This window comes from Arthrobacter sp. GW460-12-1-14-TSB2 (assembly GCF_059423525.1).
On record NZ_JBWKYC010000001.1, the window covers coordinates 370,036 to 427,706 of the forward strand.

General features: G+C 65.9%; 54 protein-coding genes (2 of these 54 only partly in view). 12 read left to right on the plus strand and 42 right to left on the minus strand.

What is annotated here, in order from left to right; all coding sequences use genetic code 11:
- From AC07YR_RS01755 to pyrR, 13 genes are all read right to left on the minus strand, one after another.
- Positions 1–332, minus strand: the start of a protein-coding gene (locus tag AC07YR_RS01755; protein ID WP_494733023.1) for a primosomal protein N' family DNA-binding protein. The gene continues 1,822 nt to the left of window position 1, outside the view; the window shows 332 of its 2,154 coding nt (coding positions 1–332); the start codon lies at positions 330–332; its stop codon lies beyond the left edge, outside the window.
- 158 nt (positions 333–490) lie between these two features.
- A complete protein-coding gene (gene metK, locus AC07YR_RS01760) occupies positions 491–1,726 on the minus strand; it encodes a methionine adenosyltransferase (protein ID WP_436057747.1) in 1,236 nt (411 codons plus the stop codon).
- Positions 1,727–1,806: 80 nt separating this feature from the next.
- Positions 1,807–3,042: a bifunctional phosphopantothenoylcysteine decarboxylase/phosphopantothenate--cysteine ligase CoaBC gene (gene coaBC, locus AC07YR_RS01765; protein WP_436057748.1), complete on the minus strand. Its 1,236-nt coding sequence runs from the start codon at positions 3,040–3,042 to the stop codon at positions 1,807–1,809.
- Between the two features lie 40 nt (positions 3,043–3,082).
- Positions 3,083–3,343, minus strand: a complete 261-nt coding sequence (gene rpoZ / locus AC07YR_RS01770) for a DNA-directed RNA polymerase subunit omega (RefSeq protein WP_011692102.1) — start codon at positions 3,341–3,343, stop codon at positions 3,083–3,085.
- Positions 3,344–3,382: 39 nt separating this feature from the next.
- On the minus strand, positions 3,383–3,955 hold the full coding sequence (gene gmk, locus AC07YR_RS01775; RefSeq protein ID WP_436057749.1) for a guanylate kinase: 573 nt from the start codon (positions 3,953–3,955) through the stop codon (positions 3,383–3,385).
- Positions 3,952–4,302, minus strand: a complete 351-nt coding sequence (mihF, locus tag AC07YR_RS01780; RefSeq protein WP_436057750.1) for an integration host factor, actinobacterial type — start codon at positions 4,300–4,302, stop codon at positions 3,952–3,954. Before mihF ends, gmk begins: the two co-directional genes overlap by 4 nt.
- A 107-nt stretch (positions 4,303–4,409) precedes the next feature.
- On the minus strand, positions 4,410–5,276 hold the full coding sequence (gene pyrF / locus AC07YR_RS01785) for an orotidine-5'-phosphate decarboxylase (protein ID WP_436057751.1): 867 nt from the start codon (positions 5,274–5,276) through the stop codon (positions 4,410–4,412).
- On the minus strand, positions 5,269–8,598 hold the full coding sequence (gene carB / locus AC07YR_RS01790; RefSeq protein WP_436057752.1) for a carbamoyl-phosphate synthase large subunit: 3,330 nt from the start codon (positions 8,596–8,598) through the stop codon (positions 5,269–5,271). Before carB ends, pyrF begins: the two co-directional genes overlap by 8 nt.
- Positions 8,598–9,884, minus strand: coding sequence for a glutamine-hydrolyzing carbamoyl-phosphate synthase small subunit (carA, locus tag AC07YR_RS01795; protein ID WP_436057753.1), 1,287 nt, complete (start codon positions 9,882–9,884; stop codon positions 8,598–8,600). Before carA ends, carB begins: the two co-directional genes overlap by 1 nt.
- Positions 9,865–10,386 carry a PH-like domain-containing protein gene (locus tag AC07YR_RS01800; protein WP_436057754.1) on the minus strand — a complete coding sequence of 174 codons (522 nt, stop codon included), beginning with the start codon at positions 10,384–10,386 and terminating at the stop codon, positions 9,865–9,867. Before AC07YR_RS01800 ends, carA begins: the two co-directional genes overlap by 20 nt.
- Complete coding sequence (locus AC07YR_RS01805; RefSeq protein ID WP_436057755.1) at positions 10,386–11,768, minus strand: dihydroorotase; 1,383 nt, start codon at positions 11,766–11,768, stop codon at positions 10,386–10,388. The genes AC07YR_RS01800 and AC07YR_RS01805 overlap by 1 nt, the downstream gene beginning before the upstream one ends.
- Complete coding sequence (locus tag AC07YR_RS01810) at positions 11,768–12,781, minus strand: aspartate carbamoyltransferase catalytic subunit (RefSeq protein WP_436057756.1); 1,014 nt, start codon at positions 12,779–12,781, stop codon at positions 11,768–11,770. The genes AC07YR_RS01805 and AC07YR_RS01810 overlap by 1 nt, the downstream gene beginning before the upstream one ends.
- Positions 12,778–13,362, minus strand: coding sequence for a bifunctional pyr operon transcriptional regulator/uracil phosphoribosyltransferase PyrR (gene pyrR, locus AC07YR_RS01815; RefSeq protein WP_436057757.1), 585 nt, complete (start codon positions 13,360–13,362; stop codon positions 12,778–12,780). Before pyrR ends, AC07YR_RS01810 begins: the two co-directional genes overlap by 4 nt.
- Positions 13,363–13,692: 330 nt before the next feature.
- Between pyrR and AC07YR_RS01820 the strand changes: the two genes are divergently transcribed.
- Positions 13,693–15,435, plus strand: a complete 1,743-nt coding sequence (locus tag AC07YR_RS01820; protein WP_494732860.1) for a PKD domain-containing protein — start codon at positions 13,693–13,695, stop codon at positions 15,433–15,435.
- Between the two features lie 133 nt (positions 15,436–15,568).
- Positions 15,569–16,849, plus strand: coding sequence for a PrsW family intramembrane metalloprotease (locus AC07YR_RS01825; RefSeq protein ID WP_436057759.1), 1,281 nt, complete (start codon positions 15,569–15,571; stop codon positions 16,847–16,849).
- A gap of 97 nt (positions 16,850–16,946) precedes the next feature.
- Here AC07YR_RS01825 and nusB read toward each other — a convergent pair whose 3' ends face one another.
- From nusB to AC07YR_RS01900, 15 genes are all read right to left on the minus strand, one after another.
- The gene (gene nusB, locus AC07YR_RS01830) at positions 16,947–17,357 is read right to left on the minus strand and encodes a transcription antitermination factor NusB (RefSeq protein WP_028269119.1); all 411 of its coding nucleotides are present in this window, start codon (positions 17,355–17,357) and stop codon (positions 16,947–16,949) included.
- A complete protein-coding gene (efp, locus tag AC07YR_RS01835; RefSeq protein WP_436057760.1) occupies positions 17,357–17,920 on the minus strand; it encodes an elongation factor P in 564 nt (187 codons plus the stop codon). Before efp ends, nusB begins: the two co-directional genes overlap by 1 nt.
- A gap of 143 nt (positions 17,921–18,063) precedes the next feature.
- Positions 18,064–18,582 carry a tetratricopeptide repeat protein gene (locus tag AC07YR_RS01840; RefSeq protein WP_436059331.1) on the minus strand — a complete coding sequence of 173 codons (519 nt, stop codon included), beginning with the start codon at positions 18,580–18,582 and terminating at the stop codon, positions 18,064–18,066.
- 14 nt (positions 18,583–18,596) lie between these two features.
- Positions 18,597–19,688 (minus strand): 3-dehydroquinate synthase, encoded by a 1,092-nt coding sequence (gene aroB, locus AC07YR_RS01845; protein WP_494732861.1) that lies wholly within the window; start codon positions 19,686–19,688, stop codon positions 18,597–18,599.
- Positions 19,685–20,224 carry a shikimate kinase gene (locus AC07YR_RS01850; RefSeq protein ID WP_436057762.1) on the minus strand — a complete coding sequence of 180 codons (540 nt, stop codon included), beginning with the start codon at positions 20,222–20,224 and terminating at the stop codon, positions 19,685–19,687. The genes aroB and AC07YR_RS01850 overlap by 4 nt, the downstream gene beginning before the upstream one ends.
- A 59-nt stretch (positions 20,225–20,283) precedes the next feature.
- Positions 20,284–21,483 carry a chorismate synthase gene (gene aroC / locus AC07YR_RS01855; protein WP_436057763.1) on the minus strand — a complete coding sequence of 400 codons (1,200 nt, stop codon included), beginning with the start codon at positions 21,481–21,483 and terminating at the stop codon, positions 20,284–20,286.
- A gap of 26 nt (positions 21,484–21,509) precedes the next feature.
- Positions 21,510–22,370, minus strand: coding sequence for a shikimate dehydrogenase (locus tag AC07YR_RS01860; protein ID WP_436057764.1), 861 nt, complete (start codon positions 22,368–22,370; stop codon positions 21,510–21,512).
- Positions 22,367–24,091: an endolytic transglycosylase MltG gene (gene mltG, locus AC07YR_RS01865; RefSeq protein ID WP_436057765.1), complete on the minus strand. Its 1,725-nt coding sequence runs from the start codon at positions 24,089–24,091 to the stop codon at positions 22,367–22,369. The genes AC07YR_RS01860 and mltG overlap by 4 nt, the downstream gene beginning before the upstream one ends.
- Positions 24,088–24,687, minus strand: coding sequence for a Holliday junction resolvase RuvX (ruvX, locus tag AC07YR_RS01870; RefSeq protein WP_436057766.1), 600 nt, complete (start codon positions 24,685–24,687; stop codon positions 24,088–24,090). The genes mltG and ruvX overlap by 4 nt, the downstream gene beginning before the upstream one ends.
- 7 nt (positions 24,688–24,694) lie before the next feature.
- On the minus strand, positions 24,695–27,373 hold the full coding sequence (gene alaS / locus AC07YR_RS01875) for an alanine--tRNA ligase (RefSeq protein ID WP_436057767.1): 2,679 nt from the start codon (positions 27,371–27,373) through the stop codon (positions 24,695–24,697).
- 112 nt (positions 27,374–27,485) lie between these two features.
- Positions 27,486–27,716 (minus strand): DUF6167 family protein, encoded by a 231-nt coding sequence (locus AC07YR_RS01880; RefSeq protein ID WP_436057768.1) that lies wholly within the window; start codon positions 27,714–27,716, stop codon positions 27,486–27,488.
- 17 nt (positions 27,717–27,733) lie between these two features.
- Complete coding sequence (locus tag AC07YR_RS01885; RefSeq protein WP_028269108.1) at positions 27,734–28,108, minus strand: DUF948 domain-containing protein; 375 nt, start codon at positions 28,106–28,108, stop codon at positions 27,734–27,736.
- A 145-nt stretch (positions 28,109–28,253) separates the two neighbouring features.
- A complete protein-coding gene (gene rpsD / locus AC07YR_RS01890) occupies positions 28,254–28,880 on the minus strand; it encodes a 30S ribosomal protein S4 (protein ID WP_011692125.1) in 627 nt (208 codons plus the stop codon).
- A gap of 212 nt (positions 28,881–29,092) precedes the next feature.
- Positions 29,093–29,491 (minus strand): cupin domain-containing protein, encoded by a 399-nt coding sequence (locus tag AC07YR_RS01895; RefSeq protein WP_436057769.1) that lies wholly within the window; start codon positions 29,489–29,491, stop codon positions 29,093–29,095.
- A 248-nt stretch (positions 29,492–29,739) separates the two neighbouring features.
- Complete coding sequence (locus AC07YR_RS01900) at positions 29,740–31,164, minus strand: replication-associated recombination protein A (protein ID WP_494732862.1); 1,425 nt, start codon at positions 31,162–31,164, stop codon at positions 29,740–29,742.
- A gap of 52 nt (positions 31,165–31,216) precedes the next feature.
- Here AC07YR_RS01900 and AC07YR_RS01905 point away from each other — a divergent pair, with 52 nt between their 5' ends.
- The gene (locus AC07YR_RS01905) at positions 31,217–31,864 is read left to right on the plus strand and encodes an acVLRF1 family peptidyl-tRNA hydrolase (protein ID WP_494732863.1); all 648 of its coding nucleotides are present in this window, start codon (positions 31,217–31,219) and stop codon (positions 31,862–31,864) included.
- 10 nt (positions 31,865–31,874) lie between these two features.
- Here AC07YR_RS01905 and AC07YR_RS01910 read toward each other — a convergent pair whose 3' ends face one another.
- The gene (locus AC07YR_RS01910; protein ID WP_494732864.1) at positions 31,875–32,135 is read right to left on the minus strand and encodes a helix-turn-helix domain-containing protein; all 261 of its coding nucleotides are present in this window, start codon (positions 32,133–32,135) and stop codon (positions 31,875–31,877) included.
- Between the two features lie 20 nt (positions 32,136–32,155).
- Complete coding sequence (gene chcC2 / locus AC07YR_RS01915) at positions 32,156–33,916, minus strand: 4-oxocyclohex-2-ene-1-carboxylate 5-dehydrogenase (RefSeq protein WP_494732865.1); 1,761 nt, start codon at positions 33,914–33,916, stop codon at positions 32,156–32,158.
- A 132-nt stretch (positions 33,917–34,048) separates the two neighbouring features.
- Between chcC2 and AC07YR_RS01920 the strand changes: the two genes are divergently transcribed.
- The 5 genes from AC07YR_RS01920 to AC07YR_RS01940 all read left to right on the plus strand — a co-directional run bounded on the left by AC07YR_RS01920 (position 34,049) and on the right by AC07YR_RS01940 (position 39,188).
- Positions 34,049–34,834: an IclR family transcriptional regulator gene (locus tag AC07YR_RS01920; protein WP_494732866.1), complete on the plus strand. Its 786-nt coding sequence runs from the start codon at positions 34,049–34,051 to the stop codon at positions 34,832–34,834.
- Positions 34,835–34,970: 136 nt separating this feature from the next.
- Complete coding sequence (locus AC07YR_RS01925) at positions 34,971–35,732, plus strand: SDR family NAD(P)-dependent oxidoreductase (protein ID WP_055803285.1); 762 nt, start codon at positions 34,971–34,973, stop codon at positions 35,730–35,732.
- A 49-nt stretch (positions 35,733–35,781) separates the two neighbouring features.
- A complete protein-coding gene (chcC1, locus tag AC07YR_RS01930) occupies positions 35,782–37,458 on the plus strand; it encodes a 4-oxocyclohexanecarboxylate 2-dehydrogenase (protein WP_494732867.1) in 1,677 nt (558 codons plus the stop codon).
- A gap of 1 nt (position 37,459) precedes the next feature.
- Positions 37,460–37,789: a Dabb family protein gene (locus AC07YR_RS01935; protein ID WP_494732868.1), complete on the plus strand. Its 330-nt coding sequence runs from the start codon at positions 37,460–37,462 to the stop codon at positions 37,787–37,789.
- Between the two features lie 10 nt (positions 37,790–37,799).
- The gene (locus AC07YR_RS01940) at positions 37,800–39,188 is read left to right on the plus strand and encodes an MFS transporter (RefSeq protein WP_055803293.1); all 1,389 of its coding nucleotides are present in this window, start codon (positions 37,800–37,802) and stop codon (positions 39,186–39,188) included.
- Here the strand turns inward: AC07YR_RS01940 and AC07YR_RS01945 are convergent.
- Positions 39,185–39,982 carry a GNAT family N-acetyltransferase gene (locus AC07YR_RS01945; RefSeq protein WP_055803296.1) on the minus strand — a complete coding sequence of 266 codons (798 nt, stop codon included), beginning with the start codon at positions 39,980–39,982 and terminating at the stop codon, positions 39,185–39,187. The genes AC07YR_RS01940 and AC07YR_RS01945 overlap by 4 nt on opposite strands.
- 79 nt (positions 39,983–40,061) lie before the next feature.
- A complete protein-coding gene (gene aspS, locus AC07YR_RS01950; RefSeq protein WP_494732869.1) occupies positions 40,062–41,867 on the minus strand; it encodes an aspartate--tRNA ligase in 1,806 nt (601 codons plus the stop codon).
- A 109-nt stretch (positions 41,868–41,976) separates the two neighbouring features.
- Between aspS and AC07YR_RS01955 the strand changes: the two genes are divergently transcribed.
- A complete protein-coding gene (locus AC07YR_RS01955; protein WP_494732870.1) occupies positions 41,977–43,233 on the plus strand; it encodes an APC family permease in 1,257 nt (418 codons plus the stop codon).
- Here AC07YR_RS01955 and hisS read toward each other — a convergent pair.
- On the minus strand, positions 43,223–44,566 hold the full coding sequence (hisS, locus tag AC07YR_RS01960) for a histidine--tRNA ligase (protein WP_436057779.1): 1,344 nt from the start codon (positions 44,564–44,566) through the stop codon (positions 43,223–43,225). The two genes, AC07YR_RS01955 and hisS, sit on opposite strands and share 11 nt — an antisense overlap.
- Before the next feature lie 255 nt (positions 44,567–44,821).
- On the opposite strand from hisS, the gene AC07YR_RS01965 reads away from it, so the two are divergent.
- The 3 genes from AC07YR_RS01965 (at position 44,822) to AC07YR_RS01975 (ending at position 48,122) form a co-directional block, all read left to right on the plus strand.
- A complete protein-coding gene (locus AC07YR_RS01965) occupies positions 44,822–45,622 on the plus strand; it encodes a peptidylprolyl isomerase (protein ID WP_494732871.1) in 801 nt (266 codons plus the stop codon).
- Positions 45,623–45,683: 61 nt separating this feature from the next.
- Complete coding sequence (locus AC07YR_RS01970) at positions 45,684–47,384, plus strand: DUF349 domain-containing protein (protein WP_494732872.1); 1,701 nt, start codon at positions 45,684–45,686, stop codon at positions 47,382–47,384.
- Positions 47,385–47,477: 93 nt separating this feature from the next.
- On the plus strand, positions 47,478–48,122 hold the full coding sequence (locus tag AC07YR_RS01975; protein WP_494732873.1) for a hypothetical protein: 645 nt from the start codon (positions 47,478–47,480) through the stop codon (positions 48,120–48,122).
- Between the two features lie 26 nt (positions 48,123–48,148).
- Here AC07YR_RS01975 and AC07YR_RS01980 read toward each other — a convergent pair whose 3' ends face one another.
- The 9 genes from AC07YR_RS01980 to pdxT all read right to left on the minus strand — a co-directional run.
- A complete protein-coding gene (locus AC07YR_RS01980; protein WP_055803313.1) occupies positions 48,149–50,542 on the minus strand; it encodes a RelA/SpoT family protein in 2,394 nt (797 codons plus the stop codon).
- A 133-nt stretch (positions 50,543–50,675) separates the two neighbouring features.
- Entirely contained in the window at positions 50,676–51,698 is a 1,023-nt protein-coding gene (secF, locus tag AC07YR_RS01985; protein ID WP_055803316.1) for a protein translocase subunit SecF, read from the minus strand.
- Complete coding sequence (secD, locus tag AC07YR_RS01990; protein ID WP_055803318.1) at positions 51,699–53,456, minus strand: protein translocase subunit SecD; 1,758 nt, start codon at positions 53,454–53,456, stop codon at positions 51,699–51,701.
- Between the two features lie 115 nt (positions 53,457–53,571).
- Positions 53,572–53,997, minus strand: coding sequence for a preprotein translocase subunit YajC (yajC, locus tag AC07YR_RS01995; RefSeq protein ID WP_494733024.1), 426 nt, complete (start codon positions 53,995–53,997; stop codon positions 53,572–53,574).
- Between the two features lie 231 nt (positions 53,998–54,228).
- On the minus strand, positions 54,229–55,317 hold the full coding sequence (gene ruvB, locus AC07YR_RS02000) for a Holliday junction branch migration DNA helicase RuvB (RefSeq protein ID WP_436057783.1): 1,089 nt from the start codon (positions 55,315–55,317) through the stop codon (positions 54,229–54,231).
- On the minus strand, positions 55,310–55,954 hold the full coding sequence (gene ruvA, locus AC07YR_RS02005; RefSeq protein WP_436057784.1) for a Holliday junction branch migration protein RuvA: 645 nt from the start codon (positions 55,952–55,954) through the stop codon (positions 55,310–55,312). Before ruvA ends, ruvB begins: the two co-directional genes overlap by 8 nt.
- 92 nt (positions 55,955–56,046) lie before the next feature.
- Complete coding sequence (ruvC, locus tag AC07YR_RS02010) at positions 56,047–56,625, minus strand: crossover junction endodeoxyribonuclease RuvC (protein ID WP_494732874.1); 579 nt, start codon at positions 56,623–56,625, stop codon at positions 56,047–56,049.
- 34 nt (positions 56,626–56,659) lie between these two features.
- A complete protein-coding gene (locus AC07YR_RS02015; RefSeq protein ID WP_055803328.1) occupies positions 56,660–57,415 on the minus strand; it encodes a YebC/PmpR family DNA-binding transcriptional regulator in 756 nt (251 codons plus the stop codon).
- A 3-nt stretch (positions 57,416–57,418) separates the two neighbouring features.
- Positions 57,419–57,671, minus strand: partial view of a pyridoxal 5'-phosphate synthase glutaminase subunit PdxT gene (gene pdxT, locus AC07YR_RS02020; protein ID WP_436057785.1) — the 3' end only. 458 nt of this gene lie beyond the right edge of the window; 253 of the gene's 711 nt are visible here — the last part of the coding sequence; its start codon lies off the right edge, out of view — the gene reads right to left on this strand; its stop codon occupies positions 57,419–57,421.

Consider the following 57,671-nt stretch of genomic DNA (forward strand, 5'->3'; position numbering starts at 1 on the left):
GGCGACACGACTTTCTGGAGCGGCACGAGGGCGTGCCCGGCGTCGGATTCAGCAACCCGATCCAGGATGTAGCCGCTAAGGTCCTGGCCGTTGAACTTGACCTTGACCCGGACGCCCGGCTGCGCGGCGTCGTCGAAAGAGGCGGGCACGCTGTAGTCGAAGGGCCTGTCCAGATGAGGCAGCGAAGACTCGATGAGCACCCTGGCTACGGGCAACGACGGCGCGAGAGGAGGACCGCCGGAAGACTGCGGCCGGGCGGCCGGGAACCCCTGGAGGAGTGACAGCTGGAGCGGCTCGTCAGTGGCGGCCGCCTCACCGGGAAAGGAAGCGATGGGACCAATCTCCGTTCAGCATCTGCCAGTTGTGGTGCTCATGGGTCCGGTGCGATGGAATAATGCTCCATCAGCCGGAAAGCACTGTAGCAGGGCGCCCGAACGGGGCCCTGCTACAGCCAAACACACGGCACCGACATTTACTCCGGCGGCGGCTCTCAGGCGTTGAAGAAAGCCTTGAGGTCGTCCACCCGGTCAAGCCGTTCCCAGGTGAAGTCGGGATCGTCGCGGCCGAAGTGTCCGTGCGCAGCGGTCTTGGTGTAGATGGGCCGCTTGAGGTCCAGCGCGTCGATGATTGCACGCGGACGGAGGTCGAAGATTTCCGAGATCGCCGCGCTGATGCGCTCGGGATCCACCGTTTCCGTGCCGAAGGTCTCGACGTAGGTGCCCACGGGCCGTGCCTGGCCGATGGCGTAGGCGATCTGGATCTCGGCGCGCTTGGCAAGGCCCGCAGCCACCACGTTCTTGGCCACCCAGCGCATCGCGTAGGCCGCGGAGCGGTCTACCTTGGACGGATCCTTGCCGGAGAAGGCACCGCCGCCGTGGCGCGCCATGCCGCCGTAGGTGTCCACGATGATCTTTCGGCCGGTCAGGCCGGCGTCGCCCACGGGGCCGCCGATCACGAACGCTCCGGCGGGATTGAGGATGTTGTGCGTACGGGAGATGTCCAGGTTGGCTGCCGCCAGCACGGGGTCGATCACGTGCGTGGCAAGGTCGGCGCGCAGCTGCTCGAGGCTGGCGCCCTCCGCGTGCTGGCTGGAGATCACGATGGTTTCGACGGAGACCGGCCGGTCGCGGTCGTAGCCGATCGTGGCCTGGGTCTTGCCGTCCGGGCGGAGGTACGGAAGCTCGCCGTTCTTGCGCACTTCGGTGAGGCGCTCTGAGAGGCGGTGCGCAATCCAGATCGGCACGGGCATGTAGGACGGCGTCTCATCGCTGGCGTAGCCGAACATGAGTCCCTGGTCCCCGGCACCCTGGAGGTCGTAGTCGTCTTCCTGGCGGCCTTCGCGGGCTTCCAGGGAGTTGAACACGCCGCCGGCGATGTCGTTGGACTGCTGGCCGATGGATACGGAGACGCCGCAGCGTGCTCCGTCAAACCCGTTGGCGGAGGAGTCATAGCCGATCCCCAGGATGGTCTCGCGGACGATCTGCGGGATCTCCACGTAGGCGTCAGTGGTGACTTCGCCCGCTACGTGCACCAGTCCGGTGGTGGCCAGCGTCTCGACTGCCACGCGGGACTCGGGGTCCTTCGCCAGCAGGGCATCCAGGATTGCATCGCTGATCTGGTCGCAGATCTTGTCCGGATGGCCTTCAGTCACGGACTCCGACGTGAAGAGACGAAGGGATGGCGGCGTCGCGCCATGGGATGCGGGAATGTGCAGCGGTAAAGTCACTCAACTACCTTACTGGTTGGGAATCGGTCAGGCCTCGGCATATGTCCCCCTGCTAAGGAGGCCTTGCACACGCCGGCCGTTCAAGCTCGTGGGATAACGCGGCTCAACTCGGAGCTGATGCGGTCAATAACAGCCGCCGCAACTTCGTCCTTCGAGCCGGATGCCGCTTGTGGTTCGGAGCCGGTGCGGGAAAGGATGACCACGGAGTTGTTGTCCTGGCCGAATACCAGGCCCTCTCCCACGTGGTTGACCACCAGCAGGTCGCAGCCTTTTTTCCGCAGTTTGGCCTCGGCGTGGTCCAGCACGTCCCCCTCCGCGTCGCCGGTTTCCGCGGCAAACCCCACGATCAGCTGACCGGGCCTGCTCGCCGCGCGGACCTCCACGAGTTCGTGCAGGATGTCCGGGTTGCGGAGCAGGTTGATCACTGGATCGGCGGTGTCATCCCGCTTCTTGATTTTGGTGTCGGACACCTCAGCGGGCCGGAAGTCCGCCACAGCGGCGGCCATAATGACGACGTCGGAATCGGCTGCCGCGCGAAGCGCCGCTTCCCTGAGCTGGAGCGCCGTTTCGACCCGGACCACCTCGACGCCGGCGGGGGCCGGTACGTCCATGTGGGCGGCCAGCAGCCGGACGCTCGCGCCGGCGTCGCGGGCTGCCACGGCAAGTGCGACTCCCTGTTTTCCGGACGAGCGGTTGCCGAGGAACCGTACCGGGTCCAGCGGTTCCCGTGTGCCGCCTGCGCTGATGGTGACCCTGCGCCCGGCCAGCGGCAGCTGCCCGGAAACTGCGCTGCCCTGCATCAGGGCAAGTGCAGCCGCGAAGATGGCTTCGGGCTCCGGCAGCCGGCCGGGGCCTGAGTCGGAACCGGTGAGCCGGCCGCTAGCGGGTTCAAGGACCGTCACGCCCCGGCTGCGCAGCGTTTCCACATTGGCTTGGGTGGCAGCGTGCAGCCACATTTCAGTGTGCATGGCGGGCGCCATCAGCACCGGACCGCTGGCCATCAGGAGGGTGTTGGTGAGGAGGTCGTTGGCGTGGCCGCCGGCGGCACGCGCCAGGAGGTCCGCCGTGGCCGGGGCCACCACGATGAGGTCCGCCTCATGCCCCAGGCGTACGTGGTTGACCGACGGAACGTCGTCGAAGACGCTGTTGCTGACCGGGTTGCCGGACAGGGCTTCCCAGGTGGCCACACCAACAAAGCGGTTGGCCGCCTCCGTGGGGATCACCGTGACGTTGTGTCCGGCTTCAGTAAAAAGCCGGAGGAGCGATGCCACCTTGTAGGCGGCAATCCCTCCCCCGACTCCGAGGACTATGCGCACGTGACCTCCGTCAACAGGCAGTCTTTGTATGTACGGCGATCTACTCTGCGGGTTCGATCGGCGTGGAAACGAGCTTGCCTTCGTTGATTTCGCGCAGGGCGATGGACAGCGACTTCTCGTTCAGCTTGGTGTCGACCAGCGGGCCAACGTATTCGAACAGGCCCTCGTGCAGCTGGGCGTAGTATGCGTTGATCTGACGTGCACGCTTGGCACCGAAGATCACCAGGCCGTACTTGGAATCAGCTGCCTTGAGCAGCTCGTCGATCGGCGGGTTGATGATGCCTTCAAGGTTCGTGGACACGAATTCTCCAAATTCTAACGGGCCGATCCGACCCTGCGGCTAGTGCGGGTGCGGGGTCAGCCCCATGAGTGAAACAAGCTCGTCCGCTGCGCGTCGAACGTCATCATTGATAACGGTGTGATCGAACTCCGGCTCAGCGGCAAGTTCTAGTTTAGCGGTTTCCAGTCTCTGCTGCTGTTCCTCGGCTGTTTCCGTGCCGCGGCCCACCAGGCGGCGGACCATTTCCTCCCAGGTGGGCGGGGCGAGGAACACGAATTGCGCCTCCGGAACGGCCTGCTTGACCTGGCGCGCGCCCTGCAGATCAATCTCCAGCAGTACGGAACGGCCATCGGCGATGGCCGCGTCCACGGTGCTGCGGAGCGTGCCGTACCGGTTGCGGCCGTGGACCACGGCCCACTCCAGAAGCTCGCCGTCGGCCACCAGCGCGTCAAATTCCTCGGCCGACTTGAAGAAGTAGTGAACGCCGTCCTGCTCCCCCGGTCGCGGAGCCCGGGTGGTGGCCGAGACGGAAAGCCAGACTTCAGGATAGTTGTCCCGGATGTAGGTGGACACGGTGCCTTTGCCAACAGCCGTCGGGCCGGCGAGGACTGTCAGTCCCGGTTTCTTGCTCACATATTCCTTTGGGCGTTATTCGGATGGACGTGATTCTCGTTCATAAAATCTACCAGCGCCCGGCGCTGGTGAATGCCGAGCCCCCGCAGCCTGCGGGATACGGCAATACCCAGCTCGTCCATGATGGCGGCCGCCGTGACGCGGCCTACACCGGGGAGCGCCTCCAGCATCTCGGAGACTTTCATCCGCGCGATGGCGGAATCACCGTCCCCGGAGGCGAGGAGGTCAGCCACAGTGAGCGTTCCGAGCTTTAGCTGCTCCTTGGCTTCCGCCCGGGCTGCCCGGGCAGCCGCAGCCTTGCCCAGTGCTTCCGCGCGTTCCTGGTCTGTCAGGGGCCGCAGGCTCACTCAAGTCACCCCGATATCGTCGGTCGGATCCAAGGCAAGGGTCCTAGGAGTCCTCCGAACCTACCCTTTGCCTGGCGCAGAAATCAATGGAGGCGGAAATCGATGGATCAGCTGGTCAGCAGGGGCTGCAGGGTGCGCAGTGCGGCCTCCCGGAGTCCGACAACGGCGGGCCCTGCCGAGAGGATGTCCCGGCTTGAGGTGCCCAGGACCTGCGAATAGGCGGCACCGAAAGTTGCCCGCAGATCCGCGGCCGTGGCGCCCTGAGCGCCGAGCCCCGGTGCGAGGATGATCCCGCGCACCGCTTCCAGGTCCAGCTGCAGGTCCACCAGTGCCTCCCCCACAGTGGCGCCAACCACCAGGCCCACAGAGCCCAGCGCGCCCGGGTACCGACGGTTTTCACCCGCCGCTGCCTCGACAATCCGGCGCGCCACCGAATCCGTGCCTCCCACGTGCTGGACGGAGGCGCCTTCCGGATTGGACGTCAATGCCAGGACGAAGACCCCGCGGCCATATTCCGCCGCAAGGTCAAGGGCAGGGCGCAGTGATTCGAAGCCAAGGTAGGGGCTAAGGGTCACCGAATCCGCGGCCAGCGACGAACCGTCCCTCAGCCACGCGTCCGCGTAGGCCGCCATCGTGGAGCCGATGTCGCCCCGCTTGGCGTCGGCGATGGTCAGCACGCCGGCATCGGCGGCAGCTGCGAGCGTACGTTCGAGCACCGCCATGCCTGCGGAACCGTGGCGTTCGTAGAGGGCCACCTGCGGCTTCACGGCGGCAGCGAGCGAACCCACTGCCTCCACAACGGTGAGCGAGAAGCGCTCCAGGCCGGCGGCGTCGTCGTTCAGTCCCCAGGCCTTCAGCAGCGCCGGGTGCGGATCGATCCCCACGCACAGCGGACCGCGGTCCGCCATGGCCCGGCCGAGCCGGGAGCCGAAAGACTCCCGGCCGGCCATGGTTGTAGCGTCCTGCTCAGGCATGGTGCGCTGCTGCTTCCTGCGCGGCCCTCGTTTGCGAAGCCGCCAGTGCGGCGGCGTGCTCCTGCAGGCTGGTGACGGACCATTCGTAGGTGCGCAGCGCTTCGATGGCCTGGACGGCCGCATTGAACTCGGCCACCGTGGTGATGCACGGAATGCCGATGGACGTTGCCGCCGCGCGCAGTTCGTAGCCGTCGATGCGGGCTTCGCCGCCGGAAGGCGTGTTGAAGACCATGTCGATCTCGCCGGCGATGATGAGGTCGGCGATGGTGCCTTCGCCTTCGGCGCTGCTGCCTTCGGCGACCTTGCGGACCGGGGTGGCCTGGATGCCGTTGCGGCGCAGGACGTCCGCGGTGCCGCCGGTGGAGACGATCTCGAAGCCGAGGTCGGAGAGGCGCTTGACGCCCATGATCACCGAGCGCTTGTCCCGGTTGGCCACGGACACGAAGATCTTCCCTTCGGTGGGCAGCGCGTTGTTCGCGGCCGCCTGGCTCTTGGCGAAGGCCGTGTCGAAGTGCTTGTCGATGCCCATGACCTCGCCGGTGGAGCGCATTTCCGGGCCGAGGAGGGAGTCGACGACCTTGCCCTCCGGCGTACGGAAGCGGCTGAAGGGCAGCACGGCTTCCTTGACGGAGACGGGTGCGTCGAACGGCAGGGTGGAGCCGTCACCGGTTTCCGGCAGCATCTTGTAGGCGCTGCGGAGCTGGTTGATGGTCACACCGGTGCCGATCAGTGCTGCAGCCTTGGCCATCTGCACGCCAGTGGCCTTGGAGACGAAAGGCACCGTGCGGGAGGCACGCGGGTTGGCTTCGAGGACATACAGGACGTCGGAGGCCAGGGCGAACTGGATGTTGATGAGGCCGCGGACACCCACGCCCTCGGCGATGGCCAGCGTGGCGGTGCGTACGCGCTCGATCACGTTGTTGCCGAGCGTGATCGGAGGCAGCACACAGGCGGAGTCGCCGGAGTGGATGCCGGCTTCTTCGATGTGCTCCATGATGCCGCCGAGGTACATTTCGGTGCCGTCGTAGAGCGCGTCGACGTCGATTTCGACGGCGTCTTCCAGGAACCGGTCGATCAGCACGGGGTGTTCGGTGGTGATCTCGGTGGCGTTGGCGATGTAGCGCGAGAGGTTGGGCTCGTCGTAGACGATCTCCATGCCGCGTCCGCCCAGCACGTAGGACGGGCGGACCAGGACCGGGTAGCCGATTTCGTCGGCGATCTTCTTGGCGTCCTCGAAGGACACGGCGGTGCCGTTCTTGGGCGAGATGAGCCCGGCCTCGTCCAGCACGCGGGAGAATGCGCCCCGGTGTTCGGCAAGGTCGATCGCTTCCGGCGATGTGCCGAGGATCGGCACGCCGGCGTCGGCCAGTTGCTGGGCGAGCTTGAGCGGGGTCTGGCCGCCGAGCTGGACGAACACGCCCATGACGCCGCCGGTGCGCTCCTCCGCCGCGATGACTTCAAGGACGTCCTCGAGGGTCAGCGGTTCGAAGTAGAGGCGTGTGGAGACGTCGTAGTCGGTGGAGACGGTTTCCGGGTTGCAGTTGACCATGACGGTCTCATAGCCGGCCTTGCGGAGCGCCATCGAAGCGTGGACGCAGGAGTAGTCGAACTCGATGCCCTGGCCGATGCGGTTGGGGCCGGACCCCAGGATGATGATGGACGGCTTGGAGTGCAGCGCCACCTCGTCCTCCTCGTCGTAGGACGAGTAGTGGTACGGCGTGTAGGCGGCGAATTCCGCGGCGCAGGTGTCCACGGTCTTGTAGACCGGGCGGATGCCCAGCGCCTGGCGGACGCCCCGGACCACGGCTTCCTGGTTGTTGGTGAGGGCGCCGATCTGCTCGTCGGAGAAGCCGTGGCGCTTGGCGCGCTGCAGCATCTCCTGGGTCAGGGCGGTGGACTTGCGGATCTCCTGCGAGATCTCATTGAGCAGCTGGAGCTGGTCCAGGTACCACGGGTCGATCTTGGTGGCCTCAAAGAGCTGCTCCACCGTGGCGCCACCGAGCAGCGCGCGCTGCACCTGGTGCAGGCGTTCGGTGGTGGGCCGCTTGGACTTTTCGATCAGCTCCGGTACTTCCCATTCGGGAACGTGGCTGAAGTCCAGCTGCGAGCCCTTCTGCTCGAGGGAGCGGAGCGCCTTCTGCAGGGCTTCGGTGAAGTTGCGGCCCATGGCCATGGCCTCGCCCACCGATTTCATGGTGGTGGTGAGGGTCGGGTCAGCTGCCGGGAACTTCTCAAAAGCGAACCGCGGAACCTTGACTACGACATAGTCGAGCGTCGGTTCGAACGACGCCGGGGTCTTCTGCGTGATGTCGTTGGGGATCTCGTCCAGGGTGTAGCCCAGGGACAGCTTGGTGGCGATCTTGGCGATGGCGAAGCCGGTGGCCTTGGAAGCCAGCGCCGAGGACCGGGAGACGCGGGGGTTCATTTCGATGACGACGACGCGTCCCGTGTCCGGTTCGACGGCGAACTGGATGTTGCAGCCGCCAGTGTCCACGCCCACTTCGCGGATGACCGCGATGGAAATGTCGCGCAGGCGCTGGTATTCCCGGTCCGTCAGGGTCAGTGCGGGAGCCACCGTGATGGAGTCGCCGGTGTGCACGCCGACGGGGTCGAAGTTCTCGATGGAACAGACAACAACCACGTTGTCGTTCTTGTCCCGCATCATCTCGAGCTCGTATTCCTTCCAGCCGAGGATGCTCTCTTCGAGCAGGACCTCGCTGGTGGGGCTGTACTGCAGGCCCTGGCCGACGATCCGGCGGAGGTCGCCCTCGTCGTAGGCCAGGCCGGAGCCAAGGCCGCCCATGGTGAAGGAGGGCCGGACGACCATCGGGTAGCCGAGGTCTTCGGCCGCCTTCAGGGCCTCGTCAATGGTGTGGATGATGTGGCTGCGGGCCGACTCGGCACCGCAGCGTTCCACGACGCCCTTGAACTTCTCGCGGTCTTCGCCGAGTTCGATCGCCGCGATGTTCGCGCCGATCAGTTCCACGTTGTACTTTTCCAGCACGCCGTTCTTGTCCAGCGCAATAGCGGTGTTCAGGGCCGTCTGGCCGCCCAGGGTGGGCAGGATCGCGTCCGGCCGTTCCTTGGCGATGATCTTTTCCACCACTTCGGGGGTGATGGGCTCCACGTAGGTGGCATCGGCGAACTCGGGGTCCGTCATGATGGTGGCCGGGTTGGAGTTGACCAGGATAACTCGCAGGCCTTCCTCCTTGAGGACGCGGAGAGCCTGTGTGCCGGAGTAGTCGAACTCGGCGGCCTGGCCGATCACGATGGGACCGGAACCGATGACCAGGACGCTCTTAAGGTCAGTTCTCTTGGGCATTACTTCTTGTCCTCAGTCTTGGATTCAGTGGAAGTTTTGGAGTCGGCGCCAGCTGAAGCAGCGGCTGCCTTCTTGGTGTCCGCCATCAGCTCGATGAAGCGGTCGAAAAGGTACGCCGCATCGTGCGGTCCGGAGGCGGCTTCCGGGTGGTACTGCACCGAGAAGGCGGGGATGTCCAGGCAGGAGAGTCCTTCCACGACGTCGTCGTTGAGGCTCACGTGGCTGACCTCGACGCGGCCGAACCGCTCCTCGGGCGCCTGGGTGGCGCCGTCGAGCGGGGCATCCACGGCGAAGCCGTGGTTCTGCGAGGTGATCTCAACCTTGCCGGTGCGGCGGTCCATGACGGGCTGGTTGATGCCGCGGTGCCCGTAGCGGAGCTTGTAGGTGCCGAAGCCGAGGGCCCGGCCCAGGATCTGGTTGCCGAAGCAGATACCGAAGTACGGAAGTTTCTCGTCCAGCACCGAGCGGAGCAGCTTGACCTGGTTGTCCGCCGTGGCGGGGTCGCCCGGGCCGTTGGACATGAAGAATCCGTCCGGGTTGACCGCCTGCACGTCAGCCAGGGTGGCCGTCGCCGGCAGGACGTGGACGCGGACGCCGCGCTCGGCAAAGCGGATGGGGGTCATGCGCTTGATGCCGAGGTCGATTGCGGCGATGTTGAAGCGCGGCTCGCCGTCCCAGCCCCAGTCCTTCGGTTCCACAATGTAGGCCTCGTCAACACTGACTTCCTCCGCGAGGCGGGCGCCTTCCATCGGCGCGCTGGCCAGCACGGCGTCGAGCAGTTCCTTGTCCGTGGCGCGGGCCGCTTCGCCGGAGAAGATCCCGGCACGCATGGTCTTGTGTTCGCGCAGGTGGCGGGTGATGGCCCGGGTGTCGACGCCCTGGATGCCCACAATGCCCTGTTCCACGAGTTCGTCGTCGAGGGACCGCTCGGAGCGCCAGTTGGAGGGCCGGCGCGCAGCGTCGCGGACAATGTAGCCGGCCACCCAGATGCGGCGGGACTCGGCGTCGTCGGCGTTGACGCCGGTGTTGCCGATGTGCGGCGCCGTCTGGACCACGAGCTGGCGCGCGTAGGAGGGATCGGTGATGGTCTCCTGGTAGCCGGTCATGCCGGTGGCGAAGACCGCCTCGCCCAGGGCGGTGCCGGTGGCGCCGTAGCTGGTGCCGCGGAAGATGCGGCCGTCCTCGAGCACCAGCACGGCGGGCGCGGACGTTCCCTGTTCAGGTGCAGTATCTGCGTTTGCTGTTACTTGGGTTTCTGTCACGTTGTTACTTTCCACTATCGGCATCTGCCTGAGGGGCTGCGGAGATCAATTCTTGAAAGGCGTCGAGGATGGCCTGTTTGTCGGCGGCGCGCCGGGTCCGGAACCCGGTGTCCAGTTCACGGCCGCCCAGCGACCAGCTGACCATCAGGAGTCCGTCTTTCTCGACGAACTTCCCGGCCATGCCGCTGTCCTGGCGGACTCCGGTGAGCCTGCCGGCCGGGATGAAGACCGGTCCGGCACCTGCACGCTCGAACAGCACGCCTTCGGGGTGGACGGTGAGTTCGGCGTTGGTCCGGATTCCCAGGCCCTGAACGGCAATGCGGTCCAGCCAGTCGCCCGCCGTGGTGGTGGCGACATACTGTCCGTCGGCCGTGGCAAGCGGCAGGCTCAGTTCCGCAGGCACCGCGGGCAATTGTTCGACGTCGGACTGGCGCCGCAGGCGGCTCCGCCAGCCGGCGCCGATCATGGCCAGCACGAGCGCGATGAGCGGCAGCGTGATGACCAGGGTGAGTGTTTTGTTGTCCATCAGTTGGCGCCCGCCGGACCGGTTTTTTCCGACTGCGATCCGTGGCGGTACGGGGTGTTGAGCTCACCGTTCAGGACGGTGGGATGGCCCTTGAAGAACGTCGCCACGACCTTGCCCGGGAGTTCCCTTCCGGCGAACGGAGAGTTACGGCCCATGGTTGCCATCTTAGAAGGGTCCACGGTCCAGCGCGCAGCCGGGTCCACCAGTATGACGTTGGCGGGTTCGCCCACCTCCAGCGGACGCCCCTGGTCCGCCACCCGTCCGATCATGGCGGGAGCTGTGGAGGTGACCCGGGCGAAGTCCTCCCAGCCCATGAGGCCGGTTTCGATCATGGTCTCCTGCACCACGGACAGTGCGGTTTCCAAGCCGGTCATGCCCATAGCGGCCTGCGCCCATTCGCATTCCTTGTGTTCGCTCGGGTGCGGGGCGTGGTCCGTACCGACGACGTCGATAGTGCCGTCCGCCAGGGCCCCGCGGAGCGCCTGGACATCGGAGTCCGTGCGCAGCGGCGGGTTCACCTTGTAGACGGGATCGTAGCTGCGGACCAGTTCGTCGGTCAGGAGGAGGTGGTGCGGGGTCACTTCGGCGGTGACGTTGATACCGCGGGCCTTGGCCCAGCGGATGATCTCCACCGAGCCTGCCGTGGAAACGTGGCAGACGTGCAGCCTGGACCCGACGTGCTGGGCCAGCAGGACGTCACGGGCGATGATGCTTTCCTCCGCGACGGCGGGCCAGCCCGTCAGTCCGAGGACTGCAGAGACGTCGCCTTCGTTCATCTGGGCACCGGCGGTGAGCCGGGGTTCCTGCGCGTGCTGGGCCACCACGCCGTCGAACGCCTTGACGTATTCGAGGGCGCGGCGCATGAGCACGGGGTCGTGGACGCAGATGCCGTCATCGGAGAACACCCGGACCTTGGCGCGGGAATCGGCCATGGCGCCGAGCTCGGCCAGCTGTTCGCCGGCGAGGCCTACAGTGACCGCGCCCACGGGACGGACGTCCACCCAGCCGGCGGCGCGTCCCAGGGTGTACACCTGTTCCACCACGCCTGCGGTGTCCGCCACGGGGTTGCTGTTGGCCATGGCGTGCACGGCCGTGTAACCGCCGAGGGCGGCCGCGCGGGTGCCGGTCTCCACCGTTTCGGCGTCTTCCCGCCCGGGTTCGCGAAGGTGCGTGTGGATGTCCACCATGCCGGGCAGGGCCACCAGGCCGGCGGCCTCGATGACGGTGGCGCCGTCAGCCGCGTCGGTGCCCGCCAGGTCGGTGCCGCGTTCGGCGATGATGCCGTCGCGGATCAGGAGGTCCTGGGCTGCGCCGCCGAGAATCGCCGCGCCGCGGATGAGGTATGACCCGGTGTGGGTTGCATCCTGTTGATCGTGTGCCATCAGTGGCTCTCCTTGGTGGAATATGCGGGGGTCTGGGTGGCTGCCGGTTCCCGGGTGTCCCCGGAGAGCAGCAGGTACAGGGCGGCCATCCGGACGGACACGCCGTTGCGGACCTGCGCCAGCACGGTGGAACGGGGCGAATCCGCGGCAGCGGAAGATATTTCAAGGCCCCGGTTCATGGGGCCGGGGTGCATGATGATGGTGTCCTTCAGGCCCAGTTTGTCCAGGGCCCGGAGGCGGTTGTCGTCGAAGCCCCAGCGGCGGGAGTATTCGCGCGTTGTCGGGAAGAAGGAGGCGTTCATCCGTTCGCCCTGGACGCGGAGCATCATCACGGCGTCCACGCCCTTCGCCAGGGTTTCGTCCATGTCGTAACTCACGCTGCAGGGCCATTGTCCGACGCCGATGGGCAGGAGGGTGGGCGGCGCCACCAGCGTGACCTCCGCGCCGAGGGTGCGGAGCAGCCAGACGTTCGACCGGGCCACTCGGGAGTGCAGGACGTCGCCGGCGATGGCGACGCGCATGCCCTTCAGATCCGCGCCGGCGGACGGCGTTCCGTGGAGCCGTGCCCAGTGCCGTCGCATGGTGAAGGCATCCAGCAGCGCTTGAGTGGGGTGTTCATGGGTGCCGTCGCCGGCGTTGATGACGGCGGCGTCGATCCAGTCCGTGGCGGCCAGCCGGTGCGGCGCGCCGGACGCCCAGTGGCGGATGACGACGGCGTCCGCCCCCATGGCGGCAAGCGTCTGGGCGGTGTCTTTGAGGGATTCGCCCTTGGAGACGGAGGATCCCTTGGCGGCGAAGTTGATGACGTCCGCCGACAGCCGCTTCGCTGCCGCTTCAAAGGAGATGCGGGTGCGGGTGGAGTCCTCGAAGAACAGGTTCACCACGGTCCGGCCCCGGAGAGCCGGGAGCTTCTTGACCTCGCGGTCGCCCACCGCGGCCATCTCCTCCGCCGTGTCGAGGATGCGGATGGCGTTAGCCAGGCTGAGGCCTTCGGTGGAAAGCAGGTGCTTCATGCGCCTGCCTCGATGACCACTTCGTTGACCGGCATGCCGTCAACGGAATCGGTCTCTTCAAGCCGGACCCGGACTTTTTCGGAGGAGGAGGTGGGGAGGTTCTTTCCGACGTGGTCGGCACGGATCGGCAGTTCACGGTGGCCGCGGTCGATCATGACCGCGAGCCGGACGATGCGTGGGCGGCCCAGGTCAACGATGGCGTCCAGTGCCGCGCGGATGGTCCGGCCGGAGTAGAGGACGTCATCGATCAGCACCACGACCTTGTTGTCGATGCCGGTGCGGGGCAGCTGCGTGGGATAGGGCGGCCGCGTGGGCTGGTGGGACAGATCGTCCCGGAACATGGTGACGTCCAGCTGGCCCACGATGGCGGCAGCATCCACGCTGGGATCGGCGGCGGCGATCTTCTTGGCCAGGCGCACGGCCAGCGGATAGCCGCGGCGCGGAATGCCCAGCAGTACCAGATCCTGGGAACCCTTGTTGGCCTCGAGGATCTCATGGGCGATACGAGTGAGTGCACGGTCAATGTCCGCAGAGTTGAGCACAACCCTGGCCGGAACCGGTGCTTCTGTGACTGATGTCAACGCTCGTCTCCCCTTTCCCCGCCTCACGGGACGGAATTAAAAAAGGAACATTTGCCCTCCAAAATTACCACACGCGCCATCCCGGCCCGGCTGCCCGCCGGGCACGCGGAGAGCGTTTAACATCACATCCGCCGGGCGGTGAGGCTGCCCCGGACTGCGCCCGGTCTTGTCGGCCTCCGAGTGGTCACCGCAGGCGGTGGGGTGTGGTGAGCCGCCCATTCGGGTGGCCGACACTCGGGCTGCCCCCTGATCCCCGACGGTAAGCTCACCGAAGCATCGGCCGGTGTTCCGCACACATCAGCTCATTTAGCTCATTGGGGAGTCCAAATTATGAGTAGGAAAATCCTTGCCGCCGTTGTCGCGGCCTTTTTGGCCATCGCCGGAGTGGTTGCCGCTCCCGCCGCATACTCGGCGCCGAACCCTTCCGTCAAAGTCCTGGACACCGCCAACACCATTACTGACCCGGCCTGGTTTGTCCAGGCCTACAACGCGGGGTTCCGCCTGTACGTGATGCATTCCACCGCATGGGGCACGTGCAATCCCTGGTTCCGGACCCAGACCCAACTAAAGATGGCGCTCGATGCGGGGCTCATGATCGCCGTCTATACCCGTGACCCGCGCTGCTGGCAGGGCGGGATCTCGGCTGCGGGCCCTTACCAGAGCCAGCTTCAATTTTTTGCCCTGGATGTCGAGACCGGCGGTGTGCCGGTTACCCGGGCCATGGTGGACGGCGTCAAGAGCATGGGTGTCCGTCCGGTGATCTACAGCGGGTCAGGCATGTGGCCGCAGATCATGAACAACAGCACAGCCTTTGCGGACGTCCCGCTGTGGGACACCAACGCCGGTTCCCTTGACTACTCGTCGTGGGCGGCTGACTATGCCGTGCCCACGCCCGTTCCCTACGGAGGATGGAATACCTCCACGAACATGCGCATCGGTGTCCAGCAGAAGTTCAACCAGACTTTGAACGGCGTAGTGGTGGACCTGAATTCCTTTGATGCCACGTTCCTGGGCACTCAGTCTCCGGCCAACCACTTGCCCTCAGCTGCCTTCACGTCGTCGGCATCAGGATTGACGGCGTCATTCGACGGCTCCGGATCCGCGGATCCGGACGGCTCCATCGCCTCCTACAGCTGGGACTTCGGCGACGGCTCGCCCGCAGGCACCGGTGTGAGGCCCACACACATCTATTCTTCCGGCGGGACGTACCAGGTGAAACTGACAGTGACGGACAACCTGGGCGCCACCGGATCAGTCACCAACCCTGTCACGGTCACGGGCCCTGCCGCCACTGTCCCGGCTGCCCCTACCGGCGTCACCGCAGTAGCCGGCAACGCCCCGGCCACGGTCACCTGGTCGGCCCCCGGCAATGGAGGCTCGGCCATCACTTCGTACACAGTCACACCCTTCGCGGGCTCAGTGGCCCAGGCTCCGGTGCAGGTGACCGGCAACCCACCGGCCGCCGGCACCACTGTCACCGGGCTGGCGAACGGCACCACGTACACCTTCACAGTCACGGCCACCAACTCCGTCGGAACCTCGGCACAGTCCGCTGCCAGCACCCCGGTGACACCGTCTGCTCCCCAGTCCATGGTGTCCAACGGAGGGTTTGAGTCCGGGCTGGCATCGTGGACGGCGGCCGGCATATCCCTGCCCAGACCTGCGGGCACGGCGCACAGCGGTACCGGCGCTGCGCTGCTTGGCGTCACCGGCGGCAGCGAGCCGCTGGGAGACAGCACACTGTCCCAGTCCATCACCGTTCCGCTCACGGGGACGTCCACCCTGTCGTTTTGGTACCAGCCGCACACTGCTGACGCCACGTGCGGGAACAAGAACAGGAACAACTGTAAATGGGACTGGATGGAAGGCCAGATACGTAGTTCCAACGGCAGCACGCTCAGGACGCTGTTCAAGTTGAACAACAATTCGGGAACCTGGACGCGGGTGACGGCCGACCTTTCCGCCTACAGGGGTCAAACGGTGACGCTCTGGTTCAACGTCCACCTCGACGGCGCTGTACCGGCCGACAACACTTGGATGTTCCTCGACGACGTCACCGTCACCAACAGCTAAAGCGGCCGCTGCGGGCGCCCGACCGGCCTGCCGGCATGGTGTTGCCTCTGGTTGCCTGAGGTTGCCGCCAGACTCGCCGCCGCGCCAAAGCCGGCCTTGGATGCTGCGGTTACGGAGACATAGGCTCAGTCCCATGACATCGAACGCGCCTTGGCCGCAGCACGATCCTCCCGGCGGCCCTGGAAACGGGCAGCAGCCCCCATGGCCCCGGCAGGACCTGCCGCAGCAGACCAACCCCACGTGGATGGGCCAGGTCCGCCCCGGCCTCTACCGGGCGGCCCCCGCCAACAACAACGCGCCCGCGGTGACCACTGTCATGCCGCCGGCCGCTGTACGCAACCGCTCGAGTGCGGGAGTGGTGGGCCTGGTGGGCGGCGGGGGTTTCCTGGCCTTCGCAAGCCTTTTCCTGGTTCTCCCCTACCTCCTGGGCAACACCGGCGTCACCGGGTTCGTGATTGGCTTCATCGCCTCCTTGATTCCCCTGGGCGCCGTGCTTCTGGCCGTCTACCTTATTGACCGCTGGGAGCCCGAACCGAAACGCCTGCTGCTGTTCGCCTTCCTGTGGGGCGCAGTGGTGTCCATCTCCGTCACGCTGCTGATCCAGCCGTTCTTTGCGCTTGCCGCGGCGCCGCCAGCCGGCGTGGACTACAGGACGTTCGCCGTTACGGTCCAGGCCCCGGTGGTGGAGGAATTCGCCAAGTCCCTGGGCCTGCTGCTGATCCTGGTGCTGGCGCGGAAGCACTTCGACGGACCAGTGGACGGCGTTGTGTTCGCCTTCACGATTGCCGGCGGCTTCGCCTTCACGGAAAACATCCTCTATTTCGGCCGGGCCATCGCAGAGTCAAGTACACCGGGCGCCGACCTCGCGGTTGTCTTCTTCCTTCGGGGCGTGATGTCCCCGTTTGCCCACGCCATCTTTACCGGGACCACGGGGCTGATCCTCGGCTTCGCGGCGCGCCGCTGGCACACTGGCATGTCCGTCGTGGCGTTCTTCGTGGGCCTGGTCCCGGCGATGTTGCTGCACAGCATGTGGAACAGCATGGGCCAGGACTTCCTGCTGCAGTACATCGTGGTCCAGGTGCCCATCTTCGTCCTGGCCGTCGTCGTGATAATCCTGCTGCGCGTGGCGGAGAACCGGCTGACGCGCCAGCGGCTCCTGGAATATGCGGCCGCGGGGTGGTTCACGCCGCCGGAAGTGGACATGCTGGCAACGGCCGGCGGCCGCCGTTCAGCGGTCCGCTGGGCGAAGCAGTTCGGCCGGGGCCAGCAGATGAAGGCCTTCCTGCACGCCGCCACGCAGCTTGCCTTCATCCGGCAACGGATCCTCAGTGGCCGGGACGTGCCCGCACACCAGCTCGATGAGCACCGCCAGCTCGCGGAAATCTCGGCACGGCGGGACGCGGTGCTTCGCTAGGCGGAAACGAAAAGGACCGGCCCCCGCCTCAGGCGGGGACCGGTCCATTCAATTGGTGAAAGCGCTGCGGTTGATATCGCAGCCAGGCATCGGGCGGCTATGCCAGCAGCGAAGGCTTCAGCTGCTGCAGGCGGCCCAGAAGGCCATTGATGAACGACGGCGACTCGTCCGTGGACAGCGTCTTGGCCAGGGCCACAGCTTCGCTGACGGCCACGCCGTCGGGAACGTCGTCGTTATAGAGCAGTTCCCACGTGCCGATGCGCAGGATGATGCGGTCTACCGACGGCATCCGTTCCAGCGTCCAGCCCTGGGAGTAGGTCTCCAGGAATTCGTCAATGGCGGTCTGGTGGGAGACCACCCCTTCAACGATTTCAAGGGTGTAGGGATTGACGATCTGGTCGGTTATTTCACGCCGCGACCGCAGCACATCAAAAGCCGAGAGGGAGCGCTGCTCCGCCTCGAAAAGAACATCCAGGGCCCGGTTACGGGCCTTACCGCGGGCGCTCACTAGTCGTTGACCCGGCCGAGGTAGCTGCCGTCGCGGGTGTCGACCTTGACCTTGGTGTTGTTCTCGACGAACAGCGGCACCTGGATCTCGTAGCCGGTTTCGAGCGTTGCCGGCTTGGTGCCGGCGGAGGAGCGGTCGCCCTGCAGGCCCGGCTCGGTGTAAGTGATTTCGAGGACGACGCTCGGCGGCAGCTCGATGTACAGCGGGGTGCCTTCGTGGATGGCGATGTTCACCATCTGGTTCTCGAGCATGAAGTTGGTGGCGTCGCCAACGGTCTCGGCGGACACGGTGAGCTGGTCGAAGTCCGACGTGTCCATGAAGACGTAGTCGGCGCCGTCCTGATACAGGTACTGGTAGTCTCGGCGGTCAACCGTGGCGGTCTCGATCTTGAGGCCGGCGTTGAAGGTCTTGTCGACCACCTTGCCGGACATAACGTTGCGCATCTTGGTGCGGACGAAAGCGCCGCCCTTGCCCGGCTTCACGTGCTGGAACTCGATGATGTTCCAGAGCTGGCCCTCAAGCTTCAGCACGGTTCCGTTCTTGATGTCGTTTGTGGTTGCCACTGGTATCCTCTGGTTTGTATCTGACTGCTTCAAGCCGCCAGCCGGTTATATCGCGCAGGCACGCCAAAAGGCCGCCAGCGAGTTTTTGTCAAAAATCCAAGAACCATTCTACCGGTAATGCCGGCGGGCTGCTGCGAGGGCCCTTAGGACGACATTTCCAGGACGTTCCGCGCCCGTTGCAGTGCGACGGTGGATGAGTAGATCAGCGCGGCATCGGCGGATCCCGCCACGCGCAGGTCAAGGGCCTTGGCGAACTCATCGACGGCGGCTGCGGTATTGCCGCCGGCATAGTAGGCCCGCCCCAGGTGCTGGTGCGCCAGGGCCTCCAGCTCGGTTCCCTGGACTTCGCCCAGGAGCTGGCGGAACAGGTCCACGGCCCTGTCAAAGCGCTTGGACACCCGCAGTACCTCGGCTTCAAAAGTGCGGAGCCTGAAGGATTCGGGGTCGTTGTAGCGTGCTTCGGCGAGGAGTTCCGCGGCGTCTGCGGCATGGCCTTCCGCCAGCAGGACCATGATGCGGTCCGCGGGGTCGGTCGATGCCTGCAGCGCTAAGCTGCACACTTCTTCGTTGACAATTCCCGGCATCAGCGTGTCCGGGTTGATCTTGATACCCGGGAACCCCGCATCCGGCCACTCGCTCGTGCCGCCCATGGAATCAATCATGACGTCGGTCATCATCAAGAGGCAATCTCCTGGTAAGCGGCGAACAGCAGGGAGGTGTCCGGAACGTCGAGAATTCCGGGGCGGGCCACGCCGTCGAGGACAACGAACCGCAGCAGGTCGCCACGGGACTTCTTGTCCCGCCGCATGCCGTCCAGCAGCCCCTGCCACCGGTCACGGCGGTAGGTGATCGGCAGTCCGAGCGATTCCAGGATGGTGCGGTGCCGGTCGGCGTCGGCGTCGCTGAGGCGCCCCACACTGCGGGCGAGTTCAGCGGCGAACATCATCCCCACGGACACGGCAGCACCGTGCCGCCACGAGTACCGTTCCACGAGCTCGATCGCGTGGCCCAGCGTGTGCCCGTAGTTGAGGTACTCCCGCCGGCCGGTCTCCTTGAGGTCCTCCGAGACCACTTCGGCCTTGACTGCGATGGCCCGTTCGATCAGCTCGCGGAGGATCGCCGACTCCGGATCGGTGACGGCGGACGGATCCTTTTCCACAAGGTCCAGGATGGCGGGGTCTGCGATAAAGCCGCACTTGATGACCTCGGCCATCCCGGAAATCAGCTCGTTCCTGGGAAGGGTGCTGAGGGTGTCAAGGTCCGCGAGGACGGCCGCGGGCGGGTGGAAGGCGCCCACCAGGTTCTTGCCTTCGGCCGTGTTGATGCCGGTCTTGCCGCCGACGGCTGCATCCACCATGCCGAGCAGGCTGGTGGGCATGTGGATGACCTTGACGCCGCGGAGCCAGGTCGCGGCCACGAACCCGGCAAGGTCCGTGACGGCGCCGCCGCCGACCGCCACCACTGCGTCCGAGCGGGTGAAGTCGTTCTGTCCGAGGACCTGCCAGCAGAAAGCAGCCACCTGAATGTGTTTGCCCTCTTCGGCGTCCGGGATTTCGGCGGTCAGCGCAGTGAAACCGGCCGAGGCCAGTTCGTCGCGGACGGTATCTCCGGTAAGCCGCAGGGCCCGCGGGTGGATGACCAGGACACGTTTGACGCGCTCCCCCAGCAGTTCCGGAAGGCGTTCGAGCAGGCCGCGGCCCACAACGACGTCGTAGTTGTCAGCGGCAGACTTGCCGGTGACCTTGATGACGGTTGATTCGCTACTCACTTTTCAACTTCCTTTGTTGCGGCCACTGGCTCCGCCGCCGCGGTCTGTGCCGCCGCGTACTCACGCAGCGCCTCTTCCAGCCGATGCCCGAGATCCGCAACGGTTCCGTGGCGGACATCGAAAACGAGATCGGCAAGCCGTTCGTACACGGGCTGCCGGGTGGCAAACAGTGCGCGCCAGCGGCCCATGGCGTCACCTGCCAGGAGCGGACGGCCTGAGTTCCGGGCAATCCGCTCGGAAACCGTGTCGGCGTCGCACTCGAGGTACACAACGGTGCAGCGGCGGAGCAGCTGCTGGGTGCCGGAGTCAAGCACGGCTCCCCCGCCGAGGGAAATGACGGTGCTGGCGTTCCCTGCCTCTTCGATGACCCGCGCTACCGTCCGGGCTTCGATCTCCCGGAACGCGCTCTCGCCGCGGGCGGCGAAGATGTCCGCGATGGTGCCATGGTTTTCCACAATAACGACGTCGGTGTCGACGAACGCCGCACCTAGCTGCTGCGCCAGCTGGTGGCCGATCGCCGACTTTCCAACCGCCATGGGTCCGATGAGGGCGATGGGCCGTCGTGGCACAGCGCCGTGCCTGATGCTGCCCGGCACTACTGGCCGATCGAGTCCAGGGACGCCGGAATGTTGTCCAGGTAACCCTTGATGTTGCGGGCGGTCTCCGCGACCGAATCTCCGCCGAACTTTTCTGCCACTGCCTCGGCGAGCACCAGGGCCACCATGGCCTCGGCCACAACGCCCGCGGCCGGGACCGCACAGACGTCAGAGCGCTGGTGGTGGGCCTTGGCGGCCTCGCCGGTGCTCACGTCGATGGTCTTCAGGGCGCGCGGAACGGTGGCAATCGGCTTCATCGCGGCACGGACGCGCAGGACGTCGCCGATGCTCATGCCGCCCTCGATACCGCCTGCCCGGTTGCTGGTGCGGATGATCCGGCCGTCGGAGTCCTTGACGATTTCGTCGTGCGCGGCGGAGCCCCGGCGCGACGCGGTAAGGAACCCGTCGCCCACCTCAACACCCTTAATGGCCTGGATGCCCATCAGGGCAGCGGCAAGGCGGGAGTCCAGGCGGCGGTCCCAGTGGACGTAGCTGCCGAGTCCGGGCGGTAGGCCGTAGGCCAGCACCTCTACCACGCCGCCGAGGGTTTCGCCTTCCTTGTGCGCCGCGTCAACCTCGGCCACCATGGCGTCCGAGGTTTCCCGGTCGAAGCAACGGAGGGGATCAGCGTCAAGCGCGATGACGTTGTCCGGAACGGGCAACGGCCGTCCTTCGGGCACGGTCACGCTGGCGATCGAAACTGTGTGGCTGACAAGCTCAATGCCCAGTTGCTTGAGGAACTGCGAGGCCACGGTCCCGAGCGCAACGCGGGTGGCGGTTTCGCGGGCACTGGCCCGTTCCAGTACGGGGCGGGCCTCGTCGAAGCCGTACTTCTGCATTCCCGTGAAGTCCGCGTGTCCGGGGCGGGGCCTGGTCAGCGGTGCGTTGCGCGCCTGGTCGGCGAGGATCTCGGGTGCCACCGGGTCCGCAGCCATAATCTGCTCCCATTTGGGCCATTCGGTGTTGCCCACCTGGATGGCCACGGGTCCGCCCTGCGTGATGCCGTGGCGGACGCCGCCAAGCACGGTCACGACGTCCTGCTCGAACTTCATCCGGGCACCGCGGCCGTAGCCGAGGCGCCGACGGGCCAGGGCATCGGCGATCTGGCTGCTGGTGAGTTCAACACCGGCAGGCACGCCTTCAATTATTCCGACCAGGGCCGGGCCATGGGATTCACCGGCAGTCAACCAACGCAACATAAAATCCATCCTGCCACGTAGGGCGGTTAGAACACTCGTCGGGGTGCCCCGACTGCGTCACACATCACATCTATGACATCGGCCGTGACGTCGTCGCCGAGGCCGCTGAAAAACCGCACCTGCTCCACTGCCTGGTACAGCAGCATCTCCAGGCCGGGAACCACGGTTCCTCCCCCGTGCTGCCAGACCGCGGCAATCCGGCTGGGCCAGGGATCATAGGCGACATCGAGCAGGACCCCGGGAGTCGTGGTCCGGAGGCCGGCAAGCTCCTCCGCCAAGGCGTCTGCCCCGTGGGGAGGGAGAGTGGAAATTACGACGTCGGCGGCCGCCATTGCGGTTGCCGCACCGCTCAGCGGAACGATGCGGACCGGGAGGCCCACGCCCTGGGCAGCGGCCCGCGCCTCGGCGGCCCGTCCGGTATCGCGGACATAGATGTCCGCCGACGGCGCGCCCAGCTCGCTCAGGGCCGCGATCGCAGCCGCAGCGGTGCCTCCGCCGCCCAGCACCACCGCGGACGGTGCGGCAGACACGCCGGCATGCCGCACGGCGTTGACGATGCCCGCGACGTCGGTGTTGTAGCCGATCCGGCGCACGGACGGGCCGTCGGCTTCAAACACCACTGTGTTCACTACGCCCAGGATGCCTGCCACTCCGCGGACCTCGTCAACCTCGGAAACCATGGCGGTCTTGAGCGGCATCGTGACGGACAGTCCGCGCCAGCCGGGCTCGTTGCGGACGGCCGCCATGAATGCCGGAAGCTCCGGAACGGTCACGTCAATGGCGGAGTACGCCACGTCAACGCCCAGGCGGGCGTAGGCGGCCCGATGGAGTGCCGGGGACTTCGAGTGGCCGATCGGATGCCCAAGGACGGCAGCCTTCAGGGTCACGTGCAGCGTCCCGCGTTGGCGGCGCACCAGGCGTTGTACTGCTCCACATACACGTTGTGCTCAGCCAATGTCTTGGAGAACTTCGTCTCCTTGGTGTCCAGGTTGATGGTCACCCAGTACATGTACTCGTTGGTCTTTGGCTTCGCTGCCGCGTCGATGGCGTTCTTGCCCGGCGACCCGATGGGTCCCACCGGAAGCCCCTGGTTGGCGTAGGTGTTGTAGGGGTTCGACTTGTCGGACTTCTGGTCCTCGTCGATGTGGAAGCTCTTGATTCCCAGCCCGTAGGTCACCGTGGCGTCGGACTGGATCAGGCCGGCAGTCTCGGTGTTGTTCGGCTTGAGCCGGTTGTAGATGGCACCGGCAACATCGCCGTACTCGGCCTGGCCGCCTTCGGCCTGGACGATGCTGGCGACCGTGACCACGTCGTACTGCTTCGCGGGATCGGTGACTCCCTGCGCCTTCAGCTCGTCAGTCGTGACGGTGACGAGGTTCTTGAGGATGTCCTTCGCCGGCGTCCCCAGCGGGAAGCGGTGCTCGCCGGGCGCCAGGTAGCCTTCCAGGTTCTTGGCCTTGGCCGGCAGCCCGAACTGCGCCGGGGAATCGCTCAGGGCCTTGAGTTCGGCGACGGGTATCCCGGATCCCTGGGAGATCGCCTGCAGCGACTCGCCAATCCGGAGCCCCGCGCTCAGGGCGAAGTACATGACTTTGCCTTCACCCTTGCCCAGCAGGACGGCGACCGCGTCGGAGTTCTTCATCTCCTGGCGGAACTGGAATTCCCCGGGGGCAATGGTTCCGCCGGACGCGGTGAGCTCCCGCAGGAACGTGTCCGCATTGGCCACGACCTTCTGGTCCTGGAGCTTGGTGGCAACTGACCTGGTGCCTTCGCCGGGCTCCACGGATACGTTCACTGCTCCTGCGCCGGGTCCGGGGTAATCGGCGATGGTGTCCGCGCCGAGCAGTGGTTTCAGGAACTGGGCGCCCACCACAAGGGCCGTGACGAAGACCGCAAGCGTCAGCAGGAGCGCCAGCCACCGGCGGCGGCGGCGAACCTTCTTGGATTTGGTCGGGGCGACGCCAACGGAGGACGCGCCGGCCATCAGCGGGTGCCCGGGTTCGTCAGCGTGATGCTCGTGGTGCTCCGCTGCCGGATAGACGTCGGCGTCATCGTAGACATGGTGTGCCTCGTCCTCGTGGTGCCCTGCGTAAGCGGCGTTGTCAGCGTAGCCGTGCTCTGCGTAACCCTGCTCCGCGTACTCGTGGTGCCCGACTTCGTGGTGCCCGGCCTCCGGGTGCAGCTCTGTGTGCGGGTCGTAAGCGTGCGCATCGAGCTCCGCGGAGCCTTCCGGGTGCACAGCCTCTTCGTGGTGGAGCGGCGCAGCGGGCGCAGCTTCCTCGGGGTGCACAGCTTCCTCGTGGTGAGGCGGCGCGGGGTGCACAGCCTCGTCGGGGTGGAGCGGCGCAGCGGGCGCAGCTTCCTCGGAGTGCACAGGACGTTCGTGGTGGAGCGGGACCGCCTGCTGCTGCACAGTGGGCGGCTCCGCCGGCATGGCGGGTGGCACCTGCGGTTCGTCACCGGGCGTCTCAAACGCCTGTGGTGGGACGACGTCATTGCCTTCGGTTGTCAGGAATTTCTCCCTGGCCCGAATTTCCTTGCGCGTCAGCTGACGTCCGGAGTCACTGAATTCCTCACCTGAGGACTCGCCGCTGTTGACCGGGCTCACTGTAGCCTTCCATTTTCTGAAGATTGCACATTGTTTCCGGAGACTGCCTGCTCAGCGTTTCCCGCTGCGGCGTCCCCCGAAAGCCCCGTCTGGGAAACCGCAAACACGCGGCTTCCAACATCCGTTCCCCTGGCTTTTTGCATGTCGATCGCGTGCTGCAGAATTCCTGCGGCGGCAACCTGATCCACCACCTTACGGTGATTCCGGCTGCTCATGCCAGCTTCGTGCAGGTTGCGGTGGGCCGTCACCGTGCTCAAACGCTCATCAATAAGCTGCACCGGAATGTCCGAGCCAAGCCCTGCAAGGGCTCCGGCCAGAAGTTCCGCATAGTCCGTGGCCATCCTTGCCGAAGCGTGCTCTTCACCCTTGAGCGTGCGTGGCAGGCCAACGAAGATCTGGACGGCGTCCAGCTCGGAAGCAAGGGCAGCCAGCACCCGGACATCCGTATTCTTCTTGGCGTTCCGCTCGAGTGTCTTCAAGGGTGTGGCAAGGATTCCGTCGCGGTCGCAGACGGCAACGCCCACACGGACGGTGCCCACGTCCACCCCCAGTTTGATGCCCCGGGGGTAGGCGTCGGGTGCAGCAGATTCGTTCACGGTTCGGTTATCGCCTCGTGATGGCGTCCACGACGGCGGCAAGCGCAGCCGGCACCTTCGCGGCGTCGGTGCCGCCGCCCTGGGCGACGTCGTCCTTGCCGCCACCGCCGCCGCCGAGGATCCCGGCCGCGAGCCGGACAAGGGCCCCTGCCTTGACACCCGCTGCGCGGGCTTCCTCATTGGTGGCGACAAGGATGACGGGACGGTCGTTGCTTACGCCGGCCACTGCAACGGCGGCCGCCTCGGAACCAAGCCGGCTGCGCAGGTCAAGGGCCAGTCCGCGGAGGTCGTCAGCGCCGCTGACCTGTCCGGCGTCGTGCGCAATGACCTTTACTCCGGAAGCGTCCCTGGCCGTACCGACCAGCTGCGCCGCGGCGGCGGTCAGCTGCTCCTTGCGCAGGCGTTCCAGTTCCTTCTCAACCGTCTTGAGCTTGGTCAGCGTGGTGGCGATGCGGTCTGCCAGCAGGCCCGAGGGCACCTTCAGCATTTCGGTGAGCTCCGTGACGAGGGCGCGCTCGGCAGCAAGGTGGCGGAACGCCTCCATGCCCACGAAAGCCTCCACGCGGCGGTTTCCGGACCCTACCGACTGATCGCCCAGCAGGGACAGGCTGCCGATGAGCGAGGTGTTGGCCACATGGGTGCCGCCACAAAGCTCACGGGACCAGGCGCCGTCGATCTCCACGACGCGGACCTCGTTGCCGTAGTTCTCGCCGAAGAGCGCCATGGCGCCGAGGGCCTTGGCCTCGGCCAGTGCCATGACCTTGGTCTCCACCCTGAAGTTGTTACGGATGGCGAGGTTGGAGACTTCCTCGATTTCGGAGCGCGTGGCAGCGCTGAGCCCCTCGCCCCAGGAGAAGTCGAAGCGGAGGTAGCCTGCCTTGTTGTACGAACCGCGCTGCAGGGCCTCCGGGCCGAGGATCTGGTGCAGGGCGGCGTGGACGATGTGCGTTCCGGTGTGGGCCTGCTCTGCGGAGTGGCGCCGCTCCCGGTCCACTGCGGCCTGCACGAGCGAGTCCGCGCCGATTTCGCCCTCGCGGACGATCGCCTTGTGCACGCTCAATCCCTTGACGGGACGCTGGACGTCCAGGACCTCGACGACGAATCCGTCGCCGGTGATCAGTCCGGTGTCGGCGGCCTGGCCGCCGGCCTCGGCGTAGAACGGGGTCTCTGCGAGCACGAGCTCGATCTCGTCGCCCGTGGAGGCCTGGGAAACCTTGCGGCCGCCGGACAGAATGCCGCGGACCTTCGATTCGCCGGCCAGCTCCGTGTAGCCGGTGAAGACCGTTTCACCCTGGGCCAGCAGCTCCTGGAAGGCGCTAAGGTCGGCGTGCGACCCCTTCTTGCCCTTGGCATCGGCCTGGGCGCGCTGGCGCTGCTCGAGCATCAGCTTGCGGAACTCGGGCTCGTCGACCTTGAGGCCGGCTTCTTCGGCCATTTCCAGGGTCAGGTCGATCGGGAAGCCGTAGGTGTCGTGCAGGGCAAAGGCATCGGCACCGGACAGCGGCCGGCCGGCTTCCTTGGAATCCTTCACGGCGTCCTCTAGGCGCGCGGTGCCGGACGCGATGGTGCGCAGGAACGCCTTCTCTTCGGCGTAGGCGATGCGGCTGATGCGTTCGAAGTCGGTCTCCACTACGGGGTAGACGCCCTTCATGGCGTCCCGCGAGGCCGGCAACAGCTCGGGCAGGCAGGCCTTTTCGACGCCGAGGAGGCGCATGGAGCGCACGGCACGGCGGATGAGACGGCGCAGCACGTAGCCACGGCCCTCGTTGGAGGGCGTCACGCCGTCGGCGATCAGCATGAGCGAGGAGCGGATGTGGTCGGCAACAACACGCATCCGGACGTCGTCGGTGTGGTGGGGGTCCTCGGCGGATTCCGCCGAGGTGTACTCCCGGCCGGAGAGTGCCGCGGCCCGGTCGATCACGGGACGGACCTGATCGGTCTCGTACATGTTCTCGACGTCCTGCAGGATCATCGCGAGGCGCTCCATGCCGAGGCCGGTGTCGATGTTTTTCTTAGGCAGTTCGCCGGTGATGTCGAAGTCCACCTTCGAGCGGACGTTATCGATCTGGTACTGCATGAACACCAGGTTCCAGATTTCCACGTAACGGTTCTCGTCGGCGATGGGGCCGCCCTCGACACCATAGGACGGGCCGCGGTCGTAGTAGATCTCGGAGCAGGGACCGGCCGGGCCGGGCTGGCCGGTGGACCAGTAGTTGTCCGCCTTGCCCATCCGCTGGATCCGTTCCGCGGGCATGCCGGTGTTCTTGAGCCACAGCTGCTCGGCTTCGTCGTCCTCTTCGTAGACGGTAACCCACAGCTTCTCGGGCGGCAGGCCGTAGCCGCCATCGGCAACACTCGTGGTGAGCAGTTCCCAGGCGAACTTGATGGCGTCTTCCTTGAAGTAGTCGCCGAAGGAGAAGTTGCCGCACATCTGGAAGAAGGTGCCGTGCCGTGCCGTCTTGCCGACTTCCTCGATGTCACCGGTGCGGATGCACTTCTGCACGCTGGTGGCCCGGTTGTAGGGCGCCTCTTCGCGTGCCGTCAGGTACGGAATGAACGGGACCATGCCGGCCACCGTGAACAGCAGGGAGGGGTCGCTGGAAACCAGGGACGCCGAAGGCACCGCCGTGTGGCCTTTGCTGACAAAAAAGTCGATCCAGCGCTTGGTGATCTCCTGCGACTTCATAACCTGGTTACTTACCCTTCTTGGTTCACGCGTTCTGCCGCGCGACAGTTTGATTCTTATGGCCAGTACCGGAACAACGGCTACTGCCCGTTTAATTCTCCCGCAGCGGCGGCTAGCGCCGCACCACGTCCTGGGATTCAATGCCCAGTGCTGCCCTCAGGTCGGTTTCCCGTTCCTGCATGCCTTCGCGGACGGCGTCGGCGAAATCGTAGATGCCGTCGGCGAGCCGGCCCACCGCCCGGTTGAGGCCTTCGGGCCCCAGGGTGGTCTGTGCCTCGGTGATCTTGCGGAAGGCGATCACGCCAATGGCGACACCGATTCCCATCCAGAGGATTCTTTTCATTGAGTGCTCCGTCGGGATTAGCGGCTGCGGCGGCCGGTGGCGGGTTTCTTGCGGGCGGAGAGGGCGGAGCGGACTCCGTAGCTGAACGCTGCCACCTTGATCAGCGGTGATCCGACAGTGGCCGCCACAAGGGACGACAACGCGGAAATATTGGCGGAGGCGTCCGAGACGTTGGACGAGATGCCGTCAACCTTCTTGAGCTGCTGGTTGGTGGTGGAAACCGTGGCGGTCACTTCGTCCATGAGCGGCGTAGCGCCGTCGCTGATCGCACGGATGGACGTCCGGACTTCGTCAAAAACCCGTCCGAGCTTCAGGATGGGTACGGCGAGGATCAGCACGAGGAGCGCAAACACCCCTGCCGCGATCAGGCCGGCAATATCGCCACCAGACATAGACGTTCATCTCCTTGTGTTTCCGTGGACTGCGGCGGGTCCCGCAGCGGCCTGATGGCCGCCCTTGCGGAAGTCCCCCCAGTACCTTACATACAAAGAAGCCCGCGGCGCTTGCCACGGGCTTCTTTGTATACGCTGCTGGTATTTAGCGTGCGTAGAATTCGACGACGAGCTGCTCTTCGCAGGTTACGGGAACCTCGGAGCGCTTCGGGCGACGAACCAGGCGAGCCTGCAGGGCGTCGAGCTTGACGTCCAGGTAGGCCGGAACCTGGGGCAGGACGTCGCGGTGCGCGCCGGCCGCTGCAACCTGGAACGGAGGCATGGTTTCGCTGCGGCTGTGGACGTGGACCAGCTGGCCCTCGCCGACGCGGAAGGACGGGCGGTCAACGCGGATTCCGTCAACCAGGATGTGGCGGTGCACAACCAGCTGGCGGGCCTGGGCGATGGTGCGGGCGAAGCCGGCACGCAGCACGAGGGCGTCGAGACGCATTTCGAGCAGTTCGATCAGGTTTTCACCGGTCAGGCCCTTGGTGCGGCGTGCTTCTTCGAAGGCACGGGTCATCTGGGCTTCGCGGATGCCGTACTGGGCGCGCAGACGCTGCTTTTCGCGCAGACGTACGGCGTAGTCGGAGTCCTGCTTCTTGCGGGCACGGCCATGCTCACCGGGGCCGTACGGGCGGCGCTCCATGTACTTGGCGGCCTTGGGGGTCAGAGCAATGCCGAGTGCACGCGAGAGGCGTGCGGTACGGCGAGCACGAGTGTTGTTAGCCACTTGTGTCCTTCCAATATCTGCGGTGTGTCAGTGTTACTGGCCTCCACGATGGAGAGCATCGGCCAACCGCTGCCTTTTGCTACTGGGCACAGGGCATAACCTCAACAAAGTTAATTTGGTGGATTGCGCGTCCGTGCCTTGCCAGACAACGAACTATCCTACCATGATGCTGCTTGCCGTCCCGGCCGGCGCCAGCCTGCCGGCGCCTGCTGTCAGATCCGCGCGTGGACTCCGCGGCTGGCCGGACGGCCGAACGACGCGGCGCCCAGGAACTCGACGGCGATGAACGGCTCGGTTCCCACCACCCATTCATCGTGGCCGGGAGGCAGCGTGTAAGTGTCGTTGGCATGGATCGTCGACCGGACGCCGTCGGACGTTTCCACCTCCAACACGCCGGAGACGCAGAATCCGAGGTGGTTGTGCTGGCAGAAGTCGGTTTTCTCGAAGGGTTTGATGCTCTCGGACCAGCGCCAGCCGGGGTTGAGGATCAGCCGGGCCACTGAGTAGTCGTTGACGGTGACAAGGTCGAATTCCGCCTTGTCGGGGCACCGTTTCTTGTCCGGGAGATCGAAGGACTTCACGGATACTGCTGTGACGAAATTTACGGACATGGGACACTACCTGGGAACTGGGACGGAGACGGAGACGCATAAGGTTGTGCCAAGCAAATTCTGTGCCGGCCGCCGGCCTGGGGCCTGAGGATGCGAGTAACCGGCATTTGTGCGATGTTCCCCCTCAAGGCACGCACGTCCAACAGATCTGTGCTGGCGTAATTCAACGTTAGCCCTCCCCCGTCGGAAGTCAACGGGGCGGAGGCCGGCGGCTGTTCGCCGCGGCAGTCGGGTCCCGGCGGCATGCCTCAGCCGCCGCGGATGATCTTCCGGAGCCGCTCCAGCCGGGTGGAAATATCACGTTCGGCGCCGTTGGCGGTGGGCTGGTAGTAGTCCCGGCCCACGAGGTCGTCCGGCGGATATTGCTGTGTGGCCACGCCGTGCGGGGCGTCGTGCGCGTATTTGTAGCCCTGACCGTGCCCGAGCTGCTTGGATCCCGGATAGTGCGCGTCCCGCAGGTGGGCCGGGATGCCGTTGCCCAGGCCGGCCCGGACGTCGGCAGTGGCTTTGTTGATGCCCATATACGCGGCGTTGGACTTCGGGGCCGTTGCCAGGTGGACCACGGCCTCGGCAAGCACGATCCGCCCCTCGGGCATGCCGATCAGCTGCACTGCCTGCGCTGCGGCGACGGCGGTCTGCAGCGCGGTGGGATCCGCCATGCCGACATCCTCCGCGGCTGAGATCACGATGCGCCGGGCGATGAACCTGGCGTCCTCCCCCGCTTCCAGCATGCGTGCCAGGTAGTGCAATGCGGCATCCACGTCGGAGCCGCGAATGGATTTGATGAAGGCGCTGGCGACGTCGTAGTGCTGGTCGCCCGCGCGGTCGTACCTGACGGCGGCAACATCAAGGGCGCGTTCGGTGTGCCGCAGTTCCACGGTCACCGGGCCGTCGTCGGCGTCGTCGGCGTCACCAAAAGCCACTCCGGCGGCCGCCTCGAGCGCCGTCAGCGCGCGGCGCGCGTCACCACCGGACAGCCTCACCAGGTGGGCCAGAGCCTCCTCGTTGAGCTTGACCTTGCTGTTCAGCCCGCGGGGATCAGCCACTGCCCGCTGGACCAGCCCCTCGATGTCGGCATCCGTCAGGGGGCGGAGCGTGAGCAGCAGCGAACGGGACAGCAACGGGGAGACGACCGAGAAGGACGGATTCTCGGTGGTTGCGGCCACGAGCACCACCCAGCGGTTTTCGACGCCGGGCAGCAGCGCGTCCTGCTGGGCTTTGTTGAAGCGATGGATCTCGTCCAGGAAAAGCACGGTGGTGGTCTTGTAGAGGTCCCGGGCCGTGAGCGCCTCGTCCATCACGCGCCGTACGTCCTTCACGCCCGCCGTGATGGCGGAGAGTTCGACGAACTTCCGGCCCGGACCCTTGGCAATCACATGCGCGAGCGTGGTCTTGCCGGTTCCCGGCGGTCCCCACAGGATGAGTGAGGTCGGTCCCGCGGGTCCGGCGGAGTCGGCGCCGGCACCGGCGGCCAGCTGGCGCAGCGGTGATCCCTGCCCCAGCAGATGCTGCTGGCCCACGACGTCGTCAAGGGTCCGCGGCCGCATCCGGACCGCCAGCGGGCTCCGGGGCTGCGTCCGCCCGGCGGCCAGCCCGGAAACTGCCGACCCGGACGGCGTCACCGTTCCGTCGTCGTCGTCGTTGTCCGGCCCTTGGCCAAAGAGATCATCCACATAGATAGGCTACTTCTAGTTCATGACGCCACTAACAACGGAGACCCGCGCAATGCCCACCCCAGATTCCCGTGCGGCGTTCGTCTCCGGTGAGCGGCTGCCCGGCTGGGTGGAGCGTTTCGCCGCCAGCCACGGCAGCGTCGCCGCGGAAGAGGTCGACGGCGGCCTCCAACTGTCCGCGGCGGACGGTGCCGTGGCGCTGCTGCAGCCGCCGTGGCCCGCGGACGGCCGGCCTGGCCGCGGCGGCGATGCTGTGGCCCGCATGGCTTCGCTGGCGGCCCAGTCGCGGACACTCGGGCTGGTCCTGGTCCGTCGCGGCGGATACTCCGTGGCCGTGGTCCGTGACGGTGCCGCCCTGGCCTCGAAAACCGGCACCCGCCACATCCAGTCCAGGACCGCTGCCGGCGGCTGGTCCCAGCAGCGCTTCGCCCGGCGTCGCGCCAACCAGGCGGATGAACTGGTGGAGGCAGTCGCAGAGCACGCCGGCCGGATCTTCGCCGGGCACCGGATCGAATATCTGGTGCCCGGCGGCGACCGTGCCCTGTCGGAACAGGTACTGAGTGAACCGGCGTTGAAACGCTACGCGGCGCTGACCCGGCTGCCGTTCCTGGACGTGCCGGATCCGCGCGCCCCGGTGTTGAAGCGGGCCGCGGCCGGCGCCTGTTCGGTCCGGATTGTGGTGACCGACCCGCCTGCCTAGCTGTAATGACCTAGCCCCCACTGCCCCGCGCTCGCGAGCCCCGCGCTGCCAGCTCCCACATCCGCATCCCGGAGCGCAGGTTCCCGTCCGGCAATCGCTCCATCAGGCCGTGCAGGACCAGATCGTCCACGAGGCGGTGGGCTGTGGTCAGGGGAAGGCCCGCGCGGCGGGCGAGGCCGGAGAGCGTCATGGTGGGCAGGTCACGGTCGAACGCACTCATGAGCCGCACGACGCGGCTGATCACCGATTCACCCGATGGTGAGTTTGCCATGGACGCCCCCGGCCGCGGCCCTAGCCTGCCACGACGCTTGCGGCGCGGTCCGCATCCCGGCCGGCCGCGAGCCTGGCGATGTCGCGGCCCGCCCGGTAGCCGAACACCAGCGCCGGACCGATGTGCGAGCCGTAGCCCGGGTAGCCGCCGCCGAAGACGCTCACGGCAGCCGCACCGACGGCAAGGAGACCGGGGACTGCCGTTCCCTCCGTGGTGACAACTTCCGAGCGCTCGTTGACTCCGATGCCGGCGAAGGTACCGAGGTCGCCCATCTGGATCCTCGCGGCGTAATACGGGCCCCTGCCAACCGGTGCCAGGTTCGGATTCGGTTTGTGTTCAAGGTCGCCGCGGAAGTGGTTGTACAGGGTGGAGCCGCGGCCGAACGCCGGATCCTCACCGCGCACAGCTGCCGGGTTGAATTCAGCCACTGTTGCCGCAAGGCCCCGTGCATCGATGCCGAGCCTTCCGGCCAGTTCCGCCAGCGTGTTCCCCTTGACCAGGTATCCGGTCCGGTAGAAATAGCCGCGGGGCATCGGCCAGGGCTTGGCGTAGCCGATGCCGTACTTGTGCATCGTCTTCGCGTCGCCGATCACGTAGCCGAACGTCTTGTCTTCGTCCTTGTTGTGCCGGATCATCGCGCCGCCGAAGTCGTGGTAGCTCAGCGCCTCGTTGCCGAAGCGCTTGCCGTGACGGTCGACGGCGATGAGGCCGGGCAGGCCGATGGCCCGCAGGTGCGGGAAGAGCCGCTCCTTGCCGCTCAGGTACTTGAACACTGTTACCGGTGCCCAGGAGCCCACGCTGAACACGGAGTCATCGATATGTCCGCCGGCACTCATCGCCAGGGTGGCGGCGTCCCCGCCGTGGCCCACTGTCGGCGTGAAGTGGTCGTCGCCGTCGGCGTCGTGCGGGAAGTATTGCTGCCGAAGATCCTTATTGCCCGAGAAGCCGCCGGCCGCGAGGATCACGCCGAGCCGTGCTGTCACCGTGCCCGCATGCTCTCCCCCAAGGACGGCCCCGGTCACGGTTCCGGCATCGTCACGGATCAGTGACAGGGCGGGCGAAGACTTCCACAACCGCACGCCCAGGTCGTCGGCGCTCTTCACCATGCGGGTCATCAGGGCGTTGCCGTTGGAACGCAGGACGGGACGCTTGTAGCGGGCAGCGTCGGCCCACGTGCGCAGCAGCTTCTTCGCCACATAGACGAACGATTTCACCGACTGGTTCACGTGGAAGAACTCGTTGATGTCGGGACCCACCTGCGGCATGTAGCCGAACACCGTGTAGGAGCTCATGTACGGCTGCATCAGGAGCCGCTTGTCCCCGAGCACGCGTGCGTCAACATCCTGCGGCAGGATGGCACGGCCCGAGAGTTTCGCCCCGGGCAGGTCCATCTGGTAGTCCGGGGACTTTTCCGGGTATGTGAACTTCACCTCGGTTTCGTCCTCGAAAAAGGAGATCGCCTCGGGCACCGTATCCAGGAAGTCCCGAACGCCCGCTTCGTTGAACGTCTCCGGGGCCAGGTTCCTCAGGTACGTCTCGGCGTCCTCCCGGGTGTCGCCCTGCGCCACACCCTGCTTATTGCCGGGGACCCACGCCCAGCCAGCGGAAATGGCCGTGGTCCCGCCAAGGTACTGCTCCTTTTCCGCAACGATTACCGTCAGGCCCTGCGACGCGGCCTTCAATGCGGCTGCCATCCCGGCCACGCCGGAGCCGATGACGAGGACATCACAAACGGTGGTCCCCGTGACTGGTGCCTTGCTCTTGTTGCTTGCCGTGCTCATAGATCCTGCTCCATTCAGTCGGCCGTCCGCATCCTCGCGGCAGCCGGGTGGAAGGCTAAAGCCCCAGTAGACCCGGCAGTTCCGGCCGCTGGCAGGAGGATTACCATTGAGCGGTAATCCCGAGGAGGAACAGTGGCCAATTCTGCGTCCGGCGAGTCGATCATCGGCCGTTTCGTGAAAATCGTGAGCGCATTCGACGACCGCCACACCTCCATGACCGTCGCCGCACTCGGGCGCCGGACCGGGCTGCCCGTCACCACCACCTACCGGCTGGTCAACGACCTGCTCCGGGAACGGCTCCTCGAACGCGAACCTGGCGGAGACATCCACATCGGAACCAGGATGTGGGAGCTCGTCTCCCGCGGGTCCAAAATGCTCGGACTGCGGGAGGCGGCCCTGCCGTTCATGGAGGACGTGCAGGCCGTCGTGCAGCACTCCACCACCCTCGGCATCCTGGATTCGGACGAGGTGCTGTACATCGAGCGGCTTGGCTCCGACAAGACCATCGTGGATATCACCAAAATCGCCGGCAGGCTGCCGCTGCACGCAACGTCGTCGGGCCTGGTCCTGCTGGCACACGCCCCGGCCGCCTACCAGGACAGCTTCCTGGCCCGGCCGCTGACGAAGTTCACCGAAACCACCCTCACCGAACCATCCCTGCTGCGCCGCCACCTGGCCGAGATCAGGCAGCGCGGCTTTGCCGCCATGCCGGGCGTGATCGTGCCCGAATCCAGCGGCATCGCCGTCCCCGTCTTCGGACCGGACAACACCGTCCGCGCCGCGCTCAGCGTGGTGGTGCCGCGCAACGAGGAGAACGCGGCCGCCCGGGTCCCCGTCCTGATGGCAGCCGCCCGGGGCATCTCAAGGGCCCTCGGCTGGCGGGGCGAGCTGAAGGGCACCCTCCGCCAGAGCCACTGAGCAGAGCCGCTGAGAAGATCCAGCCAGTGCCGTCTTTTCCGTTCATCGGCAATCATGTGGTTCCAGTCACACCTCCCCTGCAACTCTGGCTAAGACGCAGCAATGAGGCTGCAGGAGTTACGGAGGAGCACACCACATGAACACCACAGCGAACCGCGTGGCCGGCAAGACTGCCATCGTCACCGGCGGCCGCGGCGACCTGGGCAGCGCCACCGCCGCCCTGCTGGCGCAGCACGGCGCAAAGGTAGCCAGCCTGGACGTTGCCGGCATCCCGGCCGGGGCGGCCCATGCAAATATCAGCGAGTACGACGTCGATGTCACCAGCGAGGACAGCGTCGCGGACGCCATCCGCCGGGTCCGCGACGACCTGGGCACGCCGGACATCCTGGTCAACGCCGCCGGAATCATCGGCCCCGCCGGAGCCTCCCACACCGCATCGGTGACGGACTTCGACACGATCTTCAACGTCAACGTCAAGGGTGTCTGGCTGATGACCAAGCATGTGGTCCCCGGCATGATCGAAAAAGGCGCCGGCAGCATCGTCAACTTCTCCTCCATCCACGGCATCACGGGCGGACGGAACGTGCCCCTGTACCACGCGACCAAGGGCGCCGTCCGGCTCCTGAGCAAGTCCGATGCCGCGGCGTACGGAGCCCACGGCATCCGGGTGAACTCCATCCACCCCGGATCCATGGACACCCGGATGAGCCGCCGCTCCGCCGAGCAGTCGGAGATCGGCGCCGAGGCCTACTACAAGCAGCTCGTGGGCTCCAACCCCCTTCCCCGGCAGGGCAAGCCGGACGAAATCGCCTACGGCGTGCTGTACCTGGCCTCCGACGAATCACGGTTCACCACAGGTTCCGAGCTCGTCATCGACGGCGGCTACACCGCCGTCTGACCCGGCCCCTCATCTTTCGCACTTTTTCTTTTTTTGAAAGGCAACACCCATGAAATTCGTTAATGGAACCGCAGCCGAAAAGTACGACGTCGTCGTCGTCGGTTCCGGTGCCGGCGCCCTCACCGCGGCGGCCACCGCTGCCCGCGCCGGCAAGTCCGTCGTCGTCCTGGAAAAGAGCGCCCTGCTGGGCGGGACGTCGGCCGTCTCCGGCGGCATGCTGTGGGTGGCGGACAACCACCACGCCCGCGAGGCCGGTATTGCGGATTCCAAGGAAGCGGCCGCAGAGTACGTGCGGGCCGTGGCCCGGGGACGCGGCCGCGACGAACTGCTGGATGCGGCACTCACTTACGGCGACCGGATGCTCCGTTTCGTCGAAGAGGAGTGCGGGCTCCGCTTCATCTTCCTCAACAACTTCCCCGACTACCGCCAGGACCTCCCCGGCGCCGTGGAAGGCGGCCGCACAGTGGAACCGGAACTGTTCAACAGCCAGGAAGCCCTGGGCGGCCTCAAGGAACACGTCCGCAGCGACGGCCGTGCCCCGTTCACGATGCAGGAATACGAAAACTGGGGCGCCTTCACCAAGTTCCCCTGGGACGACCTCAACCAGCGCCAGGAAGAGGGGCTGGTGGCCAAAGGGCAGGCCCTCGTGTCCATGCTGCTCGCCAGCCTGGTCCGCGACGGCGCAGCGCTCGTCACCGGAGCACGGGGCCACCGCCTGCTCACCGGCGGCGGCCGGGTGACCGGCGTCGAGCTTGAATCCGGTGAGGTGTTCCACGCAACCGACGGCGTGGTCCTGGCCACCGGGGGCTTCGAATGGGACAAGGCACTGGCCGACTCAATGCTGGCCTCGCGGCTCTACACCATGTGCTCACCGCCTTCGAACACCGGCGACGGGCTGCGGATGGCCCAGCGGATCGGCGGCCAGACCCGGGGCACGAGGGAGGCCTGGTGGGCCCCGATGTCCGTCACCGGCGACACCCGCGACGGCCAGCCGATCGGAACGCTGCTGCGCTTCGAGCGCCAGGGCCCGGGATCGATCATTGTGAACCGCCACGGCCGCCGCTTCGCCAACGAGTCGCAAAACTACAACGACCTCGCCCGGAGCCTGCAATCCTGGGATTCCGCCGCAAACCGGACCCTCAACACGCCCGCGCATGTGATCGTGGACCACGCCTACATGGAGCGTTACGGCATCCTGGCCCACCGCGCCGGCCAGCCCACCCCCGGGTACCTGACCGAAGGGGCAACCCTGGAAGAACTGGCGGAAAGGATCAACGTACCGGCAGAGAACCTCACCGCAACCGTGGCCCGGTTCAACGAATACGCCGTCAGGGGCGAAGACCCCGATTTCGGCCGCGGCGAAAGCGCGTACGACAAGTACTGGGGCGACGAGGAGAACCTGTACCCGAACCCGTCCCTGGGACCGCTACAGACCGGGCCCTACTACGCCATGGAAGTGGTCAACGGCGCCTTCGGCACCAACGGCGGCGTGGCCACCGACGGGCTGGCCCGCGTGCTCGACGTCGACAACCAGCCCATAGCCGGCCTGTTCGCCGCAGGCAACACCACCGAAAACGCCTACGCCGCGGGCTACCCGGGCGCCGGCGCCACCCTTGGACCGATCATGACCATGGGCTACCTGGCCGGGCGCACCATCGCCGGCCAATCACCGGACTACCGTCCGGCTGAACAGAACGAAGCGACCGTGGAACTGGTGGGAGCCTGAGATGATCCGCCACACCGTGCTCTTCAAGTTCAAACCGGACTTCCCGCCCGCCGACAAGCATGCCTGGATCGCCGGACTCAACAGGATGACCGGGAACATCCCCGGCATGCTCAGCCTGACCCACGGCCCGGACGTGCTCAACACCGGGCGCTCCTTCGACTACGCCATCGTGGCCGATTTCGAAACAGTCGAGGACATTGCGGTCTACAACACCCATCCGCTGCACGAGCCGCTCAAGGCCTACTCATTCCCCAACAGCCAGCAGATCCTGTCGGTGGACTTCCACCTCGGGGATTCCCGGCCGGCTTCCACTAAGACACAGACGTCTTAAGGAGATCCCCATGAACACAGCACCCGCAACTCACGGCGCACCGCGCGAGACCCGGCGCGAGACCGAAAGCACCACCCCGCGCAAAACCCCCGGCAAGGCAGCCCTGGCATCATTCCTCGGCAGCACCCTGGAGTACTACGACTTCTTCATCTACGGGACCGCCGCCGCGCTCGTCTTCCCGCACTTGTTCTTCCCGTCGGCGGACCCCGCCATCGGCCTGATCGGCGCCTTTGCCACCTTCGGCGTGGCCTACGTGGCACGGCCGGTGGGCGGCCTGGTCATGGGCCACTTCGGTGACAAGCTGGGCCGGAAGAAGATCCTGCTGCTCACTCTCGGCATCATGGGCCTGGCCTCGCTGGGCATCGGGTTCCTGCCCACCTACGAACAGGTCGGTGTCTGGGCCCCGATCCTGCTGGTGGCCGGCAGGCTGGCACAGGGCTTCTCAGCCGGGGCGGAATCTGCCGGCGCCTCCACCCTCACGCTGGAACACTCACCCGAAGGAAGGCGCGGCTTCTTCACCAGCTTCGTGATGACCGGCTACGCCTCCGGCATGGTGCTGGCCACCCTGGTCTTCATTCCGGTCACCGCACTCCCCCAGGAAGCGATGCTGAGCTGGGGCTGGCGCATCCCGTTCTGGCTCTCCATCGTGGTGCTGGCGATCGCCTACTGGGTGCGGACGCACCTGGACGAAACACCGGTTTTCGAGGAAGCCCAGGAGAGCCGCCAGGTCGCCCCGATGCCGCTCAAGGAAGTGCTCAAATTCCAAGGCCCGGACGTGCTGCGTGTTGTGGGCATGTCGATCATGTCGGTCATGCAGACCATCTTCACGGTCTTCGGACTGGCATACGCCACCTCCACGGCAGGTTTCGACCGCGCCTCCATCCTGACCGTCAACGCCGTCGCTATTGGTCTGTCGATGTTCGCCATGCCGCTGGCGGCAAGGCTTTCGGACCGGATCGGCCGCCGGCCGCTGCTGCTGACCGCCGCCTTCGGGTGCTCAGCCACGATCTTCCTGTATTTCCTCGCGCTGTCCTCCGGGAACATCGTCCTGGTGTTCCTGGCGGCCTTCCTGAACATGACCGTGCTGTACTCGGGGTTCAATGGCATCTGGCCCTCGTTCTTCGCCGAACAGTTTGCCGCACCCGTGCGCTACACCGGCATGGCGATGGGAAACCAGCTGGGACTCGTCCTGGCCGGCTTCGCCCCGATGATCGCCGGCATGCTCCTGACCCCGGGTGTCACCGGCTGGGTTCCCGTGGCTGTCTTCGGCACAGCCTGCATGCTGGTCGCGGCAGCCTCGGTGTACTACTCCCGCGAGACGTTCAGGACGCCGATCGAGGAACTGGGCGCTCCCTACCTGGCCGGTACCGCGCGCCGCACGGCAGCCGAGGGTTCCTAGCAGCCGGTCAGGTGCCGCTTGGGCCGCTCCTGCCGGTAGTAGTAGCGGCCCGCTTCCGTGAATCCCGAACGGGCATACAGCTCCCGGGCGCCGGCGTTGGCCGCCGTCACCAGGAGCCAGTAGCTGCGGATGCCCAGGGCGTCACCTTCACGCAGCAGGGACCCGAGGACCCGCGAGGCGAAGCCCCGCCGTCGGGCATCCGGACGCGTGGCCATGCAGTACAGGCCCCCCACCTCTCCGACGGGAGGAACGGCAAGGCGTCCGACGGCGGCCGGCAACCCGTCGTCGTCCCTCACCAGGGCGTAAACCGACCGGCAGCCTTCCAGGATGGTGCGGGCGGTGGCGAGGGGTTCCTCGCCACCGCGGCCGTCCACGCTCCACCAGAGCCGAAGCCATTCGTCCGACGGCTCTGCTGAAAGCGTGACGCCGGCGTCAGGTGCCGCCACCGGAACTGCGGTCTCCGCGCCGGCGTCGCGCACCAGGATCACGGTCTCGGACTGCCGGGTGAAGCCTTCCTCGTCGAGAGCAGCGTTCAGGGCCGCACTGCGGAAATCGTCGAAGACCTGGAAGATAACGGGAAGACGGCGGCTGCGGTACCAGGCCCGGGCATCCCGGAGCATGGCCATCCGCTGGTGCAGGGTTCCGTCCGGCTCGGACCGCGGCCAGACCGAGTTGGCCCGCTGGGTCACGCCGCCCGCAGCGCGAAACACCCAGCCGCCGGAGTCCTCCCGATCGGGAGCGGGCCATGCGGCATCCATCAATGCCTCCAGGGCAGGTATCGTCTGCCGTTCCATCGGACTCCTCATTTTGCTTTGGGGGGACAGCAAAGGCTCCCCGGTTTCCCGGAGAGCCTTTGCTGTCATTCAGTTACCGCTACTTTGCTGCGTCGTCGGGGTCCTGCGGGACGGGCGCGGCTTTCTTGGCCTCGGGCTTGAAGTCGACGCCGGCTTCCTTGCGCTGCTGCGCGGTGATCGGCGCGGGAGCCTGGGTCAGCGGGTCGTAGCCGCCGCCGGACTTCGGGAAGGCGATGACGTCGCGGATCGACTCCACGCCGGCCAGCAGTGCGACCACGCGGTCCCAGCCGAAGGCGATGCCGCCATGCGGCGGAGCGCCGAACTTGAAGCCCTCCAGGAGGAATCCGAACTTGGTCTCGGCATCCGCCTTGTCCAGGCCCATGAGCTCGAACACGCGTTCCTGCACGTCACGCTCGTGGATACGGATGGAGCCGCCGCCGATTTCGTTGCCGTTGCAGACAATGTCGTAGGCGTAGGACAGGGCCGACTCGGGATCCTGGTCGAATGAATCCATGAATTCGGGCTTGGGCGAGGTGAAGGCGTGGTGGACGGCGGTCCACTGGCCGGCACCGACGGCTACGTCGCCCGAGGCCACTGCGGCTGCGGCGGGCTCGAACATCGGGGCATCCACAACCCAGCAGAACGCCCAGTCCGCGGGGTTGATCAGTCCGGTGCGGTGCCCGATTTCAACGCGTGCGGCGCCGAGGAGCGCGCGGGAGGGCGTCTTCTCGCCGGCAGCGAAGAAGATGCAGTCCCCCGGCTTGGCGCCGACGGCGTCGGCCAGGCCGGCCCGCTCAGTGTCCGTGAGGTTCTTGGCCACCGGACCGGTCAGCTCGCCGTCTTCCTTGAAGAGGACGTAAGCAAGGCCCTTGGCTCCGCGCTGCTTAGCCCATTCCTGCCAGGCATCCAGGGCACGGCGTGCCTGCGAGGCGCCGCCCGGCATGACCACGGCACCGACGTAGGGCGCCTTGAACACGCCGAAGTTGGTGTCCTTGAAAAATTCCGTGAGTTCGGTCAGTTCCTGGCCGAAGCGGAGGTCCGGCTTGTCCGAGCCGTAGCGCGCCATGGCGTCGGCGTAGGTGATGCGCTGGATGGGCGTCGGGATTTCGACGTCGATCAGCTGCCACAGGGCTTTGACGATGTTTTCGCCGAGCGAAATGATGTCGTCCTGCTCCACGAAGCTCGCTTCGATGTCCAGCTGGGTGAATTCCGGCTGGCGGTCCGCGCGGAAGTCCTCATCGCGGTAGCAGCGCGCGATCTGGTAGTACTTCTCGAAGCCGCCCACCTGCAGGAGCTGCTTGAAAAGCTGCGGTGACTGCGGCAGGGCGTACCAGGAACCCGGCGCGAGGCGTGCGGGGACCACGAAGTCGCGGGCGCCTTCCGGCGTCGAGCGCGTCAGCGTGGGGGTTTCAATCTCCACGAAACCGTCCCGGTGGAGCAGCTCGCGCGCCACGCGGTTGGCCTCTGAACGCAAGCGCATGTTGCGGGCGGGGCCAGGGCGGCGCAGGTCGAGGTAACGGTGCTTGAGCCGGGCTTCCTCGCCCACCTCGACGTGCTCGTCGATCTGGAAGGGCAGCGGATCCGAGGTGTTGAGGATGGTCACCTTCTCTGCGATGACCTCGATCTGGCCGGTGGCCAGGGCCGGGTTCTCGTTGCCCTCCGGACGCTGCGAAACCGTGCCGATGACCTGGAGCACGTACTCATTGCGGAGTCCGTGAAAAACCTCTTCTTCCCGGACTACCACCTGGGCGACGCCGGAGGCATCGCGAAGGTCAACGAATGCCACACCACCGTGATCACGACGCCGGCCCACCCAGCCGGCCAGGGTTACGGTTTGTCCAATGTGCTCGGAACGAAGGGATCCGAGGTCATGTGTGCGCAGCACAGCACGCCTTTCTGAAGGAGACAGCAGGAATACAGAGATGATGTTGAATAGGAACGTTACGGGAACAGCCCCGTTCGAGTTTACCCGTTGGAGAGGCTTTCCTTCCGCCATGCAGACCCATCACCGGCTTCAGCGCCGGCTCGGAGTGCTTGACGCCACCGCAATCGGGCTTGGCTCCATGCTCGGCGCGGGCGTGTTCGTCGTCTTCTCCCCGGCCACCGCCCTGGCCGGCCCGCTCATGATTGTCTCTGTGCTGGTCGCCGGCGCGATTGCCTACTGCAATGCCGTGGCGTCCGCCCAGCTGGCTGCCAAATACCCGGCCAGCGGAGGAACCTATGTTTACGGCCGCAAACAGCTGGGCGAATGGCCGGGCTTCATCGCCGGCTGGGGTTTTGTCACCGGAAAGACGGCATCCTGCGCGGCCATGGCCCTGACCTTCGGCCATTACGTGGCACCGGGCTATGCGACGCCGGTAGCCATCGCCGCCGTCGCCGTGCTCACAGTGGTCAACCTCATGGGCATCACCCGCACCGCGCTGTTGACCAGGATCCTGCTCGGCGTTGTCCTTGCCACCCTCGTGTTCGTGGCAGTGGCGGGCCTTGCGGGGCCCCATCCTGAACCCGACGGTCCCGGGGCGGGCGTTGGCAGCGCCTGGGGAATCCTCCCGGCCGCGGGACTGATGTTCTTCGCCTTTGCCGGCTACGCGCGGATCGCCACGCTGGGCGAAGAGGTCAAGGACCCCGCCCGCACCATACCGCGGGCAATACTGGCGGCTCTGGCCGGTGCGTTCGTGGTCTATCTGGGCCTTGCCGTGCTGCTGCTCTGGCACCTCTCCCCTGCCCGCCTGGCGGAATCCGTGTCGCCATTGCTGGACGCTGTGGCCCTCTCCGGCTTCAGCGCGGGGGGACCATTCGTCCAGGCCGGAGCAGCCGCCGCCTGCTTGGGAGCCCTGCTGGCCCTCATTACGGGAGTGGGCCGCACAGCCTTGGCCATGGCCCGGGAACGCGACCTCCCGGCTCCCCTGGCCCGGGTGGGCGGGCAGCATACGGTCCCGTTCATCGCGGAGCTGTCGGTGGCAGCAGCCGTGATGGTGCTGCTCCTGACGGCGGATGTGCTGACCGTTGTGGGTTTCTCGAGCTTCGGCGTGCTGATCTATTACTCGGTGACGAATGCTGCCGCCTTCACCATGACCGAACGGCCGGGAAGCGCCCCCCGCTGGCTGAATGCCGCGGGTTTTGGCGGGTGCCTGGTCCTGGCCTTCACGTTGCCGCCGGCCTCGGTGGCCGGCATGGCGGCAGTACTGGCCGCCGGAGTTGCCGGCCGCTTCCTGGTGCTGCGCTTCCGGAAACGGCCGCTTAGGCGTTAAGGACCCGGACGTGCAGGTCCTCGTCCGACGGAGTCCACGTGGCGGGGTCGGCGTCCGTCTGCTCACCCGAGCGGATGTCCTTCACCTGGTGCTTGCCGTCGTCGTCCGTGAACCAGACGAACGGGATGCCCCGGCGGTCGGCGAACTTGATCTGCTTGCCGAATTTTTCGGCCTTGGCGGCCACCTCGGTGGAAATACCGCGGGAACGAAGCTGTGCGGCGACATCCTGGGCCGCGCCCCAGCTGTCGTCGTTGTTCAGGGCGACGAGCACTGCCGTGGGTACCTTGCGTGTGGCCTGGGCCAGTTCCTGGCTCAGGATCCTGGAGACGAGGCGGGTGACGCCGATGGACAGGCCCACGCCCGGGAACTTCCGGTTTCCCTTGCTGGCCAGCGCGTCGTAGCGCCCGCCGGAACAGATGGAGCCGAGCTGTTCATGGCCCACCAGGACGGTTTCCACCACGGTTCCGGTGTAGTAGTCGAGGCCGCGGGCGATGCTGAGATCCGCCACCACCTTGCCGGGCGCACGGTGCACCGCAGCTGCGATGACCTGCTCCAGCTCGTTCAGGCCCTCCTCCAGCAGTTCGTCCTTCACGCCCAGGGCACGGACCTTTTCAACGAAGGAGGTGTCCTCGGTGCGGATGCCGGCCAAGCTCAGGGCGGCCTGCGCCTGTTCCTCGGAGGCTCCCAGCTCGGTCTTCAGCAGCTCGGCCACCTTGGCAGGGCCGATCTTCTCGAGCTTGTCGATGCTCCGCAGGACTCCGGCCGTGTCCGTCAGGCCGATGCCGCGGTAGAAGCCTTCGGCCAGCTTGCGGTTATTGATGCGCAGGCGGAAGTCGGGAATCGGGAGGGCGCCCAGGGCCTCGGCGATGACCAGCGCGATTTCGACGTCGTAGCGGAACGGCAGCTCGCCGTCGCCGACAATGTCGATATCCGCCTGGGTGAATTCGCGGGCACGGCCCTCCTGCGGACGCTCGCCGCGCCACACCTTCTGGATCTGGTAGCGGCGGAACGGAAACGCAAGGTATCCGGCGTTCTCGACGACGTAACGGGCGAACGGCACGGTCAGGTCGAAGTGCAGGGCGAGGGCGTGGTGGTCGCCCTTGGCGGCCCTGGATTCCTCTTCATCATCCTGCAGGCGGCTGAGACCATACACTTCTTTGTCGATCTCGCCCTTGCGGAGCAGCTGGCCCACGGTTTCCACTGCGCGGGTTTCGATCGAGGAGAAGCCGTGCAGTTCGAAGACGCGCCGCAGGGTGTCCAGCACATGCAGCTCCACCAGCCGCTCCTCGGGAAGCCACTCGGGGAATCCGGACAGGGAGGCGGTGCGTGCCATGGTGGATTTTCTCCTCAGGTAACAGAAGGCCGGAGTACCCTGCCCGGTGATCCGATTCCGCCATGTGATCAAAAAGCGGCGGTAAGGGCGGGAGTCCAGCCAGTCATGCATAAACTATGTGCGGCAGTCAGTTTATGCTTTCGGCACCTGCAACTTCTAATGGAGGGGCCCGGAGCACCGCCTGCCGCTTGCTGCCGGACACCGGACGTCGCCCTTGGCCCGTCCGGCGGGCCGGCCCGACACCCAGGAGGACTTTTGGCGGCCAGTTCACGGAGCGCCCGCGAGGCAAAGCGGCGCATCCTGCAGATGGAAGCGAAGCGCGAGCTGCGGCGGCAGCAGGAAGACCGCCGTAAGCGCGACAACCTCCTTGCTGTCGGGGCGGGCGCCGGGGCGCTGGTCCTCGCCGTCGTCCTCCAACTCACCGTCTTCGCCAGCAACCCCTCGGAGGACGAGTACGCGGCAGCGCAGGCCGGGCTGACCAGCCCTTCCGCGTCACCGACGCCAGCGGCCACAAACGGCGCCAACATCCCCAAGGCGGAGACCGCGGCGGGCAAGGTGTTTACCGGCGAGCTCAAGCTGAACAGCGGGGCTTTGGGCGTTGAACTGGACGGAACCAAGGCACCGCAGGCGGCCGCGGTCTTCAAATCCCTTGCCGACGAGAACTACTACAGCGGCATCAGCTGCCACCGGCTGACCACGGGCGAGACGTTCGGCGTCCTGCAGTGCGGGTCGAAAACCGGTGACGGACAGGGCGACCCCGCGTACACCTGGGGTCCATTGGAAAACACGCCGGCGGACAACAACTATCCGGCCGGCACCATTGCCGTGGCGCGGACCGGAGGCAACGCCTATGGAAACGGCACCCAGTTCTTCATCGTCTATAAGGACACGGTCATTCCGTCCGATGCGGCCGGCGGGTACACAGTAGTGGGCAAGGTGACATCCGGCCTTGACGTGGTGACAAAGATCGCCGCCGGCGGTATTAAGACAGGCGGAAGCGCAACAGACGGCGCTCCTGCGGAACCAGTCACGATAGACTCGTTCTCTCTGAAGTAACCAGCCCCGGCCTCCACGCTGCGGGTGCAGGTATTTCCCTCCAAGCGAAAGACTTTTAGCGGTGACAGACAGTCAGAAATCCGACGAAACAGTAACAGCAGCCTCCGACGAAGCCGAGACCGGCGCTCAGGTGGTTGACGACGCACAGGCGGCTGGCAACGACGCAGCTCCCGAAGCTACGGCAGATGCGCAGTCAGCGGACCAGGAAACCTCCGCACCGGAGGCCCAGGCTGAGGCCCTTGCCGCTGAGGCTGAGGTACCTGCTGAAGCGCCGGCTGCAGAGGCTGAGGTGCCCGCTGAGGCTTCCGCTGCGGAGGCGCCCGCCGCTCCGGCCGAGGCCGAGGCTGAGGCTCCCGCCGCCGAGGCTGAGGTGCCCGCCGAAGCGCCCGCCGCTCCGGCTCCGCGTCCGGCAGCCCGCCCGGCGCCTTCACCGGCTGCCTTCGCGGCGCGGCCGAAGGCTGCGTCGTCCCCTGCCGTTCCTGTGCCCGCACCGGTTTCCTCAGCTGCGTCCCTGGCTGAAGCCGCACGCTGGGGCCGGGTTGAAGGCGACGGCCACGTCTTCCTGACCATCGACGGCGAGGAACACCCCGTCGGCCAGTACCCGGATGTAAGCGACGAGGAAGCCCTCGGCTACTTCGCCCGGAAGTACGACGACGTCGTGGCCCAGATTGTGCTGCTCGAACAGCGGGTAAGCTCCAAGGCCCCGACCACCGACATGCAGAAGACCGTGACACACCTGCGCGAGCAGCTTGCCGAACGGAACATGGTAGGCGATCTCCGTTCGGCCGAGGCCCGTCTCGACACGCTGTCCACCCAGATCGCGGAACTCGAGAAGGCCGAAAAGGCTGAACACGACGCCGTGCGCGCTGCCGAACTGGCCGCCCGCGAAGCGATCGTTGCGGAAGCGGAAGAAATTTCCGGCCACGATCCTGCGCAGATCCAGTGGAAGACCTCCAGCGCGCGGATGAACGAGCTCTTCGAAAGCTGGAAGACAGCACAGAAGAACGGCGTCCGGCTGGGCCGCAGCAACGAGGACGCTCTCTGGAAGCGGTTCCGGGCAGCGCGGACGGTCTTCGACCGCCACCGCCGGGCGTACTTCTCCCAGCTGGACAGCAACAACTCCGCAGCCAAGGCCGCGAAGGAAAAGCTGATCGCTGAAGCTGAAGCACTGTCCTCCTCCACGGACTGGGGGTTCGCCGCCGGTGAATACCGCCGCCTGATGGACGAATGGAAAGCCTCACCCCGGGCAAGCCGCAAGGACGACGACGCACTGTGGGCGCGTTTCCGCGCCGCGCAGGACGTCTTCTTCACCTCGCGGCAGGCAGCCAACGACGAGATCGACCAGGAGTACGGCGCGAACCTGACCGTGAAGGAAGCCCTTCTGGTCGAGGCGAACGCCCTGCTGCCCATCAAGGACCTTGCCGCAGCCAAGAAGGCGCTCCAGTCCATCCGTGACCGCTGGGAGGAAGCCGGCAAGGTTCCCCGCGCGGACATGGGCCGGATCGAAGCCGGTCTCCGGAAGGTGGAGGACGCTGTCCGCCACGCCGAGGACGAAAACTGGAAGCGGTCCAACCCGGAGACCAAGGCGAGGACCAACAGCGCCCTGTCGCAGCTGGAGGCCGCGATCGCCGGGCTCAAGGAAGACCTCGCGAAGGCGGAGAAGGCCGGCGACCAGCGTAAGATAAAGGCCGCCCAGGAAGCCCTGGAGGCACGCGAGGCGTGGCTGGACCAGATTTCCCGCTCAGCCAGCGAACTGTCGTAAGCACGCAGGCTCCAAGTACAGGCCCCGTTCCGGTTATCCACATATCCGGAACGGGGCCTGTACCCGTTTAAGGCGGCAGGAAAAGATAGCTGAATGGCTACCTCGTCTCCGCTCACCCCACGCACCGCGCCAGCACACAACGGGCTCGCAGTCCCCGGGCCCACCGTTTCAGGGCCCACAGAGCTCTATTCGCCCGGCCGCGTATTCTCGTGGCCGGAATTGCAGGCAATGGCCGCGGACGGTCTGCTCAGCCAGTTGTACCAGCGGGGGTACATGCTGCCTGGAACTGCGGCGACTCCGCAGCTGCGGGCCCGCGCGGCCTCCTTTGCCGTCCCGCCGGGTATCAGGCAGCGGGTCGTTGCGGGCAGGATGACGGCGGCATGGATCTACGGCTGCGCCGGGGAACCCGACCGGCTTGCGCTCCTCGTGGATGCCACCCGCCGGGTGTCCAGCTTGAGGTCCACCCGCGGTTGCACCCTGCACGAAGTCAGGCTCGGCCCGTTCGACGTCGTCAGCCTGGGCGGGCTGATGGTTTCCAGCCCGCTGCGGACAGCCCTGGACATCGCGCTGCACGTGGACGCAGAGCGGGCATTGCCAGCCTTGCGGAAGATGCTGGCGCGCCCCGAGCTGGATGTCAGGCTGCGGCTGCTCACCCTGGCCGTCGAGGCCACTCCCCGGGTTCCGTATAAGAAGGCGGCCCTGGAAATACTTTCGGCCCTGAAGCCCGAGCCCGGATAGCCGAACCCAGTTACCCCGACGTGTTGTTAGCTGCGCCGCCGGTTTCCTGTTGTCCGGTAAACATCAAACACGCCGTCGATCCGCCGCACCGCACTGAGCACGTGGCTGAGGTACTTGGGGTCCCCCATCTCGAATGCGAACTTCGAGATGGCCACGCGGTCCGTTGAAGTATGCACGCTGGCGGCAAGAATGTTGACATGATTTTCGGAGAGGATCCTGGTGACGTCCGACAGCAGCGACTTCCGGTCCAGGGCCTCCACCTGAATCTCCACGAGGAACACGCTGGACTGGGTGGGAGCCCAGTCCACCTCCACGATGCGGTCCGGCTGGTCCTTCAGATCGGAGACATTGGTGCAGTCCGTGCGGTGCACCGACACTCCTGATCCCCTGGTCACGAACCCCAGGATGGGATCGGGGGGTACCGGCGTGCAGCAGCGGGCCAGCTTGACCCAGACGTCCCCCACGCCGCGGACGATCACGCCGGAGTCGGAGTACTTCGTCTTGCTGACTTGAGTGGGGATGCTGACCTCTGTCAGGTCATCCTCCGGGCCCTCGTTGCCGCCGAGGGTTTCTACAAGCCGCTCCATGACGGACTGGGCCGACGTGTGCCCGTCGCCAACCCCGGCGTAGAGGCCGGAGATGTCCACATACTTGAAGTGCTCGGCGACTTCGGCCAGGGCGTCATGGGTCATCAGGCGCTGCAGGGGAAGGTTCTGCTTCCGCATCGCCTTTGTCAGGAGTTCCTTGCCGCGGTCAATTGCCTCTTCGCGGCGTTCCTTGCTGAACCACTGCCGGATCTTGTTGCGGGCGCGGGCGCTCTTGACGAAGTGCTGCCAGTCCTGGCTGGGGCCGGCACCCTCCGCCTTGGAGGTGAAGATTTCCACCCAGTCGCCGTGGTTGAGTTCGCTGTTGAGGGGAACCAGCTTGCCGTTGACCCTTGCTCCGATGGTCCGGTGGCCCACTTCGGTATGGACGGCATAGGCGAAGTCCACGGGCGTCGATCCGGCCGGCAGGGCCATGACTTCGCCCTTGGGCGTGAACACGAACACTTCGCGGGCATTGATTTCGAACCGCAGGGAGTCCAGGAACTCGCCGGGGTCGGACGTTTCCTGCTGCCAGTCAACGAGGGACCGCAGCCACCCCATGTCGCCGTCACGGGGGCTTCCGGGGCCGGCGGCCGTCCTGTTCGGCTGGTCCTTGTACTTCCAGTGCGCCGCCACACCGTACTCGGCGCGGCGGTGCATCTCGTGGGTGCGGATCTGGATCTCCACCGGTTTGCCGCCCGGCCCGATGACTGTGGTGTGCAGGGACTGGTACATGTTGAACTTCGGCATCGCGATGTAGTCCTTGAACCGGCCTGGAAGCGGGTTCCAGCGCGAATGCAGCGTGCCCAGGGCGGCGTAACAGTCCCGGACGGAGTCCACTAGGACCCGGACACCCATGAGGTCGTTGATGTCGTCGAAGTCCTTGTCGCGGACAATCATCTTCTGGTAGATCGAGTAGTAATGCTTAGGCCGGCCTGTGATGGTGGCCTTGATCTTGGCCGTCCGAAGATCGTCGGTGATCTGGTTCCGGATGACACTCAGGCTCTTTTCGCGCTCCGGGGTCCGGTCCCCCACCATGCGCACGATTTCTTCGTACACCTTCGGGTACAGCGCCGCGAAGGACAGGTCTTCAAGTTCCCACTTGATGGTGTTCATTCCGAGCCGGTGTGCCAGCGGTGCGAAGATTTCCAGTGTTTCGCGTGCTTTGCGGGCCGAGGACTCCGCCGACACGAACCGCCAGGTGCGCGCGTTGTGCAGCCGGTCCGCGAGCTTGATCATCAGCACGCGGATGTCCTTGGCCATCGCGACGACCATCTTGCGGACGGTTTCAGACTGTGCGGCTTCGCCGAAGCTCACCTTGTCCAGCTTGGTCACGCCGTCAACCAGCATGGCAACCTCGGGGCCGAAGTCCCTCTTAAGGTCCGCAAGCGTGTAGGGCGTGTCTTCAACCGTGTCATGCAGGAGGGCGGCCGCCAATGTGGTGCCGCTCAATCCAAGTTCAGCCAGGATGGTGGCCACCGCGACGGGGTGGGTGATGTACGGATCGCCGCTCTTGCGTTTCTGTCCCCGGTGGCTCTGTTCGGCCACCACGAAGGCCCGCTGGATGAGGTCGAAATCCTCTTTGGGATTGTTGGCCCGAACGGTGCGGAGCAACGGTTCCAGGATGGGTGAGTACGTAGCCGTTCCGCGGCCGGTCAGCCGGGCGAGCCTGGACCTGGTGCGTTCACGGCGTCCGGGGAAGGTGGGACGGAACCCGGAACTGTCAACCGGCACGCCGGCATCCGGGTGCCCGGACGCGACCAAACCGGTCTGCGGACCCTGACCCGGACCTTCACCACCGTCGGCCGTTGGCGCCGACGTCGAACGTTCTTCCAATGAAGCACCCCTCACGACCCGTTAATTATCCCAGTCTATTCCCGCGGCAGGACACTTCCGTAACCGGGACGCAGATGCGAAGGGCCGGACCCCGTCATGAATGACGGAGCCCGGCCCTTCGCAGCCAAACAGTTTAGGCTGTTGCAGTCTCGGCCGCAGCGGCTGCTTTCGCGGCCGACTCGCTGCGGCGGCGTTCAACTCGCTCCGCCTGCTTGACCAGCGCGGGTTCGCCCTGCCGCAGCCAGGCATACAGCGGGGCCGCGATGAAGATGGTCGCCGCCGTGCCGATCAGGATGCCAACGAACAGGGCAAGCGACAGATCGCGAAGGGTGCCCGCGCCCAAGAGGCCCGCGCCGATGAACAAGATGGCCCCAACGGGAAGAATGGCAACCATCATCGTGTTGATGGACCGGACCAGCGTCTGGTTGACGGCAAGGTTGACCTCTTCCGCAAACGTGCGGCGGGTGGAGGCATCAAGGTCTGCAGTGTTCTCGCGGATCTTGTCGAAGACCACCACGGTGTCATACAGCGAGTAGCTGAGGACCGTGAGGAAACCGATAATGGCGGACGGCGTGACCTCGAAGTCACTGAGGGCATAGACGCCCGCAGTGACAAACATGGTCACGAGCATGCCCACCAGCGCCGAAAGCGACATCTTCCAAGTTCGGAAGTAGAGCGCCATCAGGACGGCCGCAATGACAACAAAAATCACCAGGCCCAGGAGAGCCTGCTTGGTGACATCAGCACCCCAGGTGGGACCCACGAACGTGGAGGTCACCTCGTTGTCCGTGACACCGTAGGCGGTGGTCAGACCTTCCTTGATGCGGAGGGTTTCGTCATCGGTGAGCTTGTCCGTCTGGATCCGCATGGTGCTGCCGGCCACGTTGGCCACGCGTGGAATGCTGCCCTCCACGACGTCCTGGACGGCTTTCTCGCCGAGGGACGCTTCCGTGGTCTTCACGTTGGACACGGTGAATTCGGACCCGCCCCGGAATTCGATGCCGAGGTTGAATCCGCCCTTGGCCACCGGGAGGAGGATGGACAGCGCCACGGCGACGGCCGCGATGATGAACCAGATCTTCTTGGAGCCGACGAAGTTGTACGAGCGCTTGCCCGTGTACAGCTCATTGCCGAACGTGGCAAAATTCGTGGTCATTTATTTGCCCTCCTTGGACGTGCTCTTGGAGGAACCGGCAAGCTGCTCCTGCTTTTCCGCCAGGCGGCGTTCTGCAATGGTCATCCGGCGCTCGGCTTCAGCTGCGGCGCCGGTGTTCTTGGCACGCACCACACCCGGCTTCTCTTCCGGCGTGCGGAGCCTGCCGGCACCGCGGTAGAGCGGCACGGCACCGAGGCGCTTGGGGTCAAGGCCGGAGAACCGGTGGCCCTCGCCGAAGAACTTGGTGCGGGCAAGGAGCTGCAGCGTCGGGTGGGTGAACATGAACACGACGATGAGGTCGGCGATGGCGGTCAGGCCAAGGGTGAACGCAAAGCCGCGCACGTTGCCCACGGCGACGAAGTAGAGGACCAGTGCCGCCAGCAGGTTCACCGCCTTGGAGGCCAGGACGGTGCGCTTGGCACGCTTCCAGCCGTTCTCCACTGCGGAGACGAGCCCGCGGCCTTCACGCAGTTCATCACGGATTCGTTCGAAGTAGACGATGAACGAGTCAGCCGTCTGGCCGATGGCCACGATGAGGCCGGCGACGCCGGCGAGTGACAGGCGGTAGTTCTCGGTCCAGCCCAGGATGGCAATCGCCAGATAGGTCAGTGCTCCGGCCACCACAAGGGAGAAAATGGTGACGAATCCGAGCGCACGGTACTGGAAGAGGGAGTAGACCACCACGAGGAGCAGGCCGATCACGCCTGCGAGCAGGCCCATCTTGAGCTGCTCACCGCCCAGGGTTGCGGAAATCTGCTGCTCGCTCTGGATCTCGAAGCTGATGGGGAGTGCACCGAAGCGCAGCTGGTCCGACAATGCCTTTGCGGACTGCTCGGTGAATCCGCCGGTGATCTGGGGACGGCCGTCGGTGATCACCGCCAGGGAACGCGGGGCGGAGATGACCTGGTCATCGAGGACAATCGCGAACTGGGCCTTGGGATCGTTGCCCGATTCGCCGCCGGCGGCCACGAAGAACTGGTACAGCCGTTCAGTGACTTCCTTGAACTTGGCGGTTCCCTGCTCGTCGAACTGGATGTTCACGGCCCACTCGTTGGTGACAGCGCCCTGCGCACCCTGCTGCAGCTGGAAGGAAGAGGACTTGATGTTCGAGCCCTTCACTTCCACCGGACCCAGGATGTACTTGATGGCCGGGGACGTGGCAGTCGCAGGCTCACAGGTCACCAGCGGCTTGGCGGGGTCCGAGCGCTCCTGCTTGTCCTGCGAAGGGTTGTCGCAGTCCAGGGTCTCGAACTTCTTGTACACCTCGGGCGTGACCCAGTTGACGTCGCTGCTGTTGGTCGGCTCGGCTGTCGGCTTGGGCAGCTTGTCGTCCGGAGTCAGTGATTCCGTCGGCACGGCGGCGCCTGCTCCGGCCTGGAGCACCGGCCGGAAGTTCATGTCGGCCGAAGCCTGGATGAGGGCGCGGGTCTCCTTGGAAGGGGTACCCGGAAGGCTTACCACCACGTTGCGGCCGGACTGCGTGCTGATTTCCGCTTCCGCGACGCCCGAGCCGTCCACGCGCTGGCGAATGATCGCAACGGCCTGGTTGAGCTGATCCTCGTTGATGTCCGAACCGCCCTCGACCTTGGGCGCCAGGATCATCTGGGTTCCGCCCTCAAGGTCAAGTGCAAGCTTTGGTGCCCAGCTGGCCTGGCCGGAAATGGAGCCGCCGGCGAGCACGGCAGTCATGACGGCGAGGATAACGCCGAGCCAGACCAGCACCCTGAGTGCTGAGTTTTTGGGGCCAGTACGTGCCATTGTCGATCTTTCTATTGTTTACGGAGGAGCCGCCGGGGTGAGCTCGGCCCACACACCGGCGGCAGCCCGCTGCCGTCGTTAATTCTACTTAGCGGGACTTGGCGGAAACGCCAGACTAGCTGTCCTTTTTGCCTTCGTCGTTGAGACGCTTCAGCGATTCTTCCGGCGTCTCGTTAACAGCATCGGTGCGAACGGCCTCGGGGCGGTTGACGGCGTCGGCGCGGTCGGCGTCGTGCCCGGTCAGGGAGGAGGCGTCGTCCGGAACCACGGTGGGCTCCTCGGCAGCAACAACCGGCTCGACGATCTTGGTGACGGCCTGGCGGTGCACGGTGGCCAGGTTGCCCGGGGACAGTTCGATGACGACCTTGTTTTCGTCATCATTGATGGAGACGATGCGTCCGAAGAGACCGAAGCTCGTCATGACCTCCACGCCCGGAGCGAACTGCGACTGAAGCGTTGCCTGCTGCTGCTGGGTCTTCTTGTTGCGGCGGAACATCATGAAGATGAAGACTCCGAGCATCACGAAGAGCAGGATGGTCATGATGTCGATGCCGCCGCCGGCCTGCGGCTGGGCCTGGGCAGTAATATGTCCGAACACAGGAAGTTTCCGTTCTGTACTTGCGTAGCTGATTTACAGCAACGTCGGCTTCGTTTCGGCCCACCCGGCAGAATAACCATGCCCAGCCAACGGCGGCCGGAGCCGCCCACAGAAACAAAGACCCGAACGTGCCGAGCGTCATACCAGTCTAAAGGGAAAGTCAGCCGGACGCTGCTATTGGCCGTTCGGCAGCCACCCTGCCACCGGCTCGACGCTGAGGTCGTCCGTTTCGAACAGTGCCAGCGCTTCCTGGCCGAACACCCCGTCCGGAACCGCGTAGCCCAGATGGGTCCAGGCCGGTGCCATCGCGATCCTGCCCCGCGGCGTCCGCCCCAGGAGCCCCTCGCGGACAAGGTAGGGCTCGGCGACGGTCTCCACCGTTTCCGGCTCCTCGCCCACGGCGATGGCCAGTGTGGAAAGTCCCACCGGCCCGCCGCCGAACTTGGTGATCAGGGCTTCCAGGACGGAGCGGTCCAGCCGGTCAAGGCCCCTCTTGTCCACTTCGTACATGTCCAGCGCAGCCGAGGCCGTCCGCGCATCGATTTGTTCAATGCCGTGGACGAGTGCCCAGTCGCGGACGCGGCGGAGCAGTCGGTTCGCAATTCGCGGTGTGCCCCGGGACCTGCCCGCGATTTCGCTGAAGCCCGCCGAGTTGACCTTGAGGTCCAGCAGGCCGGCCGAACGCCTCAGGACGAGCTCCAGTTCCTCAACGGAATAGAACTCCAAGTGGCCGGTGAAGCCGAACCTGTCCCGCAACGGTCCTGGAAGGAGGCCGGCACGGGTGGTGGCGCCGACGAGCGTAAACGGAGGCAACTCGAGGGGAATTGCCGTCGCGCCCGCACCCTTTCCCACCACAATGTCCACGCGGAAGTCCTCCATGGCCATGTACAGCATTTCTTCTGCGGGCCGGGACATGCGATGGATCTCATCCAGGAAAAGGACCTCCCCTTCGGACAGCGAGGAAAGGATGGCGGCAAGATCGCCGGCGTGCTGGATGGCCGGACCACTGCTGATCCGCAGCGGAGCGTTCATTTCGGCGGCGATGATCATGGACAACGTGGTCTTGCCGAGGCCGGGCGGGCCGGACAGCAGGACGTGGTCGGCGCTGCGCCCGCGCATTCGCGATGCTTCCAGCACCAGGGACAGTTGCTTGCGGACACGGTGCTGGCCCACGAAGTCGTGCAGGTTCTTGGGCCGGAGGGCCGCCTCTATGACCCGCTCCTCCGGTTCCTCTCCCCCGCCAACCAGGGTGGGCTCAGCCACGGCTGCCTACCCGGTTGCCTGCGCGCGCGCCGTCCTGGCCAAGCCAGCGCAGCGTGGCCCGCAGGATTTCGGCCACCTGGCCGCCGGCTTCGAGTTCCGGAGAATCCGACAGTGCTTTGTCGATGCTGGCAGTGGCATCCTTTTCGGACCAGCCGAGGCTCGTCATTGCTGCCACCACCTGAGGCTTCCATGGCGCGGACGCGGCTGCTGCGGGCGCTGCCGTTGAACCGGTACCGTGCGGCACGAGTTTTCCAGCGAGTTCCAGGACTATCCTGCCGGCGACCTTGGGTCCGATGCCGGGGACCTTGGTGAAGGCCTTGCCGTCGCCGGTGTGCGCCGCGACGCGGATTGCCTCGGGGTCGTGAACAGCCAGTACGGCCAGTGCAAGGCGCGGTCCGACGCCGCTCACGCTGAGCAAGACATCGAACACCTCGCGTTCGTCGTCGCTGGAAAAGCCGAACAGCGTCAGTGAATCCTCACGGACAATAAGCGAGGTGTACAGCTTGCCCTCTTCACCGATGCGCAGCCCGCTGAGGGTCTGGGGTGTGGCATTTACGCTCATGCCGGCGCCGTTGAGGTCGATCACGGCGGAGGACAACCCGACGTGCGCTACGGTTCCGCGGAGAAAACTGATCAAGGCCGGGCTCCTGGGTCTACAGCAAAATGCAGCCGGCTTGAAACCGACTATCCGAACATATCTACGAATACCCTAGCAAGGAGCCCGGACATTCACCGTGCACGGCGCGCCTTGGCCTCCGCCTCTGCCCAGGCCCGCTGGGCAGGGGTCAGCGACTGGCTGCCGGGACCGGTCGTTACGATGGCAGCCCCGCTGCCGGCCCGCCATGCATGCGTGATGGCCAGCGCCAGTGCGTCGGCAGCGTCGGCCGGACGGGGCGGTGCGTCCAGGCGCAGGATTTTCGTGACCAGTTTGGTGACGGCGTCCTTGTTGGATGTTCCGCTCCCCGTCACTGCGGCTTTGACTTCCGACGGCGTGTGCAGGGCCACCGGGATACCGCGGCGTGCGGCGGCGGCAATCACCACGCCGGATGCCTGGGCGACGCCCATGACGGTGCTGACGTTCAGCTGGGAGAACACCCGCTCAACTGCGAGGACGTGCGGTTCATAGCGGTCCAGCCAATCGTCGATGGACGTGGCGATAAGGAGCAGCCGCTGGTCCAGGCTCTCCTCCGGCGAGGTTCCCACGACGCCGAACGCCACCAAGGTGGCGCGACGGTTCTTCTCCACGTCCACGACACCGATGCCGCAACGGGTGAGGCCCGGGTCGACTCCCAAAACGCGGAGGGTCAAGGCCGGGCCTCAGTTTTAGAGCAGGGCTGCCGAATCACTCGGCTTCCAGAGCGGCCTGCACTTCGTCGCTCAGGTCTGCGTTGCTGTAGACGTTCTGGACGTCGTCGAGCTCCTCCAGCGCGTCCACGAGCTTCATGAACTTCTTGGCGGCGTCGAGGTCCAGCGGCACCTCCATGGAGGGAACGAACTCTGCCTCATCGGTGTCGTAGTCGATCCCGGCGTCCTTGAGCGCGTCGCGGACAGCCTGGAGGTCCTTCGGGTCCGAGTGGATTTCGAAGGTGTCGCCGTTGTCCTTGACTTCTTCTGCACCGGCGTCGAGAACGGCCATCAGGACGTCGTCTTCGCTGAGCCCGTTCTTGGGCAGCGTAACGACGCCCTTGCGGGAGAAGAGGTAGCTGACGGAGCCAGGATCGGCGATGGTGCCGCCGTTGCGCGAAATGGCCAGCCGGACCTCGGAGGCAGCACGGTTCTTATTGTCCGTGAGGCATTCGATCAGCAGCGCCGAACCCTGCGGGCCGCGGCATTCGTACATGATCTCCGTGTAGTCCACGACCTCGCCCGTGAGGCCGGCGCCGCGCTTGATGGCGCGGTCAATATTGTCGGCGGGGACCGAGGTCTTCTTGGCCTTCGTGACCGCGAGCTCCAGCCCGGGGTTGCCGGACAGGTCCGGGCCGCCCATCCGCGCCGCTACTTCGATGTTCTTGATCAGCTTGGCGAACGACTTTGCCCGGCGGCTATCAAGGATGGCCTTCTTGTGCTTGGTCGTCGCCCATTTGGAGTGGCCTGACATGCTTTACGCTTCTCCTCTGATCATTCGAATAAACAGTTCGTGCACGCGCTTCTCCCCCGTCACTTCCGGGTGGAAGGAGGTGGCCAGCAGGTGGCCGGAACGCACTGCAACAATTCTAGCCGTCCCCTGCAGGGCAGCCGCATGCGAAGCATGCGCCGGATCCGCGGGTTCCACCTGTGCCAGGACCTCCACGCCGGGGCCCACCCGCTCCACCCACGGACCGCGGATGAACACCGCGTGCACCGGAGCCACACCG

Bases quoted from the DNA above. Each gene is read 5' to 3' on its own strand.
- pyrF (WP_436057751.1), bottom strand. From the start codon at position 5,276: ATGCCTGAGCAGGACGCTACAACCATGGCCGGCCGGGAGTCTTTCGGC.
- carB (WP_436057752.1), bottom strand. From the start codon at position 8,598: ATGCCCAAGAGAACTGACCTTAAGAGCGTCCTGGTCATCGGTTCCGGT.
- carA (WP_436057753.1), bottom strand. From the start codon at position 9,884: ATGCCGATAGTGGAAAGTAACAACGTGACAGAAACCCAAGTAACAGCA.
- AC07YR_RS01800 (WP_436057754.1), bottom strand. From the start codon at position 10,386: ATGGACAACAAAACACTCACCCTGGTCATCACGCTGCCGCTCATCGCG.
- AC07YR_RS01805 (WP_436057755.1), bottom strand. From the start codon at position 11,768: ATGGCACACGATCAACAGGATGCAACCCACACCGGGTCATACCTCATC.
- AC07YR_RS01810 (WP_436057756.1), bottom strand. From the start codon at position 12,781: ATGAAGCACCTGCTTTCCACCGAAGGCCTCAGCCTGGCTAACGCCATC.
- AC07YR_RS01820 (WP_494732860.1), top strand. From the start codon at position 13,693: ATGAGTAGGAAAATCCTTGCCGCCGTTGTCGCGGCCTTTTTGGCCATC.
- AC07YR_RS01825 (WP_436057759.1), top strand. From the start codon at position 15,569: ATGACATCGAACGCGCCTTGGCCGCAGCACGATCCTCCCGGCGGCCCT.
- AC07YR_RS01840 (WP_436059331.1), bottom strand. From the start codon at position 18,582: ATGATTGATTCCATGGGCGGCACGAGCGAGTGGCCGGATGCGGGGTTC.
- AC07YR_RS01850 (WP_436057762.1), bottom strand. From the start codon at position 20,224: ATGGCGGTTGGAAAGTCGGCGATCGGCCACCAGCTGGCGCAGCAGCTA.
- aroC (WP_436057763.1), bottom strand. From the start codon at position 21,483: ATGTTGCGTTGGTTGACTGCCGGTGAATCCCATGGCCCGGCCCTGGTC.
- alaS (WP_436057767.1), bottom strand. From the start codon at position 27,373: ATGAAGTCGCAGGAGATCACCAAGCGCTGGATCGACTTTTTTGTCAGC.
- AC07YR_RS01880 (WP_436057768.1), bottom strand. From the start codon at position 27,716: ATGAAAAGAATCCTCTGGATGGGAATCGGTGTCGCCATTGGCGTGATC.
- AC07YR_RS01885 (WP_028269108.1), bottom strand. From the start codon at position 28,108: ATGTCTGGTGGCGATATTGCCGGCCTGATCGCGGCAGGGGTGTTTGCG.
- AC07YR_RS01895 (WP_436057769.1), bottom strand. From the start codon at position 29,491: ATGTCCGTAAATTTCGTCACAGCAGTATCCGTGAAGTCCTTCGATCTC.
- AC07YR_RS01905 (WP_494732863.1), top strand. From the start codon at position 31,217: ATGCCCACCCCAGATTCCCGTGCGGCGTTCGTCTCCGGTGAGCGGCTG.
- AC07YR_RS01910 (WP_494732864.1), bottom strand. From the start codon at position 32,135: ATGGCAAACTCACCATCGGGTGAATCGGTGATCAGCCGCGTCGTGCGG.
- chcC2 (WP_494732865.1), bottom strand. From the start codon at position 33,916: ATGAGCACGGCAAGCAACAAGAGCAAGGCACCAGTCACGGGGACCACC.
- AC07YR_RS01925 (WP_055803285.1), top strand. From the start codon at position 34,971: ATGAACACCACAGCGAACCGCGTGGCCGGCAAGACTGCCATCGTCACC.
- chcC1 (WP_494732867.1), top strand. From the start codon at position 35,782: ATGAAATTCGTTAATGGAACCGCAGCCGAAAAGTACGACGTCGTCGTC.
- AC07YR_RS01935 (WP_494732868.1), top strand. From the start codon at position 37,460: ATGATCCGCCACACCGTGCTCTTCAAGTTCAAACCGGACTTCCCGCCC.
- AC07YR_RS01940 (WP_055803293.1), top strand. From the start codon at position 37,800: ATGAACACAGCACCCGCAACTCACGGCGCACCGCGCGAGACCCGGCGC.
- AC07YR_RS01945 (WP_055803296.1), bottom strand. From the start codon at position 39,982: ATGGAACGGCAGACGATACCTGCCCTGGAGGCATTGATGGATGCCGCA.
- AC07YR_RS01955 (WP_494732870.1), top strand. From the start codon at position 41,977: ATGCAGACCCATCACCGGCTTCAGCGCCGGCTCGGAGTGCTTGACGCC.
- hisS (WP_436057779.1), bottom strand. From the start codon at position 44,566: ATGGCACGCACCGCCTCCCTGTCCGGATTCCCCGAGTGGCTTCCCGAG.
- AC07YR_RS01975 (WP_494732873.1), top strand. From the start codon at position 47,478: ATGGCTACCTCGTCTCCGCTCACCCCACGCACCGCGCCAGCACACAAC.
- secF (WP_055803316.1), bottom strand. From the start codon at position 51,698: ATGACCACGAATTTTGCCACGTTCGGCAATGAGCTGTACACGGGCAAG.
- secD (WP_055803318.1), bottom strand. From the start codon at position 53,456: ATGGCACGTACTGGCCCCAAAAACTCAGCACTCAGGGTGCTGGTCTGG.
- yajC (WP_494733024.1), bottom strand. From the start codon at position 53,997: ATGACCATCCTGCTCTTCGTGATGCTCGGAGTCTTCATCTTCATGATG.
- AC07YR_RS02015 (WP_055803328.1), bottom strand. From the start codon at position 57,415: ATGTCAGGCCACTCCAAATGGGCGACGACCAAGCACAAGAAGGCCATC.